Genomic DNA, 43,615 nt, shown 5'->3' on the forward strand with positions numbered 1-43,615 from the left:
GCCAGGTGATACCGCTGGTCGGCGTTGTTGGCCGCGTCGCCCAGCGCCTTCTCGACCGGGCTCGACCCCTTGGTCGGCGTGGTGAGTGAACTCATGACTTACGCTCCCAAAAGGCCGGACCGATGGCCTCGATGAAGTCGCCTCGCGCGATCAAGTATCCCTCTTCGTCCACCGTGATCGGTAGCTGGGCCAGCGGACGGGTCGCCGGGCCGAAGATCGGCTTGGCGTAGTGGAGGGCGTCGAACTGCGACTGGTGGCACGGGCACAGGATGCGGTTGGTCCGCTGCTCGTACAGGGAGGTCGGGCAGCCGACGTGGCTGCAGATCTTCGTGTACGCGTAGAGGTCGCCGAAGTTGAAGTCCTCCTGGCCGGCCCGCTTGACCACCTTGGCGGCGTCGGTCGGGCGCAGGCGGATCAGCATGACGGGGTTGTCGACGCGGGTCAGCGCCGCGGCCAGCAGCTCCGGCTTGCCCTTCTCGGAGTCGCGGTACGGGAAGACCGTCTCCATGGCGCCGGCGTCGAGGTCCTCGGCCTTGACCAGGCTGACCTCTTCGCCCTCCTCCAGCGGCTTGCCGGTGTTGCGGCGCAGGTAGACCTTCTCGCCCGGGAAGTTCGGCTGCCAGCCGGTGTGCCAGAGCGACTGCCGGTTCTCGGTGTCCTTCCAGGGGTTCTTGATGAAGGACGCCAGCGGCAGCGCCGCGGCCGCGAGGCCCAGCGCGCCGGCCCCGGCGATCGCCGAGCGCTTGATCAGCGACCGGCGGGCGATGGTGCTGCGGTTCCCGGCGTCGGCCAGGTGCGCGAGGATCGTCGCGCGGTCGACCTCGGCCGACCCCTCGCCCTGGTTGTCGCTGCGCTGCTGCACCGCGACCTCGGCGGGCACGAACTTCTTCGTGTACAGGATCACGCCGATGCCCAGGCCGAGGATGGCCAGGCCGAGCGTGATACCGAGCATCGGGGTGTACAGGCTGTACCAGAAGTGGCCGCTCTCGTTGTCCGGCGCCTCGTACTGCCACGGCCACCAGATGAGCGAGACGACGAACCCGATCCCGGCCAGGGCGGACAGCCCGAACCAGAACGCGACCAGGCGCTCGGCCCGCTTCTCCGCGCGGGTGCCCTCCACGGGCCACGGCGTCGGGTACTCGACGATCTCGACCCCGTCGAGCTCGCCGCCCAGCTTGACCAGCTGGTCCCGGTCCATCTCAGCCAGCTCCGCCTCCGTCGGCGGCTTCGGCCCCTCGGCACTCATGCCTTCGATCCAATCCACAACGTCACGCCGATCAGCGCGGCGATCCCGACGATAAAGGCGATCACGCCCTCCGAAGCGGGGCCGACCCCGCCGAGGCCGTTCCCACCCGGGTCATTGTTGCCGTCCGACACCGACTTCACGTAGGCGACGATGTCCTTCTTCTCCTCCGGCGACAGCTGCCGGTCGGAGAACTTCGGCATGTTCTGCGGCCCGGTGAGCATGGCCGTGTAGATCTGCTCTTCGCTGGCCGGGTCCAGGTTCGGCGCGTACTTGCCGGCGGACAGCGCGCCGCCACGGCCGGTGAAGTTGTGGCACGAAGCGCAGTTGAGGCGGAACAGCTCGCCACCGCGGGCCGGGTCGGAGCCGCGCAGGGCCTCGCCCTTCTCCGCGGGACGCTGGACGCCGCCGCCGTGCGCCTGGATGTAGGCGCCGACCGCGTCGATCTCGGCCTCGGTCAGCTTCGGCGGCTTGCGCTCGGCCTGCGCCTCCTGGCGCGCGACCGGCATGCGGCCCGAAGAGGTCTGGAAGTACACCGCGGCGTCGCCGATGCCGATCAGGCTCGGCCCACGGTCCTGCACGCCCTCGAGGTTCGCGCCGTGGCACGCGATGCAGGTGTTGTTGTAGACCTGCTCGCCGAGGCGCAGCTGCGCCGGCGTGCCCTGGGCCTGCGCGGTCTGCGGCTCCGGGGCGAACACGGCGTACAGGGCGCCGGCGCCCACCAGCGCGATACCGAGCGCGAGCAGGCCGGCGAACCGCCTCCGCAGCTTCGACCGCGCGCGGTAGCGGCGCTCCGAGGACTTGGTGCTGGTGGTCATCTTGCGGCAACCCTTGCTGTCAGTTCAGGCCGATGGTGAAGGTGGTGGCGGCTGGGTGGACCTACGGAAGGAGGTAGATCACACCGAAGAGGCCGACCCACACGATGTCGACGAAGTGCCAGTAGTAGGACACGACGATCGCCGACGTGGCCTGGGCGGGCGTGAACTTGCTCAGTTTCGTGCGGATGAGCAGGTACACGAAGGCGATGAGCCCGCCGATGACGTGCAGGCCGTGGAACCCGGTGGCGAGGTAGAAGACCGTGCCGAACGGGCCGGACGGGATCGTCATCCCCTCTTCGACCAGGTTGTGGTACTCGTTGGCCTGGCCGCCGACGAAGATGGCGCCCATGATCAACGTGATGATGTACCAGCGGCGCAGGCCGTAGACGTCGCCGCGTTCGGCGGCGAACACGCCGAACTGGCAGGTCAGCGAGGACAGCACGAGGATCACCGTGAACGGGATCGCGTACGCCACGTTGAGGTGGAACTCCTCGCCGTGCAGCGGCGGCGGCCACTGGCCGGACGAGTTCTGCGCCTTGACGGTGAAGAACATCGCGAACAGTCCGGCGAAGAACATCAGCTCGCTGGAAAGCCACACGATGGTGCCGACACTGACCATGTTCGGCCGGTTCAGCGAGTGGACCCGCTGACTGATGGTGGGAGCTGCCGTTGTCACGCGTCGCATTATGTCCTCTCGCACCACCGCTCCGCCGGGTGGGTCCACGGCGAGCCGTCTGCGTAACCGATCACACCGGATGCCCGGGAAGGTGAGAGCTACTCATGGGTTTACTCGACCGGCTGCGTGACCTGGTCAAAAAGCGGGAAAGCGCTGGTCTGACTCCCGATACGCCCGGCTTGGAGATCGTCGCCGAAGCCTTCGACCCGGTGGTCGCGGACTCGGCCGTCCTCGCCGGTTCACCCGCCTGGGTCAGCACGGCACCGGCCGTCCTGCGGCACCACCTGCTCCTGCCGCCGGACCGCGTCGCCGAAGCGGCGTCGATCCTCGCCCAGGACGGCTACGAGCTGCGGGAACAGTCCCCTTCGGAGGGCCTGACGCGGGCGCTCGCGGTCCGCGTCCAGGTGCTCGACGCGCTGCACTGCGCCCAGGAACGGTCCCGGATGGCCGGTCTCGCGCAACGATTGGGCGGCGACGCGCTGGGCTGGGACGCGCTCCAGCCGGAGGCGCCCGCGTGATGTCGGTCTCGGCCGATACGATCCAGGCAGACGTGCGGTCACGAGTATGGAGGCGTGCCTGATGGGCGAGCGGTCGATGCGGGTCCTGGTGTTCAGCCACAAGGCGGAGGTGCGCGAAGCGATCGTGAACGCGGTCGGCCGGCGGCCCGCCGCCGACCTGGCGCGCGTGGACTACGTCGAGGCGGCCGGCATCGCGGACGTGCTGTCCGAGGTGGACGCGGGCACCGTCGACCTGGCGATCCTCGACGGCGAAGCGCAGCCGACCGGCGGCATCGGCGTCTGCCGCCAGCTGAAGAGCGAAATCACCGAGTGCCCCCCGATCGTGGTCGCCGTGCGGCGCAAGGACGACCGGTGGCTGGCGACGTGGTCGCAGGCGGACGCCGTGCTGGTGCACCCGCTGGACCCGCTGACCGCCGCGGAGACCGTCGCCGACGTGCTGCGACGGGTCCCCGTCGTGAACGGCTGAGCCCGTGACCACCCCGGTCCCCCGCACCTGGCCGCCGCTGCTCAAGCAGCTCGTCGCGCGCGTCGACCTGTCCGAGGAGGACACGGCGTGGGCGATGGACCAGATCATGAGCGGCGCGGCGAGCCCGGCCCGGATCGCCGGGTTCGCGGTGGCGCTGCGCGCGAAGGGCGAGACGCCGTCGGAGATCGCCGGGATGGCGGCCACGATGCTGGCGCACGCCAAGCGCGTCGAGCTGGACCGCCCGGCCGTCGACATCGTCGGCACCGGCGGTGACGGTTCGAACTCGGTCAACATCTCGACGATGGCGACGATCGTCACGGCGGCGGCGGGCGCGCCGGTCGCCAAGCACGGCAACCGCAGCGCGTCGTCCAAGTCGGGCGCGGCGGACGTCCTGGAAGCGCTCGGGGTGACGATCTCGCTGCCGCCGGAAGACGTCCAGCGCAGCCTCACCGAGGTCGGCGTGGGGTTCTTCCTGGCGTCGGCGTTCCACCCGGCGCTGCGGCACGCGGGCCCGGTCCGCGGCGAGCTCGGCATCCCGACCACGTTCAACCTGCTGGGGCCGCTGACGAACCCGGCCCAGCCGGGCAGCGCGCTGATCGGCTGCGCGTACGAGGACAAGACACACGTGCTGGCGGAGGTGTTCGCCCGCCGCGGCACCCGCGCGCTGATCGTCCGCGGCGACGACGGCCTGGACGAAATCACCACGACGACCACCTCGTCGGTGTGGGTGGTGTCGGACGGGACCGTGACGAAGACGACGTTCGACCCGGCGTCGGTGGGCGTGCCCCGCGCGACGGCGGACGACCTGCGCGGCGGAGACGCGGCGTCGAACGCGGCGGTGGTCCGCGAGCTGGTGGGCGGCAAGCCGGGCCCGGTGCGGGACGCGGTCCTGATCAACGCGGCCGCGGCGCTGGCGGCGTTCACCGGGTTCTCGGGGTCCCTCGAGGACGACCTGCGCGGCGGGCTGGCGCGGGCGGCCGAGGCGATCGATTCCGGGGCCGCGGCGGCACTGCTGGACCGCTGGATCGCGTTCGCCTGACCTTTACCCGCGGAAGGCCGCGCGGTACGAGGTCGGGCTCGTGCCCCGCAGCCGGCTGAACTGGTGCCGCAGCGCGGCCGCCGACGCGTAGCCGCACGCCGTCGCGATGTCCTCCACCGACAGCCGGCCCTCCTCCAGCAGCGCCTGCGCCCGGTCCAGCCGGCGCTCGGTCAGCCAGCGGTGCGGGGTCGTGCCCGTCGCCGCCGAGAAGCGGCGCAGGAACGTCCGCTCCCCCAGCCCGCTGCGCCGCGCCAGCTCGGCCACCGTGAACGGCCGGTCCAGCCGCCGCTCCACCCACTCCAGGGCCTCCGCGACCACCGAGTCGTCCGGGACCGACGGGACCGGCGCCTGGACGAACTGCGCCTGTCCCCCGGCCCGGAACGGCGCCGCCACCATCCGGCGCGCCAGCGTCGTCGCCGCCGTGACGCCGCGGAGCCGGCGCACCAGGTGGAGGCACAGGTCGACCGCCGCCACCGTGCCCGCGCTGGTCAGGATCCCGCCGTCGTCCTCGTACAGCGCCTGCGGGTCCACCACGGCCGCCGGGAAGCGGGCGCGGAACTCCGCCTCGTAGACCCAGTGGACCGTGCAGCGGCGGCCGTCCAGCAGGCCCGCGTAGCCCAGCGTGAACACCCCCGCGCAGAACCCCGCCACCCACGCGCCCCGCGCCGCCGCGTCGCGCAGGACGTCCAGCACCGGCGCCGGCGGCGGCGCCGTCCGAGGAGCGCAGGTCGGCACGATCAGCAGGTCCGCCGAGGCCGCGAAGTCCAGGTCACGCAGACCGGACAGGCCGAAGCCCGACCAGCTGGCCACCGGGGAACCCGCCGGTGAGCAGACCCCGAACTCCCAGCCCTCGATGCCGTCGGCGGTGCGGTCGGTGCCGAAGACCTCGCACGCGACGCCCAGCTCGAACGGGGAAACGTGGTCGGCGAGCACCACCGCGACCCGGTTGACGTCCATGACGGCAAGCATGTCACAAGTTTTGCGGCCGTTGTCATCTCTGACACTGGTTGATCGACGCCGTCCGGACGAACCTGGACGCCATGACGAACTCCGAAACCCGCCCGCTGCTCCAGTGGTCCGCGGCGATGGCGATGTCCGGCACGATCGGCGCCGTCGTCCTCGAGAGCGGCGCGGCCGCCCCCGCTGTCGCCTTCGCCCGCTGCTTCGTCGGCGGGGCGCTCCTGGTGATCTGGTGCTTCGCCCGCGGCTGGCTGCCCGCCTGGCGGCCCTCGCGGCGTGACCTCGGCCTGGCCGTCCTCGGCGGACTGTTCCTGGTCGGCAACTGGGTGCTGCTGTTCGCGTCCTACGCGCTGTCGTCGATCTCGGTCAGCACGGTCGTCTACCACACGCAGCCGCTGATCCTGGTCGGTCTGGCGGCGGCGTTCCTGGGCGAAAAGGTGGCCAAGAGCCACCTGGTCCGGGCCGCGATCGCGTTCGGTGGCGTGGCGCTGATCTCGCTGTCCGCGCACGGTGAGGACGGCAAGCCCGTGCAGCTCGCCGGGATCGGGCTGGCGCTCGGCGCGGCCCTGCTCTACGCCGGCGCGTCCTTCGTGGCGAAGCAGCTGAAGCACATCCGCCCGCACCTGCTGGCGGCCGTCCAGACGACGGTGGGCGCGCTCGTCCTGGCGCCGGTGCTGCTGATCACGCCGCTGCCGGCGTCACCGCGGGGACTGCTGTGGCTGGTGCTGCTCGGCACCGTCCACACGGCACTGATGTACGTGCTGATGTACGCGAGCATCGGCAAGCTGCCGACCACGACGGTGGCGCTGCTGTCCTACCTGTACCCGGTGGTCGCGGTGCTGGTGGACGTCGCCTTCTACGGCCACCGCCCGACCTGGCCGGAGGCGCTGGGGATGCTCGCGGTACTGGCCGCGGCCCTGAGTCCTCAGCGCCGCGGCCAGTCGGAAAAAGCGCAGGTCAGTCGTGCGACGGACCCGTGTGGTACTCGAACACCAGCCCGCCGATCGTGATCAGCAGCGCGACCAGCGCGATGACGAGCAGCCAGATGTGGAAGAACGCCAGGCCCAGTGCGGCGAGGGCGGCGGTGGCGGCCATCCCGACCGGCCAGTAGCTGCCCGGGCTGAAGAAGCCCAGCTCGCCGGCGCCGTCGCTGATCTCGGCGTCCTCGCGGTCCTCCGGGCGCGGTTCGATGCGGCGGGCGACGAACTGCATGTAGCTGCCCGCGAGGAACGCGAGGCCACCGGTGAGGAACAGCGCGACGATGCCGACCGGCTCGGCCCCGTGGGTCGCGGCCAGCGCGGTCCACACCCAGTACACGGCCGCCATGAACACGGCGAAGATCGCCACGATGAAGAAGATGCGGGCTTCGACCTTCATGGGTCTTTCCTACTCCCTGTGTGACGACGGCGTCAGTTGGACGCGGTCCGCGCCGTGCGGTCGGTGTTGAACGGCTGGGTGGTCACCGCGTGCGGGGTGCACAGCTCGCCGCAGTTCATCTTCGCAAGCGCTTCCGACGCGGTGAACGTCTGGCCGGTGGCCGGGTTCACCTGCTTGCGCAGCGCGATGTACTGGTCGTACTTGTCCGCCGACAGCGCACGGACCTCGAAGTTCATCACCGAGTGGTAGGTGCCGCACAGCTCCGCGCACCGGCCGACGAAGGAGCCTTCGCGGTCGATCGTGTTCTGGAAGGAGCTGTCCTGGTTGTTCTTGTCCGGGTTCGGCATGACGTCCCGCTTGAAGTGGAACTCCGGGACCCAGAAGGAGTGGATGACGTCGGTGGAGATCAGGTCGTACTGGATGACCTTGCCGACCGGGAGGACCAGCAGCGGGATCTCGCCGGACGAGCCGACCGTGCTGACCTGGCCGCTGCCGTCGGGCTTCGCCGCGTTGGCGTCCTCGTACTTGAACTCCCAGTTCCACTGGAAGGCCACGACCTGGACCTTGACGTCCGGGTTCGGCACCTTGTCCAGGACCTTCGACTCCGTCGTCGCGGTGAAGAAGAACAGGACGCAGACCATGATCGTCGGGACGACGACCGTGAACAGTTCTAGGGGGATGTTGTACTGGAACTGCCGGGGCAGCTCCTCCGGCTCGCCGTCGGCCGTCTTCTTCTTGCGGTGGAACGCCGCGGTCCAGAAGATCAGGGCCCACACGATGGCGCCGACGACCAGCGCGGCCACCACGGTCCAGGTCCACAGCGTGCGCATCTCGTTCGCCTGCCGCGTGACGCCGACCGGCCAGCCGAACCGCAGGATCTCGTCGCCGGAGCAGCCCGTCGCGGTCAGCGCGACCAGCACGGCCAGCGCGGCGACGCGCACGGTCCGCTTCCCCAGGGTGCGCTTGGGTTGTCCCACTGCGCCTCGCCCTTTCACCCAGAGCCTCCTACGACCGATCTTTGTGACAGGCGGAGCCTAGCCGAGTTGGCCCGTCCCGCTGACTAAGGGGTAACCGTCGACGCGCGTGTTACTCGCCACGGCCTGCCCGGCATACTGGGCACTTCCCCAGCCCGGTGAGAACTCCGAAGGTGTGTGAGTACCCGTGTGCGGCCTGCTTGGACTGATCTGCGCGACCGAGACCGGCGCGGCGAACGCGCGTGACGCCGTCGGCGCGGCCATGCGCTGCCAGCGCCACCGCGGCCCCGACGAGCAGGACACCTGGGCCGACGCCGAGGTCGTCTACGGCTTCAACCGGCTCGCCTTCATCGACGTCGAGCACGCCCACCAGCCGCTGGTCTGGGGCCCGCCGGAGGCGCCGGGCCGCTACACCATGAACTTCAACGGCGAGATCTACAACTACCTGGAGCTGCGGGCCGAGCTGGCCGAGCAGCACGGGGCGAAGTTCGAGACCGAGGGTGACGGCGAGGCCATCGTCGCCGGGTTCCACTACCTCGGCGCGGACTGGGTGAAGCGCCTGCGCGGCATGTTCGCGTTCATGATCTGGGACTCGCAGGAGAAGAAGGTCTTCGGCGCGCGCGACCCGTTCGGGATCAAGCCGCTGTTCTACTCGGCCGGCCCCGGCGGGGTGGCGTTCTCCAGCGAGAAGAAGAGCCTGCTGGAGCTGTCGGACACCCTCGGCGTCGCGCAGGAGCTGGACCGCAAGGCGCTGCAGCACTACCTGGTCCTGCAGTACGTGCCCGAGCCCGAGTCGCTGCACACCGCGATCCGCCGCGTCGAGTCCGGGACGTCGTTCGAGGTGGCTCCCGGCGGTGAGGTGAAGTTCACCCGCTACTTCCACCCGCAGTTCACCGCGAAGCCGGTGACCACGCAGGCCGAGGCCGAGGAGCTGCACCAGCGCATCGCCGATGTGATGCGCGACTCGGTCGGCAAGCACATGATCTCCGACCCCGACGTCACCGTCGGCGCCTTCCTCTCGGGCGGCATCGACTCCACGGCCACCGCCACGCTGGCCAAGGAGCACAACCCGAACCTGATCGCGTTCACCACCGGGTTCGAGCGCGAGGGCTACTCCGAGGTCGACGTCGCCGCCGAGTCGGCCGCCGCGATCGGCGTGAAGCACGTGGTCCGCACGGTGTCGGCGGACGAGATGATGGAGGTCCTCCCCCTCATCGTCTGGTACCTCGACGACCCGGTGGCCGACCCGGCGCTGGTCCCGCTGTGGTTCATCGCCCGCGAGGCCCGCAAGCACGTCAAGGCGGTGCTGTCCGGCGAGGGCGCGGACGAGCTGTTCGGCGGCTACACGATCTACAACGAGCCGATCTCGCTGGCGCCGTTCGAGAAGATCCCGGGCGGCATGCGCAAGCTCATCGGCAAGGTCTCGACGAAGATCCCCGAGGGCACCCGCGGCAAGGACCTGCTGCGCCGCGGCGCGCTGCCGCTGGAGGACCGCTACTACGGCAACGCCCGCAACTTCCGCGACGACCAGCTGCGCAACGTGCTTCGTTCGTACCAGGAGGGCGTGGGCTTCAAGGACGTCACGGCGCCTTGGTACGACGTCTCGCGCGGCTGGGACCCGGTGGCCCGCATGCAGCACGTCGACCTCTACACCTGGCTGCGCGGCGACATCCTGGTCAAGGCCGACAAGGTCACCATGGCGAACTCGCTGGAGCTGCGGGTGCCATTCCTCGACGCCGAGGTGTTCAAGGTCGCGGCGTCGATCCCGCTGGACCAGAAGCTCGCCCACGGCACCACGAAGTACGCGCTGCGCCAGGCCCTGGCGAAGATCATCCCGGCGCACGTGCTGAACCGGCGCAAGCTCGGCTTCCCGGTCCCGATCCGCCTGTGGCTGCGCAACGAGATGTACGACTGGGCCCGCGGGATCATCAACGACTCGAAGACCGACGAGCTGCTGGACAAGAAGGCGATCCTGGCGCTGCTGGAGGAGCACAAGGCGGGCCAGCTGGACCGCAGCCGCCAGCTGTGGGCGCTGATCGTGTTCATGCTGTGGCACGGCATCTTCGTCGAGCACCGCATCAAGCCCGAGGTCCCGGAGCCGGTGTACCCGGTCAAGCTCTGACGTTCCCGTGAGAAGGCCCCGCACCGGCTCGGTGCGGGGCCTCTCGCGTTCCGGGACTCAGGCGGGCAGGACCGCGGAGATCTCCTCGGCCGCGTCGGGGCCGAAGGCCTCGCCGATGCGGGCCAGGGCGTCCGCGCGGTCGAACGTCCACTCCTGCGTGCCGACCGTCTCCAGGACCAGCACCGCGATCAGCGAGCCCAGCTGGGCCGCGCGCTCGACGTTCAGGCCGCCGTCGAGGCCGGCCAGGAAGCCCGCGCGGAAGCCGTCGCCGACACCCGTCGGGTCGGCCTTCGCGCGCTCGGGGACCGCGCCGATCTGCAGGGCCACGCCGTCCTTGCCGACGATCTCGACGCCCTTCTCGCCCAGCGTCGTGATCCGGAGGCCGACCTGGTCGAGGACGTCGGCCTCGGTCCAGCCGGTCTTCTGGAGCAGCAGCTCCCACTCGTAGTCGTTGCTGAACAGGTACTTCGCGCCGGCGACGAACGCGCGCGCCTGCTCGCCGGTCATCCGGGCCAGCTGCTGCGACGGGTCGACGGCGAACGCGTACCCGCGCTGACGGCACTCCTCGGCGTGGCGGACCATGCCCTCGGGGTCGTCCGGGCTGATCAGCACCAGGCCGATCTCGCCGGCGCGCTCGGCGATCGGCTGCAGCTCGATGTTGCGGGACTCGGCCATCGCGCCGGCGTAGAACGTCGCGATCTGGCAGAGGTCCTCGTCGGTCGTGCAGACGAACCGCGCGGTGTGCGCGACCTCCGACACGTGCACGCCGGACGTGTCGACGCCGTGCCGTTCCAGCCAGGAGCGGTAGTCCGCGAAGTCGGCGCCGACGGCGCCCACGAGCACCGGGCGCACGCCGAGCACCCCGAGGCCGAAGGCGATGTTCGCGCCGATGCCACCGCGCCGGACCACGAGGTCGTCGGCGAGGAAGCTCAGCGAAACCCGGTGCAGCTGCTCGGCGACCAGCTGCTCCGCGAACCTGCCCGGGAAATGCATGAGGTGGTCGGTTGCGATACTGCCGGACACCGCGATCCTGGCCCTGTCTGCCACCGGCTGCTCCTTTGTGCTCGACCTCACGGCAAAAGGCGCGAAGTTACCCCCGGGTCATGACCCAACCGGGTAGTTCGCGCGTGCCCAGCCGACACTACCGGCTGGTACTCCTTCTCCAGTCGAGAGCGGATCAATAGCGTTACGAATCGTGAACGCCGTCACCGAACCCGAGACCCTGTCCGAGCTGATCGCCGACTGCGCGCTCATCCCGGCAACACTGCAGGCCGAGCGCCTGCCGCTGCCCCGCGTCACGGCCGAGCCGTGGGAGGTCGACGAGGCGTGCCACGCCCAGGTGGCCGAGCTCGACGCGTACGTGTAGTCCGCAGAGACGAAGAAGGCCCCGCCCTCCCTCCTCGGGACGGCGGGGCCTTTTCGCGTACCGCTCAGTGGAACGAGTCGCCGCAGGCGCAGGAGCCGGTGGCGTTCGGGTTGTCGATCGTGAAGCCCTGCTTCTCGATCGTGTCGACGAAGTCGATGACAGCTTCCGACACGTACGGCGCGCTCATCCGGTCGACCGCGACCTTGAGGCCGTCGAAGTCGCGGAACAGGTCGCCGTCGAGCGTGCGCTCGTCGAAGAACAGCTGGTAGCGCAGGCCCGCGCAGCCACCGGGCTGGACGGCGATGCGCAGGTGCATGTCGTCGCGGCCCTCCTGCTCGAGCAGGGCCTTCGCCTTGGAAGCCGCGGCGTCGGTCAACGTGACGCCGTGGGTCTCCTCGGCGGTCTCGGCCTGCGTCGCGCCGGCGTGCTCAGCGGTCGTCATGGCACTCCCTCTAGGTTCGAACTCACTGCGGATACTCCTCGTGCTGACGTCTTCAACACCCGGAGCGCCCGTTCTGTTCCCCCACCATGGTCGCACATGGATCGACCTGGTGAACGGCCGCGTGACGCCTGCAATACCCTGGTGAGGTGAGGTTCCTGCGCCGAAGCACCACAGACACCGCCGCCGAAGAGCCGGAGACGACGGACGCCGTCGACGTCGGCGGCAAGGCGTTCACGCCCGGTAAGGGCAAGGCTACGCCGAAGCGGCGTGACGCGGAGGCGAAGAAGCGCGGCCCGGTCGCGCCACCGCCGACCACCATGCGCGAGGCGATGAAGCGCAACAAGGAACTGCGCAAGTCGAACCCGCAGACGAAGGAAGACCGCCGCGCGGCGGCCAAGCTCCGCCGCGACCGCATGATGGCGGGCGACGACAAGTACCTGCTCCCCCGCGACCGCGGGCCGGTGAAGGCGTACGTCCGCGACCTGGTCGACACGCGGCGCAACCTGCTGGGCCTGTTCATGCCGCTGGCGATCCTGGTGTTCCTGGCGCTGCTGGTGCCGTTGCCCCAGGTGCAGTCGTACATCACGCTGCTGTGCACGGCGCTGCTGCTGGTGATGGCGATCGAGGGTTTCGTGAACGGGCGCAAGATCGCGAAGCTGGCGCGGGAGAAGTTCCCGAAGGAAGCGGTGAGCGGCCGGTCGATCGGCTGGTACGCGTTCGTGCGGGCGTCCCAGATCCGGCGGCTGCGCGTCCCCAAGCCGCGGCTGAAGCCCGGGGACCCGATCCCCAACTGAGCGGTTTTCGAGAAGCCGGGTCGAGCGATGCTCGACCCGGCTTCTTGCTTGTCGGGGTCGGATACACAGCCCGCCGGCGACCTTCGGCGGCCCCGAGCGAGGCTGGAGTCACTCCAGGATCGTTAGCAAAGCAAACGATTACCGCCTAAGCTGCCACCCATGGAGTTTCGTCGTCTCGGCCGCAGCGGCCTCAACGTCAGTGAGATCTCGTACGGCAACTGGCTCACCCACGGTTCCCAAGTGGAGGAAGACCAGGCCCACGCCTGCATCAAGGCCGCGCTCGACGCCGGCATAACGACGTTCGACACCGCCGATGTTTACGCGAACACCGCGGCGGAATCGGTCCTGGGCCGCGGCCTGAAGGGCCAGCGGCGGGAAAGCCTCGAGATCTTCACCAAGGTCTTCTGGCCCACCGGCCCCAAGGGCCCCAACGACAAGGGCCTGTCCCGCAAGCACATCACGGAGTCGGCCAACGCGTCCCTCACCAGGCTCGGCACCGACTACGTCGACCTGTACCAGGCGCACCGCTTCGACCGGACCGTCCCGCTCGAAGAGACCATGCTCGCCTTCGCCGACCTCGTGCGCCAGGGCAAGGTGCTCTACGTCGGCGTCTCGGAGTGGACCGCCGAGCAGATCAGCCGCGGGGCCGCCCTCGCCCGCGAGCTGAAGATCCCCTTCGTCTCCAACCAGCCGCAGTACAACATGCTCTGGCGCGTCATCGAGGACCAGGTCATCCCCACCTCGGAGCGCGAAGGCCTCAGCCAGATCGTCTGGTCGCCGATCGCGCAGGGCGTCCTCACCGGCAAGTACAAGCCTGGCCAGGACTACCCCGCCGGCTCGCGGGCCACCGACGAAAAGGGCGGCGCCAACATGGTCGCCCGCTTCCTCGACGAGACCGTGCTCAAGCGCGTCGCCGAGCTGGAGCCGCTCGCGAAGCAGGCCGACCTCTCCCTCGCGCAGCTCGCCGTCGCGTGGGTGCTGCAGAACCCGAACGTCGCCTCGGCGATCATCGGGGCTTCGCGCCCGGAGCAGGTGCACGAGAACGTCAAGGCCGCCGGCAAGAAGCTCGACGCCGACCTGCTGAAGGCCATCGACGACGTCCTCGGCGACGTCGTCGAGCGCGACGCGAGCCTGACCAAGAGCCCCTAGTCCTGGTTGATCCGGCCCTGGAACGGCACGTCGAGCTCGAACGCGTCTTCCGGGGCCAGCCGGGGCTGCAGCCCGAACCCGCGCAGGAGGCGGCTGGCACCCGCCAGCCGGTCGCCTCCGCGCCCGAGCACCCGCTCCGGCGCGAAGCCGTGCGACACCAGCAGCGTCTCGACCTCGTCGATCAGCTTGTACGGGTCGTAATCACCCACGGACCCAGGTCTTCCCGGTGATCCGCTCGTAGACCTCCGTGTACCGCTGCCGCGTCTGCTCGACGATCTCCGGCGGGACCTCCGGGCCGGGCTCGGTCTTGTCCCAGCCGGTGGTCAGCGACCAGTCGCGGACGAACTGCTTGTCGAACGCGTGCTGCGGGCGGCCCGGCTCCCACTCGTCGGCCGGCCAGAACCGCGACGAGTCCGACGTCAGGACCTCGTCGCCGAGGGTCAGCGTGCCGTCGGCGTCGAACCCGAACTCCAGTTTCGTGTCCGCGATGATCACGCCCTGCTTCGCCGCGTGCTCGGCGCCCTTGGTGTAGATCTCCAGCGTCAGCTCGCGAAGCCGGTTCGCGGTGTCTTCGCCGATCTCGTTCAGCACCTCGTCGAAGGTCATGAACTCGTCGTGGCCGGTGTCGGAGATCTTCGTCGTCGGCGTGAAGATCGGCTCCGGCAGCTTGTCGCCCTCGACCAGGCCCGGCGGCAGCGCGACGCCGGAGATCTTGCCGTCGCGCTGGTACTCGCGCAGGCCCAGGCCGGCCAGGTAGCCGCGGGCGATGCACTCGACCTGCACCATCTTCAGCGGCTTGCAGCGCATCGCGCGGCCGGCGAACTCTTCCGGCACGTCGGTCGTCGACACCACGTGGTTCGGGACGACGCCGGCCATCCGCTCGAACCACCACGCCGACAGCTGGTTGAGCAGCGCACCCTTGTCCGGGATCGGCGTCGGCAGCGAGACGTCGTAGACCGAAACCCGGTCGGACGCGACGAGCAGGATGTCCCCGCCCTCGAGTTCGTACAGGTCACGGACCTTGCCCGCGTGGATGTGCTTCATTCGCCGTCCTCAGTCGTGTACTCGTAGAAAACCCAGTGGTCGGGCAGGGCGGCGGACTCACCGTACTCGACGACCGTCCCGTCGGCCGCCAGGAAGGTGCTCCGGCCGAGCAGCACCGGGGACCCGGCGGGCAGCCCCAGTTCGGCCGCCTCCTCCTCGCCCGCGCGGCCCGCCGCGTGCCGTTCCTGCGTCGTCGCGATCTTCGTGCCCAAGCGCGCGGCCGCGTGGGCCGACGTACCTTCGACGATCCGCTCGGGCACCAGCAGCGCCGGCGCCTTGGCCGACAGCGCGCCGTCGAACCACGAAGTCGACGTCGACAGCGGCCGCGAATCCGGCCCGTAGGTGGTACGACGCCGCCGGATCGCCGGAGCACCCTCCTCCAGGCCCAGCGCGGCGGCGGCGCGCTCGGACGCCGGTTCGAGGCCGGCCGAGCGGATCACCGCGAAGTGGCCGGGCGGGTAGATCCGGCCCGTGCGCGCCGAAGCGGCGGTGCGGTCGCGGGCCGTGCGGTGCAGGCCGCCGCGGTCGACGACCGTGCCGACGCCGCGCACCGGCCGCACGAGGCCCTGCGTGCGGAGGGTGGCGAGGACCTTGGTGGCCGTCGCCATGGCGACGGCCCACGTGCGCGCGATCTCGCGGGCGGACGGCACCGCGTCGCCCTCCTGCAGCCGGCCGGACAGGATGTCGTCACGGATCCGGCCCGCTATCTGCAGGTACGGCGGCTCAGGACGGTCGAGGGTGGGCAAGGCGGCTCCTCACAGGGATTACGCACAAGTGTTCTAGCACGCCGGGGTGTCTCCCACAAAGGCCAGTTCAGAACCACCCAGGTGTACTAGTACACGTGCTGGACTGCGCTCTAGTACGCAAGTTACCCTCGAAAGTGTGTCCCCGCCCACACCTCACACCGGCTCGAGCGGCCAGGGCCTCGAGGAACTCCTCGAGGAACTCCGGCGCCGCAAGTGGGTGCTGCACCTGTTCGGCGGCCGCGAGGCCCCGGAGATCTACGCGGCCGTGCACCGGTGGCCGACCTGCGCGGACGTCATCGTCCTGCGGGACGAGCACCGGGCGAGCGCCTACCGCGTGCCCCTGTTCCCGGGCACCGACGTGTTCAGCCCGAAGGTGGTCACGTGGCAGTACCACGCCACCCCGGTCTGGACGCTGCGGGCGGTGCTCACCCTCGCGGAGCCCGGCACCCCGGGCGCGCCGCTGCAGGCACTGCGGCCACAGCCGGAGTGCCACATCCCGCCGGAGCTGCGCCACGACGTGACGATCCGGCCCACGGGCACCGCGGAGCCGAGGGAAGGGGACGACGGCGGGCCACCCGCCTGCGCTTAGCGCGCCAGCAGGCGCTCCGCGACCACCAGGTCGTGGGGATAGGTGATCTTGAGGTTCTCGGGAGCACCCGGGACCCAGCGGATCGGCAGGGAGGAGAACCGCTCCATGCAGGACGAAGTGTCCGTACCCACGAAGCCCTCGCGCTCGGCCTGTTCGTAGGCCTCGAGCAGCGGTCCGGCCCGGAAGCCCTGAGGCGTCTGGACTCGGATCGCGCCGGGCACCTGGGCGACCAGGTGCCCGGCATCCACTCCGACGACGTCGTCGGCGGCCAGGCCCGGCACAGCCCCCCCGTCCTCGCGTGTCCGGGTCAGGACCGAGCCGATCAGCTCGGAGTGGACCAGCGGCCGGGCCGCGTCGTGCAGCAGCACGGCGTCGACCCGGCCGCCTGTAATTCTCGGGGCGAGGTGGCGCAGCGCGTTGAGCTCGGAGGCCTGGCGGGTGTCCCCGCCGTGCACGATCTCGACGTCGTCGCCGGCCACCTCGTCGGCGAGTTCGCGATCCTGCGGCCGGATCACCAGCACGAGCACGCCGATCCCCGGAACGCGCTTGAAGGCCTCGAGCGACCAGGCCACGACCCGGCGGCCGGCCACGGGCAGGTAGACCTTGTTCAGCTTCGCGCCGACGCGGGTGCCCGCGCCGCTGGCCAGCACCACCGCGGCCGCCGTCGTCTCCACGAGCCGCGAGACTACCGGCCGCGCGAGGACGAGGCCGCGGCCGCGCGCCTCCCCGCGGCCGCGGCCTTGCCGCCGCCACGCGCCTCCTCCGCCACCACGCATCTCCCGCGACCGCACCGATGTCCGAGGCGACCGGCCGCCGCCGGAGGCCGGCGCGCTGCCGGTAGGTTGGCCACAGCGTTGTCATGAGCGCTGCCGTGGACGAGAAAGGGCCTGGTGTGGAGCCGGACAGCATCGAGTTCCCCGAGATCACCCCGCCCGACGACCACGCCCGGTCCGACGCGATCGCCCTGCACGACAAGCTGGTCAAGCCGGCCGGGTCGCTCGGGCGGCTCGAAGAGCTGGGCGTCTGGATCGCCGCCTGCCAGGGCCAGTCGCCGCCGCGGCCGTTCACCCGGCCGCGCGTCATCGTCTTCGCCGGCGACCACGGCGTCGCCGCGAAGGGTGTTTCCGCCTATCCCGCCGAGGTCACCGGGCAGCTGCTCGGCACGATGCTCACCGGCGGCGCCGCGATCAACGTCCTGGCCGCCGCCGCGGGCGCGAGCGTCCGCGTGGTCGACATGGCCGTGGACACCGAAGCGCCCGCCACCCGCTCGATCGGCGAGTTCAAGGTCCGCCGCGGCTCCGGCTCCATCGACGTCGAGGACGCCCTGAGCGCCGACGAGGCCAAGAAGGCGGTCCGCGCCGGGATCGCGATCGCCGACGCGGAGGTCGACGGCGGCGCCGACCTGCTCATCCCCGGCGACCTCGGGATCGGCAACAGCACCCCGGCGTCGGTGCTGGTGGCCGCGCTGACCGGCAGCGAGCCGGTCGCGGTCGTCGGCCGCGGCTCCGGCATCGACGACGACGCCTGGATGCGCAAGGCCGCCGCGGTGCGCGACGCGCTGCGCCGGGCCCGCGCGGTCCTGGCCGACCCCATCGCCCTGCTGCGCACGACGGCGGGCGCGGACATCGCGGCGATGGCCGGGTTCCTGGCGCAGGCCGCGGCCCGCCGGACGCCGGTGGTGCTCGACGGGCTCGTCGCGTGCGCCGCGGCGCTCGTCGCCGAAGACCTCGCGCCGGGCGCGCGCCGCTGGTGGGTCGCCGGGCAGCGGACCGCCGAGCCCGCGCACGCCCTGGCGCTGGAGCACCTGGACCTGGGCCCGCTGCTCGAACTGGACGTCCGCCTCGGCGAAGGCACCGGCGCGGTCACCGCCCTGCCGCTGCTGTCGATGGCCGCCCGCGTCCTCGCCGAAACCGCGACGCACGAGCAGGCCGGCGTCTCCGGCCCGGTCATCCCCGCCACCGCCACCTGAGCCGACGAAAACGGCCCCCGTGGCAACCGCGGGGGCCGTTCCTCGTCAGGACACTCAGCCGAGCGGGACCATCCAGTGGTCGACGTCGGGGTGGGTGCCTTCCTGGATGCCGGTCAGCTCTTCGCGCAGCTTCATCGTGAGCGCGCCCGGCCGGCCGTCCGCGATCGTGAACTCGCCGTTGGCGTGCTTCACGTGCCCGACCGGCGTGATCACCGCCGCCGTGCCGCACGCGAACGTCTCGGTCAGCTCGCCCGAGGCCGCCGCCTTCTCCCACTCCTCGGTGGAGATCCGGCGCTCCTCGACCTTGTACCCGAGCCGCGAAGCCAGCTGCAGCAACGACTTGCGCGTCACGCCCGGCAGCAGCGAGCCGGTCAGCTCGGGCGTGACCACCCGGGCGTTCTCGCCGGAGCCGAAGACGAAGAACAGGTTCATCCCGCCCATCTCCTCGACCCAGCGCCGCTCGACCGCGTCGAGCCAGACCACCTGGTCGCAACCCTTTTCGACGGCCTGCGCCTGCGCCACGAACGACGCCGCGTAGTTGCCCGCGCACTTCGCCGCGCCGGTGCCGCCGGGCGCCGCGCGCACGTACTCCGTCGACAGCCAGACGCTCACCGGCTTCACGCCACCGGCGAAGTACGACCCCGCCGGGGACGCGATGACGGTGTACACGTAGTCGGCGGCCGGGCTGTTGACGCCGAGCCCGGTGGACGTCGAGATCATGAACGGCCGCAGGTAGAGGGAATCACCCTGGCGGGTGGGCACCCACCGGCCGTCGACGGCGATGAGCTCCCGCAGCGACTCGACGAAGACGTCCTCCGGCAGCTGCGGCATGGCGAGGCGCTCGGCCGACTGCCGGAACCGCGCGGCGTTGGCGTCCGGGCGGAACGACGCGATCGTGCCGTCCGGCTGGCGGTAGGCCTTGAGACCCTCGAAGATGGCCTGGCCGTAGTGCAGCACCGACGTCGCCGGGTCGAGGGTGAACGGGGCGTAGGGGCCCACCTGGGCGTCGTGCCAGCCTTCGGCCTTCGACCACTTGACGGTCACCATGTGATCGGTGAAGTACACCCCGAAACCGGGCTTCTCGAGTACCTCCGCGACACGGTCCGCGCTCGCAGGACTCGGGTGCGGGACATGGGCGAACTGCGTCGTGGTCGTCATGGTTAGACGATACCGCTTGGTCGGAGGCGCGTTAGTCGGAAGTCCCACTGTTCCGGGTCTCCCGCGCCCCCGCCCCGGAGACTCTAGGATGACGGCGTGAGCTACTCCACGCAGCCGGTGCCCCGGCCCAAGACCGGCGGGGCCGACGTCAAGACGTTCGTCACCGCGGTGCTGCTGACGTTCGGCGTCGGCCTGCTCGGCATGGTCGGCTGGGCCGTGCTCAGCAGCGGCTTCGGCGGCTTCCTCGGCCTCGTCGCGGGGGTCTTCGGCATCGTCTGGTGGCGCAGCATCCACGGCAAGACGGTGTTCCCGAAGGTGATCCCGACGAAGTCGGTCGTCATCCTCGCGGTCGTCAACGCGGCGCTGGCGCTGATCCTCATCCTGACCGCGGGCTGAGCTCCGCCGGCAGCTCCGGCGCCGGCCAGCCGGTGTCCGGGCGGAAGTCGGTGTCCGTGCCGTCGAACGGGTAGGCGCCGCGCTCGGCCAGCGCGCCGATCCGCTCGCCCTCCGCGCGCAGCCGGTCGAACTGCTCGAGCGTCAGGCGGCCGACTTCCAGGGCGGCCTCGGCCTCGTCCTCGTCGTCCCAGCGCCAGCTTCCGTCGCGCTCGACCACGACGTCGAGCACACCGTCGATCCGGTCGACCGCGCCCGGCGTGCGGCCCAGCGGGATCTCCAGGTTGACGTACCAGTTCTTGAACCGGCCTTCGAGGTCGAAGAACCACCAGACCGACGACCACTCGTCCTCGGGGATCCGGCGCAGCGTCGAGGCGCCGTGCCAGAAGTCCGGAACCGGCACGCGCGGGATGCGGAACCGCTGGTCCAGCGGGGCGTCCCGCATCAGGCGGCCGTCGGCGAGCCTGCTGCCGACGATCGGCGTGCCCGCCGGGAGCCACGCCAGCAGGACGCGGCCGTCGTCTTCGAGGACGCGCAGCGGGTGGACCTGGCCGATCGAGCCGTCGGGGCGGTGGAACCGTTCGACCACGGTCTCCCCCGGCCGCCAGCGTCGATCACTCACGTGACCCACTGTACCTGCGCGCGCGTACGCCCAGTAGCAGCTCGATCACGGTCGCGAGCCCGGCGACGACGAGCACGGGCAGCGCCGGCAGGAAGTACGCGGCCACGGCGGCGACGGCGACCCCCGCCGACCCGCGCACCTCGGCCCGCTCGCGGACCTCGGCGCCGGCGCCGAGCGCGGGCACCACCGTCGCGACCACCGCGACGACCGTCAGGAGCGGCTGCAGGGAATCCGCGTCGGCGGCGGAAAGCAGGTCGCGCACCGACGTCAGCGACAGCCCGAGCCGGACCGCGCCGAGCTGGTAGAGCGCCGCGAAGGCGGCCAGCACCGCGACGGCGCCGAGCAGCAGCACGCGCCACCCGGCGTACTCCCGGCCGCCGGGGCGCAGGAAGGGCAGGAACACCACCGCGGCGACGAGCACGCCCGCGAAGTCCGGCGGCTGGAGGCCGCCGCCCGCGGTCGCCACCGGTGCCACGGCCACGCACAGCGCGACCAGCAGGAGCCCGGCGGCGAGCAGCAGCCCGCCCGCGATCCGTACGACGAAGGTCGGGATCTTCAGCCCGGCCACCCCCGCGCCGGCGACCACCACGGCGAACGCCGCGGCCGCGAGTTCGCGGTGCGAGGGGAAGACGTAGGCGCCGAACGCGATCGCGTAGACCGCCACCTCGGCCAGCCGGGCCACGGCCACGACGACCCGGTCGACCAGGGCATCCCCCGGTTCCGGGACCCCGGCCGTCACGCCCGCGGCGATGCCCGCCAGCACCAGCCCGGCCAGCAGCCACCAGCCCGCGCCCGCCGCTCCGGCCGCCAGCGCCACCAGCAGCCCACCGCCCAGCCGCACGCGGCCCCTCCTCGCCCTCTGTTCACCCCTGCTTCCGCCGTCATTAGCATGGCTCACGATCCCGACCGGGCCGGCGCCCGGTACCACCGCGAACGCGCGAGGAGCCAGAAGTGACCGTGCCTAAGCTCGCCCTGTCCGACAACACCGGGGAGGCACTGGCCAAGACGCGCGCCGACGTGGTCGTCATCGGCACCCTGGCCGGCGAGGACGGCCCGCTTCTCGCCGACGGCGCGGCCGCCGTCGACGCCGCCTTCGACGGCCGCCTGGCCGGTCTGCTCGCCACCCTCGGCGCGAGCGGCAAGGCCGAAGAGGTCGTCAAGATCCCGACGCTGGGCAAGCTGCCCGCGGGCGTCGTGCTCGCGGTCGGCCTCGGCAAGGCCGGCGACGGCGTCACCCCCGAGCAGGTCCGCCGCGCCGCGGGCGCCGCCGGCCGCGCGCTGGCCGGCACCGACCGCGCGTTCGTGACGCTGTCCGAGCTCGACCTGCAGGCCGCCGTCGAGGGCACGGTCATGGGCTCCTACGTCTTCACCGCCTACCGCTCCGAGAAGGGTGACGCCCCGGTCGCGAAGGTCGACTTCGCGAGCCCGTCCGGCGGCACCGCCCGCGAGCACAAGGCGACGCTGAAGGCGGCCGGCTCCATCGCCGAAGCCGTCCTCACCGCGCGCGACCTCATCAACACCCCGCCCAACGACCTCTACCCGGCCTCCTTCGCCGAGCGCGCGAAGAAGCTGGCCGAGGACAACGGCCTCGAGTTCGAGGTCCTCGACGAGAAGGCGTTGAAGCGCAAGGGCTTCGGCGGCATCCTCGGCGTCGGCGGCGGCTCGTCCCGCCAGCCGCGCCTGGTGCGCATCGGCTACAAGCCGGCCAAGGCCGCCAAGAAGGTCGCCCTGGTCGGCAAGGGCATCACGTTCGACTCGGGCGGCATCTCGCTCAAGCCCGCCGCGAACATGGACCACATGACCTCGGACATGTCCGGCGCGGCCGGCGTCCTCGCGTCCGTGGTGCTGGCCGCGAAGCTCAAGTACCCGCTGGAAGTCGTCGCGCACATCCCGCTGGCGGAGAACCTGCCGTCCGGGACGTCGTACCGCCCGGGCGACGTGCTGACCATGTACGGCGGCAAGACCGTCGAGGTCCTCAACACCGACGCCGAGGGCCGGCTGGTCCTGGTCGACGCGATGGTCCGCGCGGCCGAGGAGAACCCGGACTACCTGATCGAGACCTCCACGCTGACCGGCGCCCAGGTCGTCGCGCTCGGCAACCGCACCGCGGGCGTCATGGGCTCGGACGACTTCCGCGACCGCGTCGCCGCGATCATGCAGGCCACCGGCGAGAACGGCTGGGCCATGCCGCTGCCGGAGGAACTGCGCGCCGACCTCGACTCGCGCCTGGCCGACCTGGCCAACGTCACCGGGCACCGCTGGGGCGGCATGCTGGCGGCCGGGATCTTCCTGCGCGAGTTCGTCGCCGACGGCCTCGACTGGGTCCACATCGACATCGCGGGCCCGTCGTTCAACACCGGTTCGCCGTGGGGCTACACCGGCAAGGGCGGCACGGGCGTCCCGGTCCGGACGATCGCCGCGGTGCTGGCGGACATCGCCGCCAACGGCTGACCTTGCCACCACCGGTCGTGAGTGAGAAACAGGGTTAGAACACTGTTTCTCACTCACGACCGATCTGGGCAGGGATGATCCCTTTGCCGCTTTCGGTGTGATCCGCGACACCGTACCGTAGCCGGGTGACCACCGGGCCGGTCGAAGAGGACACTGCCGCCGCCATCGCCGCCGAGCACGACGAAGAACGGCCCGCGCGCACCCTCTCCCGCGTCCCCGACCGCGTCGTCTACTTCGTCGCCCTCGCCGTCGCGATCCTCGTGCTCAAGCAGGTGTTCTTCCCCTTCGCCAAGGGCAACCAGTTCTACCTCGTGCTCTTCCTCGGCGTGACGCTGCCGCTGGTCTTCCTCTGCTACCGCCCGCGGCTGCGCGGCCGCGACGACCCCGGCTGGACCGACTGGGCCCTCGCGGTGCTCGCCCTCGCCGTCGGCCTCTACCCCGTGCTCGTCGGGTACGACGACTTCCTGAACCGCCAGGGCACCCTGTCCCCGGCGGACGTCGTGGCCGGCGCGCTGCTGCTCGTGCTGATCCTGGAAGCCACCCGCCGGACGACCGGGCTGGTGCTGCCGATCGTCTGCCTGCTCTTCCTCGCCTACGCCTACTACGGCGGCTACCTCCCGCAGAACTGGGGCATCGCCCACGCGGGCATCGACTTCAGCCAGATCGTCAACGCGCTCTACAACGATGCCAGCGGTTTCTACGGCACCCCCCTCGACGTCGCGGGCAGCTACATCGTGCTGTTCACCCTCTACGGCGCCGTCCTGAACGCCTCCGGCGCGGGGCAGTTCTTCGTGGACATTTCCTTCGCCGCCTTCCGCAAGTCCCGGACGGCACCGGGCCGGACCACCGTGCTGTCGGGCTTCCTGCTCGGCACGGTCTCCGGCTCGGGCACCGCGACGGCGGTCAGCCTCGGCTCGATCACCTGGCCGATTCTGAAGGAAGCCCGCTACCCCAGGGAAAACGCGGGCGGGCTGCTCGCCGCGTCCGGCATCGGAGCCATCCTCTCGCCGCCGACGCTGGGCGCCGCCGCGTTCATCATCGCCGAGTACCTGCAGACGTCGTACCTGACCGTGCTGATCTGGGCGACCGTGCCGACGCTGCTCTACTACCTCGGCATCGTCTTCGCGATGGAAGCCGACGCGCGGCGCTTCGAGGCCGAGCCCGTCGACGTCCCGCACGGCAGTCCCGGGAAGCTGCTGCTGCGCGGCGGTTACCACTTCCTGTCGCTGGCGATCATCGTCGTGTTCCTGGCCCTGGACATCCCGCCGTTCGCCGCGGTCGTCTACGCCACCGGGGTCGCCGCGCTGTTCGCGCTCATCGCCCGCCGCCACGACGTCAAGGGCTGGGCGAAGGACATGGTCGACGCGCTCTCGGCGGGCGTGCGCGGGGCGCTCCCGGTGATCGCGGTGTGCGCCGCGGCCGGCGTGATCACCTCGACCATCACCAAGACCGGCCTCGGCCTCGAACTCGCCGACGCGCTGGTGGAACTGGCCGGCGCGCTCACCGACAACGGCACGCTGATCCTGATCCTGACCGTGCTGCTCTCGGCCGTCGCGGTCGGCGTGCTCGGGCTCGCGGTACCGGTCACCGCCAGCTTCATCATCGCGTGGGTGGTGATCGGCCCGGCGCTGGAGACGCTCGGGGTCGCCGACGCCGAGCGCGCGATGTTCATCTTCTACTACGCCGTGCTCTCCGAGGTCACGCCGCCGACCGCGCTCGCCGCCGTCGCGTCCGCGGCCATCACCGGCGGGTCGGTGCTGGGAACCATGTGGCAGTGCTGGAAGTACACGCTGCCCGCGTTCCTGGTGCCGATCGCGTTCGTGCTGACCGACAACGGCGCGGCGCTGCTGCTGCAGTCCGACGTCCTCACCGTGCTGTGGGTGGCGGCGGTGTCCGCGCTGGCCGTCGCCGCGCTCGCGGTGGTCACCGGTGGCTGGCTGTTCGGGCCGGTCAGCGTGGGCGTGCGCCTGCTGTTCGTGCCCGCCGCCCTGTGCCTGCTCTACCTGGAGCCGGTGCCGATCGCGGTCGGCGCCGCGTTCGGCGTCGTCGCCGTGCTCGCCCACGCCGTCGTCAAGAGGAGGACAGCATGAAACGCGCACTGGCCGCTGCCGCGGTACTCGCTCTGGCCGTCACGGGCTGCGGCGGCAAACAGCAGACCGGCTCCCCCGCCGCGAGCGGGACGCAGTCCTGCGAAGCGGGCGAAGGCCGGATCACCATCGCCACCGGCAACAGCGGCGGCGTCTACTACGTGCTGGGCGGCGGGCTGGCCCAGCTGATCAGCGGCAACACCAAGCTGCGCGCGACGGCCGCCGAGACCGGCGCGTCGGTGCAGAACATCCAGCAGCTGGTGGCGGGCACCTACGACGTCGCGTTCTCCCTCGCCGACACCGCCGCGGACGCCGTGCGGGGCAAGGGATCCTTCGACGGCAAGCCGCAGAAGATCCAGGCGCTGTCCCGGATCTACCCGAACTCGACGCAGGTGCTGGTGCGCACGGACTCGGGCATCGACAGCGTCGCGGACATGCGCGGCAAGCGGATCTCGACGGGTTCGCCGAAGTCCGGCACCGAGGTGATCGCCAACCGGCTGCTGCAGGCGGCCGGGCTGAAGGACACCGACGTCCAGGCGCAGCGGCTCGACCTGGCCAAGACCGCGGACGGCATGAAGGCGGGCACGCTCGACGGGCTCGTCTGGTCCGGCGGGCTGCCGACCGCGCAGATCACCGACATCACCACCTCGTTGAAGGACAAGGTGAAGTTCCTCGACATCACGCCGTTGCTGCCGAAGCTCAAGCAGGTCAACGAGGTCTACGCCCAGGGCGTGATCCCGGCGGCCACCTACGCGCAGCCGTCGGACGTGCCGACGGTCGTGGTGCCGAACCTGCTGCTGGTGCGCGAGGACTTCCCGGCGGGCAACGCGTGCGCGATCACCAAGCTGATCTTCGACAAGCAGGCCGAGCTGGCGAAGGTGCACCCGGCGGCGAAGGAGATCACGAAGCAGCTGGCGCCGCGGACCGATCCGGTCCCGCTGCACCCGGGCGCGAAGCAGGCCCTCGGCTAAGGTCGGCGGGGTGCAGGACTACCTCGAAGCGGCGGTCCGCGACGTCCTGACCGCGCCCGAGGGGCGCGTCGACGACCAGGTGGGTTACGCGGCCTTGCTGCTCGCGGTCGCCGGTGCCTTCGACGAAGCCGACCGGCTGGTCACGCAGTGGCTGGCCCGGACCGAACGACCGGTGACCGCGCTGGCCACCGACCCGGTGCGGGCGCGCGCCTGGGCGATGCTGTTCGAGGCGCGCGGCGGGCGGCCGGACTGGGCCGGGGGCCTGCCCCCGCTCGACCTCGACGCGCAGGAGCGCGCGCACGCGGTGTCGTTGCGTCGTCCGGTCTCCGACCTGGCGGGTGTCCTGCCGCCCGGCCTGGTCGCGGAGGTGGTCGAGCAGGTCGCGCCGAGCCGCCCGGACCGGGTGCGCACGGCCCTCGCCGAAGGTGATCTGGAGCTTTGGGCTTCCCTCGCCGGGCCGCATCCGGACGTGGCGACGCTGGCGGCAACGCGTGCGCTGGCCCCGGCCCTGGTCGCGGGCGCGGACCCGCTCGGCCTGCGGGACTGGGCGCCGGCCTGCGCGGGCGCGCTGATCGCCGCCCTCCACGAGCGGTACCCGCCGGAGCTGGGCAGCTGGCCGGACTTGATCGCGGAGATCATGCGGCTCAGAGCGGTGGGCGAGCCGCTCCCGCGCGGCGCGGCCGAGCCCCGGCCCGCGCCCCTCCTGCGCGGCCGAAGCCCGCTCCCTCCCCCGGCGTCGGAGGCGGCGATCCGCTCGGCCGAACTCCGGCTGGGCACCGAGCTGCCCGAAGACCTCCGCGAGTTCCTGCGCACCTGCGACGGCCTGCCCGCCGACGTGGTGTTCCCGCGGCTGCTCGGCACCGCCGAGCTGCGGGCCGACGGGGGCGTGGTCGTCCTCGCCGAGCCCGCCGTGCTGCTGCTGTCGGCGGGGCACGTGGTCGAGGTCGACCCGGTGCTGGGCACGACGGTCCACCCGTCGTTCCGCGCGGCGCTGGTCCAGCACGCCACCCTGCTCACCCAGGCAGGCTAGGTTGAGCCCGGTGACCACCCTCACCGCGGAGCCGATCACCCCGGGCAACGTCGCGGCGGCGTGCCAGCTGGCCGTCGAGCCGCACCAGAAGGACTTCGTCGCGCCGGTCGCGGTCTCGCTCGCCGAGGCGTACACGCAGCCCGAGGTGGCCTGGCCCCGCCTGATCCTGGACGACGGCGAGCCGGTGGCGTTCGTCATGGGCGGCTTCGACCCGGGCGCCGAGCTGGACTTCTTCCGGTGCGGGATCTGGCGGCTCAACGTCGGCGCGGGCGTCCAGGGCCGCGGCTACGGCCGGTTCGCCGTGGAGACGGTCCTGGAAGAAGCCCGAAGACGCGGCAACACCGCCGCCACCGTGCTGTGGATCCCGGCCGAGGGCGGCCCGGAGGACTTCTACCTCAGGCTGGGCTTCCGCCCGACCGGCCAGACCTTCAACGGCGAGGTCGTCGGCCGGATCGACCTCTAGACCTGCCCGCGCTTCTTCCGCTCGGTGTACTCGCGCATCCGCTTCGGGTACCCCACGCGCGCGACCTCGTAGACCGGGATCGACCGGCGGTGGCCGAACTGCTGGGCCGCCTCCAGGCTGCCGATCCGGCGCCGGGTCCATTCGCCGTCGTGGGCGATCAACACCACAGTGGTCTCGGTGACGTTCGTCTTCGGCTCGACGAAGGCCTCGACACCCCGCCGGGAAGCCACCCACTCCTCCAGGTGCCGGGTGTCCTCGGAGCTGGCTTTCCGCAGCGTACCGGCCCGCTGACCACCCTTGCCCCGCCTGCGCAGCGAGTCGAAGAGCCCCACCACGACCACCTTCCCTCCCGAGACCTACGCCACTCATTATCCCGATGTCCGCGTGTGGTCGGCGTCGCACACCCGGCTAGGTCGCAGCCCCGTCCGGCGTAGTGACAAGATGGCGGATGTCGCGCGCGCGGTTATACCGGGCGCGCGCGGCGACAGAGCACCACCCCACCGCTTGCCGAGGAGTTATTGAAGTGACCGACACCTCCGCCGACCTTGTGATCCTGGGAGGCGGATCGGGCGGCTACGCCGCGGCTTTCCGCGCGGCCGAGCTGGGCCTTTCCGTCACGCTGATCGAGAAGGACAAGCTGGGCGGGACCTGCCTCCACCGGGGCTGCATCCCGACCAAGGCCCTGCTCCACGCCGCCGAGGTCGCCGACGAGACCCGTGAAGCCGAAGCCGTCGGCGTCAAGGCCGCCTTCGAGGGCATCGACATCGCCGGGGTCAACAAGTACAAGGACGGCATCGTCGCCCGCCTGTACAAGGGCCTGCAGGGCCTGGCCAAGGCGCACAAGGTGAACCTCGTCGAGGGCAGCGGCACGTTCGTCGGCGGCACGACCGTCGAGGTGGACGGCACCCGCTACACCGGCAAGAACGTCATCCTCGCGACCGGCTCGTACTCGCGCACGCTGCCCGGCCTGGAGCTCGGCGGCCGCATCATCGCCAGCGAGCAGGCCCTCGCCCTCGACTACGTCCCCAAGAAGGTCGTGGTGCTGGGCGGCGGCGTCATCGGCGTCGAGTTCGCCAGCGTCTGGGCCTCCTTCGGCGTCGACGTCACGATCGTGGAAGCGCTGCCGCGGCTGGTCCCGAACGAGGACGAGTTCGCGTCCAAGCAGCTCGAGCGCGCCTTCCGCCGCCGCAAGATCGCCTTCAAGACCGGCGTGAAGTTCACCGGCGCGAAGCAGGACGACAACGGCGTGAGCGTTTCGCTGGAGTCCGGCGAGACCATCGAGGCCGACCTGCTGCTGGTCGCCGTCGGCCGCGGGCCGAACTCGGCCGGCCACGGCTACGAGGAGGCCGGCGTCAAGATCGAGCGCGGCTTCGTCATCACCGACGAGCGGCTGCGCACCAACCTGCCGAACGTCTACGCCGTCGGCGACATCGTCCCCGGCCTGCAGCTCGCGCACCGCGGCTTCCAGCAGGGCATCTTCGTCGCCGAGGAGATCGCCGGGCAGAACCCGCGCGTCATCGACGAGAGCGGCATCCCGCGGGTCACCTACTCGCACCCGGAGGTCGCGTCGGTCGGGCTGACCGAGTCGCAGGCGAAGGACAAGTACGGCGCCGACGTCACGACGTTCACCTACGACCTCGGCGGCAACGGCAAGAGCCAGATCCTCAAGACCTCCGGCGGGGTCAAGCTGGTCAAGGCCCCGGACGGCCCGGTCGTGGGCGTCCACATGGTCGGCGACCGCGTCGGCGAGCTGATCGGCGAAGCGCAGCTGATCTACAGCTGGGAGGCGTTCCCCGAGGACGTCGCGCCGCTCATCCACGCGCACCCCACCCAGACCGAGGCCCTCGGTGAAGCGTTCCTCGCCCTCGCGGGGAAGCCGCTGCACGTGCACAGCTGACGTCCCACCAGCAGAATCCAGACCACGCAGAACTTGGAAGAGGAGTCAGCGAACGATGGCCTACTCCGTCACATTGCCGGAGCTCGGGGAGAGCGTCACCGAAGGCACCGTCACCCGGTGGCTTAAGCAGGAGGGCGACACCGTCGAGGTCGACGAGCCGTTGCTCGAGATCTCGACCGACAAGGTCGACACCGAGGTGCCCTCCCCGGTGGCGGGCACGGTCGTGAAGATCAGCGCCGCCGAGGACGAGACCGTCGAGGTCGGCGGCGAGCTCGCCGTCATCGACGACGGGTCCGGCGGTGTCCCCGAGTCCTCCGCCCCGGCGCAGGAAGAGAAGTCCGAGCCGGAGCCCTCGCAGGAAGAGCCGGAGCCGCAGGCCCAGGCCGAAGAGAGCGCGCCGAGCAAGCCGGACACCGCGCCGGCCGCGGGCGGCGAAGGCACCGAGGTGAAGCTGCCCGAGCTGGGCGAGAGCGTCACCGAGGGCACCGTCACCCGCTGGCTGAAGGCGGTCGGCGACTCGGTCGAGGTCGACGAGCCGCTCCTCGAGATCTCCACCGACAAGGTCGACACCGAGGTGCCGTCGCCGGTGGCCGGCACGGTGCTGGAGATCCGCGCGGGCGAGGACGAGACCGTCGAGGTCGGCGGCGTCCTGGCCGTGATCGGCGACGCGAACGCGGCGCCGAAGGCCGAGGCGAAGCCGGAGCCCAAGCCCGAGCCGAAGCCGGAACCCAAGCCCGAGCCGAAGCCCGAGCCGGTTCAGGAGTCGAAGCCCGAGCCCAAGCCGGAACCGAAGCCCGAGCCGAAGCCGCAGGCCGCCCCGGCCTCGGCCGCCACGCAGTCGGCCCCGGCCGCCGCGGCGAAGGACGGTTCGGCGGACGGCCCGTACGTCACCCCGCTGGTCCGCAAGCTCGCGTCGGAGCACGGCATCGACCTCGCGTCGCTGACCGGCAGCGGCGTCGGCGGCCGGATCCGCAAGCAGGACGTCCTGGCCGCGGCCGAGGAGAAGCAGAAGGCGGCCGCCCCGGCGCCCGCCGCGGCCGCTCCGGCCGCCGCTGCCGCCCCGTCGGCGCCGGCCGCGCGTCCCGCGGCCCCGGTGTCGCCGGAGCTCGCCGCGCTGCGCGGCACGGTCCAGAAGGCCAGCCGGATCCGCCAGATCACGGCCACCAAGACCCGCGAGTCGCTGCAGATCGCCGCGCAGCTCACGCAGGTCCAGGAGGTCGACGTCACGAAGATCGCCAAGCTGCGCCAGCGGGCGAAGGCGGCCTTCAAGGAGCGCGAGGGCGTCAACCTGACGTTCCTGCCGTTCTTCGCGAAGGCCACGGTCGAGGCGCTCAAGCAGCACCCGAACGTCAACGCGTCCTACAACGAGGACACGAAGGAGATCACCTACCACGGCGCCGTGCACCTGGGCATCGCGGTGGACACCGAGCGCGGGCTGCTCTCGGTCGTGATCCACGACGCGGGTGAGCTGAGCCTGGCCGGGCTCGCGCACCGGATCGCCGACCTGGCGGGCCGTGCGCGGTCGGGCCAGATCAAGCCGGACGAGCTGTCGGGCGGCACGTTCTCGATCACGAACATCGGCAGCGTCGGCGCGCTGTTCGACACGCCGATCATCGTGCAGCCGCAGTCGGGCATCCTCGGCACCGGCGCGGTCGTCAAGCGCCCGGTCGTGATCGCGGACGCCGACGGCAACGACACGATCGCCGTCCGGTCCATGGCGTACCTGCCGCTGACCTACGACCACCGCCTGGTGGACGGGGCCGACGCGGGCCGCTTCCTGACGACGATCAAGCAGCGCCTGGAAGAAGGGAACTTCGAGGGCGAACTCGGCCTCTGAAGTCACCGCTGACGAAGGCCGCCACGGACTTTCCGTGGCGGCCTTCGCCGTGTCCGGGAGTGCGGCCGCGCAGCGGATGCGCAACGATCGGGGCATGCGAGTACTGATCGCCGGAGCGAGCGGCTTGATCGGGTCGGCGCTGGGCGACCGCCTGCGGCGCGAGAACCACGAAGTCCGCACGCTGGTGCGGCGGGAGGCGCGCGGCGGCGGCGAGTTCCGCTGGGACCCGCCGTCCGGGACCATCGCGGACGGCGCCTTCGAAGGCGTGGACGCCGTCGTGAACCTGGGTGGCAAGCCGCTGTTCCCCGGCCGCTGGAGCGCGATGCGCAAGCAGGAGCTCACCGACAGCCGGGTCGAGCCGACCGAGGTGCTCGCCGAAGCCGTCGCCGAACACGGGGTCGGCGTGCTGGTGAACGCGTCGGCCGTCGGCTACTACGGCCACACCCACGAGTCCACAGTGGACGAATCGGCGCCGCGCGGGCAGGGATTCCTCGCCGAACTCTGCGAAGCCTGGGAAGCGGCGACGGCGCCGGCGGGCGACGCGCGGGTCGTGCACCTCCGGACCGGGCTGGTGCTGTCGGCGAAGGGCGGCCTCTACGGCACGCTGCGCCCGCTCTTCCGGCTGTGCCTGGGCGGCCGGCTCGGCGACGGCCGCCAGTACATGTCGTGGATCTCCCTCGAAGACGAGGTCGGCGCGATCGCCCACACCCTGACGACGGACGTGTCGGGTCCGGTGAACCTGACCGGCCCGGAGCCGGTGACCAACGCCGAGTTCACCCGCGCGGTGGGCCGCGCGCTGGGCCGCCCGGCGCCGTGGTGGGTCCCGGGCCTCGCGCTCAAGGCCGTGCTCGGCCAGGCCGGCGAGGAAATGGCGTTGTTCGGGCAGCGAGCCGTCCCGGCCGTGCTGGAGCGGTCCGGGTACGCGTTCCGGCACCCGACGCTGGACCGGGCGCTCGCCGCGGCATGAGCGTTCCCCTGCAGCGCTGGCTGGTCGTCGGACTGGTGTTCGCCGCCGCGTTCGTCCTGCTCGGGCTGGGCGTCGCGCGGCAGCCCCTGGCCCTCGATTCCCAGGTGGCGAACGCCCTCCACGGCGTCTACACGCAACCGCTCGGCACCGCGGCGCAGATCGGCAGCGACGTCCTCGGCCCGGTACTCCCCTGGGTGCTCGGTGCGGCGCTGCTTGCCTTGGCGCTGCGACAGCGGCAGCACACCGGGTTGTGCGTGCGGCTGGCCGTCGTGCTGCTGCTGTGCCGGCTGACCAGCGTCGTGGCCAAGCCGCTCTTCCTGCGGGAGCGCCCGCGCGACTACCCGGACCTGAGCTACCCCAGCGGCCACGTGACGTCGGTGGCGAGCACGGGGTTCGTGCTGGTGCTGCTGTGCGCGTGGCTGTGGCCGCGGCTGGTGAAGCGGGTCCTGCTGGCGTCGGCGGTGGCGGTCGTGGTGTGCGCCGCCTGCCGGGTGCTGCTGGGCGTGCACTGGGTGTCGGACACGATCGGCGCAGTGCTGGCGGTGACCGGTGTCGGGCTGCTCTCAGCGTGCGCCTTGCGGCTGCTTCCCCCGGGTGACGGGCGTAGCCTCGACGGGTGAGTTCTTCCCGTACCTCCTGCCGCGCCAGCACCGAGCCCGTCGACGTCCGGGAGCTCGGCACGATCGACTACACCGAAGCCTGGGAGCTCCAGCGGAGCCGGCTGACCGAGCGCGCCGACGGGACCGCGCCGGACACGATGTTCCTGCTGCAGCACCCGTCGGTGTACACCGCGGGCAAGCGCACCGAGCCCGCCGACCGCCCGGCCGACGGCACGCCGGTGATCGACGTCGACCGCGGCGGCAAGATCACCTGGCACGGCCCGGGCCAGCTGGTCGGCTACCCGATCGTGAAGCTCGGCGACCCGATCGACGTCGTCCACTACGTGCGGCGGCTGGAGGAGGCGCTGATCCACGTGTGCGATGCCCTCGGCGTGCACAGCGGCCGGGTGGAGGGCCGCAGCGGCGTGTGGATCCCGGCGGACGAGCGCGGCATCGAGCGCAAGATCGCGGCGATCGGCATCCGCGTCCAGCGCGGCGTGACGATGCACGGCTTCGAGCTGAACTGCAACGCGGACCTCTCGGCGTTCGACACGATCGTGCCGTGCGGCATCCGCGACGCGGGCGTGACGTCGCTGTCGTACGAGCTGCAGCGGGACGTGAGCGTGGAAGCGGTCCTACCCCTGGCCCGCGACGCGGTACTGGCGGCCCTGGACGGCGAGCTCCCGGTGAGCGAGGACCGCTGGCTCCCCCGCCCGGAGGCCCCGAAGGCGGCGGGTGTGACTTTCGCCCTGCAGAACTGACCGCACCGGGCGCCTCCCACGGGAGGCGCCCGGTCCGCGTTCAGTCCAGCTGCGGGGCGACTTCGGCCGCGACCAGCTCGAGCTGGTCCAGGTCGGACAGGTCCAGCAGCTGCAGGTAGACGCGGGTGATCCCGGTCTTCTCCCGCCACTGCCCGATCCGGTCGACGACCTCGGCGGGCGTCCCGGCCAGGCCGTTCGCCCGCAGCTCCGTCAGGTCCCGGCCGATCGCCGAAGCCCGGCGCGAGACCTCCTCCTCGGAGCGGCCGACGGCGATGGTCAGCGCCACCGACCGCAGGATCTCCTTGGGGTCGCGGCCGATCTCCTCGGCCGCCGCGTCGACGCGGGCGAACTGCGCGGCCGCCGCCTCGGTGCCGACGAACGGCAGGTTGAACTCGTCCGCGAAGCGGGCCGCGAGCTGCGGGGTGCGCTTCTTGCCCTGGCCGCCGACGATCACCGGCGGCGCCGGCGACTGCGCGGGCTTCGGCAGGGCGGGCGAGTCCGTGAGCGAGTAGTACTCGCCCTTGAAGGAGTACGTCGAGCCCGCCGGCGTCTTCCACAGCCCGGTGACGATCTCGAGCTGCTCGGCGTAGCGGTCGAACCGCTCCTTGAGCGGCGGCAGCGTCAGGCCGTACGCCTCGTGCTCGGCGTCGTACCAGCCCGAGCCGAGGCCGAACTCGACGCGGCCGCCGGACATCTGGTCGACCTGCGCGACCGAGATGGCCAGCGGGCCCGGGTGCCGGAACGTCGCCGCGGTGACGAGCGTGCCGAGCCGGATCCGGCTGGTCTCGCGGGCCAGGCCGGCGAGGGTGATCCACGCGTCGGTCGGACCGGGCAGGCCGTCGGCCGAGCCCATCTTCAGGTAGTGGTCGCTGCGGAAGAAGGCGTCGTAGCCGGCGGCTTCGGTCGCCTTGGCGACGCGCAGCAGGTCGTCGTAGCTGGCCCCCTGCTGGGGCTCGGTGAAGATCCTCAAGTCCACGAAAGTCAGCCTATAGAGACGTCGGGCTCCGTGCGCCGCAGCCGTACCAGCATGCGGACGATGACGTCCTCGATCTCGGCGCCGACCTTCTTCGGGTCCGGCGAGCTGGCGATCTCGGTCGCCGCGCTCGACAGCGCGCCGAACAGCAGCCGCGCGGTCACCTCGACCGGTACGGGTTCGACCTCGCCCGCGTCGATCAGCGACTGCAGCCCGGAGCGGACGAGGCCGAAGCTGCACCGCTCCTCGGCCTCGCGCCAGCGTTCCCACCCCATGACGACCGGCGCCTCGTGGATGGCGATCCGCTGGTAGGCGGGGTCGAGGCAGGCGCGGATGAACGCGTTGAGCCCGCCGAGGGCCCGCTCCCACGGCGAGCCGTCGCCGTGCATGATCTTGTCGAGCCGGTCGTAGACGAGGCTCTCGACCTGGTCGAACGCGGCTTCGAAGAGGGCTTGCTTGCCGCTGAAGTGGTGGTAGAGCGCGCCTTTCGTGACGCGGGCGCGTTTGGCGATCTCGTCCAGCGAGGTACCCGCGTACCCGCGCTTGGTGAACAGTTCGACCGCGCTGTCGACCAACGCCGACCGCGTCGACTCGGAGTAGTCGAGTCGTCTGGACCTCATTGTCGCCACCTTCACAACCTTACGCCCGGAGGATCTCTCCGTACTCATGGTATGTTCGCCTCGTCAGGTCCGTACCGGGAGTATGCCGCAGACCCGCGGTATGACCCGGGCCACGGAAGGGGAGCCACACGATGAGCTGGACCGACTTCTACCGACGTCAGGAAATCCTCGAAGCCACCGTCCGCCTGGCGGGCCGCAACCCGGCCGAGCCGCTGCCGCTGGAGGAGGTCCCCGGCGCCGAAGAGCACTTCGGCACCGAGGAGAACGTCCTGCTGGCGCTGCAGTACCAGTGGACGAGGACGCTGAGCGGCCGCCTGCGCGCCGAGGTCACCGACCCGGACGACGCCGACGGTCTCGGCGACCACGTCGACGCCGTCACGCGGGCGTGGCGCTCCGCCGCCGACGAGCACGAGACGCTGCGCGCGGTGCTCGACGGGGCTTACGAGCGGCACGCGTCGCTGCGGAAGATGCACGAGGGCGAGCTGCGGATGCTCGCCGTCACGGCCGGCCTGGCCGATCCGCGTGAGCCGGCCGAAGAGATCACCAAGGTGGGTTACGCGCTCGAGGCGCTGCTGCGCACGAGCCGTTCGGAAACCCGCCGCCGCGCCCCGATGATGGGAACCCTGCGGCGGCTGCTCGCGCCCAGTGCGTAAACGGTGTAAAGAACACGTATGACGGAGCGCTGGACCGAAGCCGACATCCCCGACCAGACCGGCAAGACCGCACTGGTCACCGGAGCGAACTCGGGGCTCGGGCTGCGCACCGCCGAGGTGCTCGCGAGCAAGGGGGCTCGCGTGCTCCTCGCCTGCCGCTCCGCCGAACGCGGGGCGAAGGCGCTGAAGATCGTCAAGACGGCCGCCGCGGGCGCCGAGCCCGAGCTCATCCCACTGGACCTGAGCGAGCTCGCCTCGGTGCGCGCGGCCGCCGCGTCGGCCCGGGAGCTGACCGGTGACGCACTCGACGTCCTGGTGAACAACGCCGGCGTGATGGCGACCGCCCGGGGTCGCACCGCCGACGGCTTCGAGCTGCAGTTCGGCACCAACTACCTCGGCCACGCGGCGCTGACGTGGCTGCTGATGCCCGCCCTGCGCGGCCGCGTCGTCACGCTGTCGAGCCTGGCCGCCGTCGGCGCCCGCATCCACCTCGACGACCCGAACGGCGACCACCGCCGCTACAACGCGGCCGCCGCGTACGGGCAGTCGAAGCTCGCCGACCAGGTGTTCGCGCTCGAACTGGACCGCCGACTGCGCGCGGCCGGCTCGGCCGTGCTCAGCGTCGCCGCCCACCCGGGCTACACCGCGACCGGGCTCGGCAGCGGCATGGCGCGGTCGTACTCGAACCCGGTGGTGCGTTCGCTGATCGCGGGCGGCCACCGCGTCGGCGAGGTGCTGTTCGCCCAGAACACCCGCATCGGCGCCCTCCCGCAGCTGTACGCGGCGACGGCGGACGGCGTCGAGGGTGGCGCCTACTTCGGCCCCCGCGGCCTCGGCAACCTGCGCGGATACCCGGCGCGCGTCCCGACGGTGGCCGCCGCGCGCAGCGAGTCGCTGGGGTCGGCGCTGTGGGAGCTGACGGCGAAGCTGACCGGCGTCACCCCCGACCCCGCGTAGCCCGGACGGGCGTACGGTTGAGGGCGTGAGTGCTGCGCCAGAAGGCCGGAAGCTGCTGCGTCTGGAAGTCCGCAACAGTGAGACGCCGATCGAGAAGAAGCCGTCGTGGATCAAGACGCGGGTGCGGATGGGGCCGGAGTTCACCGAGCTCAAGGGTCTGGTTCGTCGTGAGGGTCTGCACACCGTCTGTGAAGAGGCGGGGTGTCCCAACATCTACGAGTGCTGGGAAGACCGTGAGGCGACGTTCCTGATCGGTGGCGATCAGTGCACGCGGCGGTGTGACTTCTGCCAGATCGACACGGGCAAGCCCGCTGCTCTCGATCGGACTGAACCCCGCAAGGTCGCGGAGTCGGTGCAGGCCATGGGTTTGCGGTATTCGACGGTGACCGGTGTCGCCCGTGATGACCTCTCCGATGGCGGGGCGTGTCTGTATGCCGAGACCGTGCGGCAGATTCATGCGTTGAACCCGGGTACCGGTGTCGAGCTGTTGATCCCGGATTTCAATGCGGATCCGGAGCAGTTGGCTGAGGTGTTCGGGTCGCGTCCGGAGGTCCTTGCCCACAACGTGGAGACGGTGCCGCGGATTTTCAAGCGGATCCGTCCGGGGTTCCGGTATGCGCGGTCGCTGGAGGTCATCACTGCCGCGCGTGAGGCCGGGTTGGTGACGAAGTCGAACCTGATCCTGGGCATGGGCGAGACTCCGGACGAGGTGGCTCCGGCGATGCAGGATCTGGTCGATGCGGGGTGCGAGATCCTGACGATCACGCAGTACCTGCGTCCCTCTGCTCGGCACCACCCGGTGGACCGGTGGGTGAAGCCGGAGGAGTTCGTCGAGCACTCCAAGGCCGCGGAGGCGATGGGTTTCGCGGGCGTCATGGCGGGCCCGCTCGTGCGGTCGTCTTACCGCGCCGGGCGGCTCTACGCGCAGACGAAGGCACACCGCGGCGAAGTCCTGCCGGAGAACCTGGCCCACCTGGCCGCCGAAGGGCCGGCCGCACAGGAAGCCGCGTCGCTGCTGGCGCGGTGACGCACGTCACCCCACGGTCCTTAAAGGATCGGTAAAGTGGGTCGCATGGCCCTGGTTTCGGACCTCCTCAGCTGGTTGCAAGGACTCCCGGAACCGGGCCTCGTCGCGGCGACCGGCGGGCTGGTGTTCGCCGAATGCACGATCGGGCTGGGTTTCCTGGCCCCGGGCGAATCCGGGCTCCTGATCGCCGCGACCACGGCGAACACCCTGTCCCGGTTCCTGGCGCTCTGGCTGGTCGTCACCCTGTGCGCGACAGCGGGCGACGCGCTCGGTTACGCGATCGGCCGCCGCTTCGGGCCGCGGCTGCGCGAGACGAAGCTGATCCGCAAGTACGGCCTCGACGCGTGGGACAAGGCGACGTCGGTGCTGGAACGCCGTGGCGCGTGGGCGGTGTTCTTCGCGCGGTTCCTGCCGGTGATCCGCACGCTGACCCCGGCGGCGGCGGGAACATCGGGGCTGCCGTTCCGCAGGTTCCTCCCGGCCGCGGCGGCGGGAGCGTTCTGCTGGTCACTGGTCCACATCAGCATCGGCGCGGCACTGGGTGAAGCGGCGAAGCGGATCGAGGGAGCACTGAACACGGGCGGCTTGATCGTGGTGGGCGCGCTCGCGGCGGTGGCGGTGTTCTTCTTGCTGCGCATGAAGAAGCGGAAGGCCCTGACGGCCGCGGAGCCGAAGCCCGAGCCCGAGCGAGTCCCCTGACCCAGCGCCAGGCCAAGGGTGCGACCCGAACCACCTCGAGCCGCACCCTCCCGGCGTCAGCGGCGGGCGCGCGCCGCCTTGCCGGTGGCCCAGCCGACCAAGCCGAGCGCCAGCAGCACCCCGCCGGCCACGAACGGCCAGGTTCCCTTGTCCGGCACCGAAACCGGCGCGGCCGCCAGGTCATACCCGCCCAGCTTCCCCTGCGCCCGGTACGCCGAGCCGGGCAGCTTGTCGCCGTACAGCCGGTGCACCAGCTGCTGGTACGCCGCCACCGGCACGCCCTCGCCGACCCGCTGCCGGGCCGGGTCGTTGAGCGCCAGCACGCGGCCGTCGCGCACCCGGTACCACGCGTTCACCTGCGGCTCCGTGAACACCAGGTCGCCGCCGGCCTGCGCCGGGTACGTCAGCTCCTCGGTGCCCGTCGTGAAGTTCGTCGCGGCCCAGCCGTCCGCCGCGCGCTCCACCCACACCGTCGCCTGCCGGCCCGTCGCGGACGTCCGCACCGCGTAGTACGCGAACGAAGCCGGCGCCGCCCCCGGTGTCCCGGCCACGAAAGCCGGGTCGAGCGAGTGCACCGCCACCGGCGACCCCGTCACCTCGGGCGTCACGGCGGACGCTCGCGCCACCCCGGCCCGCCGGTCGAGCTGGCCGTAGAACGCCGAAAGCTGGGGCTGCGCCGCGCGGACCGCCGCGACGACGTCATCGGCGGGCGACGACGAAGCCGAAGCCGTGCCGCCGAAACCGATCGCCAGCGCCGCACCCGCGAGCAGCACCCCGAATCCACGGAAGAGATTCATCTCACGCCCCGATCCGGTAGAGGGACTGCGCCCACTGGAACTGGCTGTTGCGGACGTAGCTCGAGTGCGCCATCGCGCTGTAGCGCTGGCTGCTCGGCCACGGGTCGCCGTAGTAGACGAGCCCGCTCGCGTCGTAGCCGTAGATCACCTGGGCGTGCCCGCCGCCGGCGGTCCAGTAGATGCCCGTCTCGATGGGGCGGCGCGCGCCGATCTCGGTCTGCACCGACGCCAGGCTGAGCGCGCCGGTCACCGTGCCGGGTCGCAGGCCGAGCGCCTGGTAGCCGCGCTGGACGTACGTCAGCTCGCCGGCCTGGTTGGGGCACTGCGAGCCGGCCGGGTAGCCGCGCGAGTAGTCGCAGAAGGTGTTCTGGCTGACGTTCGTGCCGTAGCCCAGGAACCGTGCGATGGTCAGGCCGCTCGCGGCCCAGCACCACTGGTTCTGTTCCTGGACCAGCTGGCTGATCGACAACGTCGTCGCTTCGGTCGTCGCGCTCGCGGGCGGGGAGAGCAGGCCGGTGAGGGCCGCGCACAGCGCGCCGAGCGCCATTGCTCGTCTGAAGTGCATTCGTTGCTCCTTGTCGGCAACAGGTGGGGACTTCGTGAGCGTCTCCCGTCGCCGCGCCGGGCAGTAATCCCAGCGGGGATAACACCGGCGTTATGCCGCCTAGCGAGCGGGCGCGAGCCCGCACCAGCGCGCGAAATGCGGATTCCGGTGCCGCGACGCCGCATACGCGGCTTCCGCGCACCGGAACACCTCGTCGGTGGTCGGCGTGCGGGCGTCGTCCTCGCGCGTCGCGAACAGCAGCGTGGTCCACAGCGGGTCGCCGCGCAGGGGCAGCGCGACCAGTCCCGGCGGTGGCGCGGACGCGGCCTGGGCGAGGCAGACCGCGCCCTGGGCGATGAGCGTTCCCGCGGTGCCCGCCTCGGACGTGAAGTGCCGCACGCGCGGGCTGAACCCGGCCGCCGCGCACGCCTGCAGGAACCGCACGCGCACACAGTTTTCGTGCGGGGGCGGGAGGATCCAGTCGCAGCCGGCCAGGTCGGCGAGGTCGACGACGCCGTCGCGGATCGCCGGGTGACCGTCGGCGATCCCGACGAAGATCGGCTCGGTGGCGAGCGTCCGGACGGTCAGTCCCGCGAAGTGGTGCGCTTCGGTGCCGTCGAACCGTTCGAGCAGCGCGACGTCCACGCGGCCGGTCGAGAGCAGCTTCAGCAGCGTCAGCGACGCCGGTTCGGCGTAGGTCTGGACGTCGAGCTCCCGCTCCCCCAGTTCTTCGATGAACCGGCCGATGATGAGCAGCGGCACGTACCCGATCCGCAGCGTTTCCGGCCCGCTTTCGCCGTGCCGCCGTGCGGACGCGACGAGCGCTTGCATGTCGGACAGCAGCGCGTCGGCGCGGGCGAGCACGAACCGGCCGAGCTCGGTCGGGCGGACGCCGCTGGGGCCGCGGACGAACAGGTCGCCGCCGAGGATCCGCTCGATCCGCTTGAGCTGCGCGGTGAGCGCGGGCTGGCTGACGCCGAGGACGGTCGCGGCACGGCTCACGCTGCCGCCGTCCGCGACGGCGCGGACGGCCCTGAGATGGCGCAGCTCCAGCTCGGCCACGTCCAGCAGGCTAACGCCGTCTTCACGGCCCGCACGACCTGCGAAAGTCGGGCTTACTACATTCGGCGGTATGAGTCTCGCGGATCTTCCCCGGCCCCTCGGGTACGTCCTCGGCGGGGGCGGCAGCCTCGGCGCCATGCAGGTCGGCATGCTGCGCGCGCTCGGCGAAGCCGGGCTGTCGCCCGATCTGGTGACGGGCACGTCGGTCGGTTCGCTCAACGCGGCGGTGCTCGCGTTGCCCGGCGGCGACCCGTTGCCGCGCCTGCACGGCATCTGGGCGCACATGACGCGGGCCGAGGCGTTCCCCGGCGGTGTCGTGAGCCGCGTCCGGACGCTGACGCAGAGCAAGACGCACCTCTTCCCCAACAGCGGCCTGACCGGGATCATCGCCGATCACCTCGGCGCCGAAACCCGCTTCGAGGACCTGGCGCTGCCGCTCGGCGTCGTGACGACGCAGGTCGACACGGCCGAGCCGCTGCTGATCCGGTCCGGGCGGCTGCTCGAGCCGCTGCTGGCCAGTTGCGCGATCCCGGGGATCTTCCCGCCGGTGGAGCACGAGGGGCGGTTGCTCTACGACGGCGGGCTCGTCGCGAACGTGCCGATGCGCCAGGCGCTGGCGATGGGGGCGAAGTCGCTGGTGGTGCTCGACTGCGCGTTCCCGGGCAAGCTGCCGGACGCGCCGCGGACGTTCGCCGAGGTGATCATGTTCACCGCGATGATCAGCATGCGGAACCAGGCGGTGCTGGAAGCGCCGGTGGCGGCGGCTTCGGTGCCAGTGGTGTACCTGCCGGGGCCGGCGCCGGTACGTGTGAACCCGCTCGATTTCGGGCACACCGAAGCACTGGCGGAAGAGGCGTATTCGGCCGCGCGGGAGTTCCTCGACGGGATCTCGGTGAGCGGGCCGGGACTTTACGGGGCGCCGGGCCTCGTCGTCACGTGATCCGCGTCACGCCGATGCACCGAACCGCCGGGAAGAACGTCATCGCTATCGCGTAGTTTTGAATGACGAATGCCCGCCGATCCCAATTCCCAAAAAGAGACAATATGCTCCCCAAGAAGATTTTACTTTCGGTGGCCGGAATCCTCGCCGGAGCACTGCTGCTTTCCGCCTGCTCGTCCGACGACGACGGCGGTTCGCCCGCTGGTGGGGCACCCGCGTCCGGTCAGGCGTCGACGTCCGCGACGCCGGTCGCGGTGTCGTTCGAACCCGCGGGCGGCACGGGGGTGAGCCCGGCGACGCCCGTCGTCGTCAAGGCGGCCAACGGAAAGCTCCTCGACGTCACGGTGACCAACACCGCGAAGGGCACCAAGGTCGCCGGCAAGCTCGCCGACGACGGGGCCAGCTGGACGTCGACCGAGCCCCTCGGCTACGGCGCGACGTACAAGATCGTCGCGCACGCCCAGGGCGCCGACGGCAAGGCGGTCGAGCAGGACAACCAGATCACCACGCTGTCGCCGAAGAAGCAGGCGAACGCGAACCTGATCCCGGCGCCGTCCGCGGTGGCGAGCACGGGTGTCGGCGTCGGGCAGCCGATCGTGTTCAGCTTCGGCAAGGTCGCCGTCAAGAACAAGGCGGCGGTGGAGAAGGCCCTGACGGTGGAGTCGACACCGAAGCAGGAGGGCAGCTGGTACTGGATCGACGATTCGAACGTCCACTACCGGCCGAAGGAGTACTGGAAGGCCGGCACGACGCTGAAGGTGACGGCGAAGATCTACGGCGTCGACTTCGGCGGCGGGGTGTTCGGCGCGGAGGACCGCACGGAGACGTACAAGGTCCACGATTCCTGGATCGCGAAGGCGGACGGGAACACCGAGCAGATGCAGATCTTCCACAACGGCGCGATGGTGAAGTCGATGCCGATCTCGATGGGCAAGGACGCGACGCCGACGCATTTGGGCGCGCACGTCATTTCGGACAAGCAGGCCAATTACACGATGGACTCGTGCACGTACGGGGTCTGCCCGCCGGACCCGAAGGCGTACCGGTCCAACGAGAAGTGGTCGGAGCGCATTTCGAACGACGGCGAGTTCGTCCACGAGAACCCGAACAGCGTGGGGCAGCAGGGCAGCTCGAACGTGTCGCACGGCTGCATCAACCTCAACGGGGCCAACGCCCAGTGGTTCTTTCAGAACATGGGGCTGGGGGATGTGGTCGAGGTGACGAACTCGGGTGGGCCGCAGCTGCCGGTTTGGGATCTCTACGGTGACTGGTCGAAGTCTTGGGCCGACTGGCAGGCCGGGTCGGCGCTGAAGTAGCCGGCGGGTTGGGTCGGTTGGTCGTTCGTCGGCGGGGAAAGGGCCGGGGCTCGGTGGAGCTCCGGCCCTTTTTCGTGCCTGCCGCTCGAGGATGCGTGGCCGGTGAGGGTGGACACGGACGGACCGCTCAAGCCGGGGCAGGCCGTGAACGGTCTCGCGCAGGCCCGCTGCTGCGGCCCGCATCTGGGCCTCGGGCGGCCCTGTTCGCGACTACGCCCGCGGGCGCAGGCTCGGCTTTCGAGCGGCAGGCTCCGGTTGCGGGCCGCTCACAGTGCGCCGAGGTGAGTTGGCTGCTGCCGGCGGGCCCGCGACCTTCGCGCGGCCGGATCACTTTCTCTTCGCGGCGGCCAGCGGGCTCCCGCGGCGCCGTCGGCCATCCTTTGCGAGCGTGCGAGGCGGTGAGCGGGCATGCGAAAAGGCCCCGGGAGACGGGTGTCCGTCTCGACCGGGGCCTTTTCCTATGTTGAGTTCGGCGGTGTCCTACTCTCCCACAACCCTT

48 protein-coding genes are annotated in these 43,615 nt (G+C 71.3%); 27 read left to right on the plus strand and 21 right to left on the minus strand.

The features are described from left to right. Positions 1-91: 91 nt before the first annotated feature. From qcrA to ctaE, 3 genes are all read right to left on the minus strand, one after another. A complete protein-coding gene (gene qcrA, locus ACWEVP_RS48915) occupies positions 92-1,246 on the minus strand; it encodes a cytochrome bc1 complex Rieske iron-sulfur subunit (RefSeq protein ID WP_452069462.1) in 1,155 nt (384 codons plus the stop codon). Beyond that, entirely contained in the window at positions 1,243-2,061 is an 819-nt protein-coding gene (qcrC, locus tag ACWEVP_RS48920) for a cytochrome bc1 complex diheme cytochrome c subunit (RefSeq protein ID WP_452069463.1), read from the minus strand. Before qcrC ends, qcrA begins: the two co-directional genes overlap by 4 nt. A 61-nt stretch (positions 2,062-2,122) precedes the next feature. Further along, positions 2,123-2,746 (minus strand): aa3-type cytochrome oxidase subunit III, encoded by a 624-nt coding sequence (gene ctaE / locus ACWEVP_RS48925; RefSeq protein WP_086681061.1) that lies wholly within the window; start codon positions 2,744-2,746, stop codon positions 2,123-2,125. Positions 2,747-2,841: 95 nt separating this feature from the next. On the opposite strand from ctaE, the gene ACWEVP_RS48930 reads away from it, so the two are divergent. The 3 genes from ACWEVP_RS48930 (at position 2,842) to trpD (ending at position 4,760) form a co-directional block, all read left to right on the plus strand. After that, positions 2,842-3,255 carry a hypothetical protein gene (locus ACWEVP_RS48930; protein ID WP_452069464.1) on the plus strand — a complete coding sequence of 138 codons (414 nt, stop codon included), beginning with the start codon at positions 2,842-2,844 and terminating at the stop codon, positions 3,253-3,255. A gap of 61 nt (positions 3,256-3,316) precedes the next feature. Continuing rightward, on the plus strand, positions 3,317-3,721 hold the full coding sequence (locus ACWEVP_RS48935; RefSeq protein WP_452069465.1) for a hypothetical protein: 405 nt from the start codon (positions 3,317-3,319) through the stop codon (positions 3,719-3,721). Between the two features lie 4 nt (positions 3,722-3,725). After that, positions 3,726-4,760, plus strand: a complete 1,035-nt coding sequence (trpD, locus tag ACWEVP_RS48940) for an anthranilate phosphoribosyltransferase (RefSeq protein ID WP_452069466.1) — start codon at positions 3,726-3,728, stop codon at positions 4,758-4,760. Between the two features lie 3 nt (positions 4,761-4,763). On the opposite strand, the gene ACWEVP_RS48945 is transcribed toward trpD, so the two are convergent. After that, positions 4,764-5,717, minus strand: coding sequence for a GlxA family transcriptional regulator (locus ACWEVP_RS48945; RefSeq protein WP_452069506.1), 954 nt, complete (start codon positions 5,715-5,717; stop codon positions 4,764-4,766). An 83-nt stretch (positions 5,718-5,800) separates the two neighbouring features. On the opposite strand from ACWEVP_RS48945, the gene ACWEVP_RS48950 reads away from it, so the two are divergent. Then, entirely contained in the window at positions 5,801-6,730 is a 930-nt protein-coding gene (locus tag ACWEVP_RS48950; protein ID WP_452069467.1) for a DMT family transporter, read from the plus strand. On the opposite strand, the gene ACWEVP_RS48955 is transcribed toward ACWEVP_RS48950, so the two are convergent. Together ACWEVP_RS48955 and ctaC are read right to left on the minus strand one after the other, a co-directional pair. Next, on the minus strand, positions 6,678-7,097 hold the full coding sequence (locus ACWEVP_RS48955; RefSeq protein WP_372668948.1) for a cytochrome c oxidase subunit 4: 420 nt from the start codon (positions 7,095-7,097) through the stop codon (positions 6,678-6,680). The genes ACWEVP_RS48950 and ACWEVP_RS48955 overlap by 53 nt on opposite strands. 32 nt (positions 7,098-7,129) lie before the next feature. Further along, positions 7,130-8,074 (minus strand): aa3-type cytochrome oxidase subunit II, encoded by a 945-nt coding sequence (ctaC, locus tag ACWEVP_RS48960; RefSeq protein ID WP_452069468.1) that lies wholly within the window; start codon positions 8,072-8,074, stop codon positions 7,130-7,132. A gap of 184 nt (positions 8,075-8,258) precedes the next feature. Here ctaC and asnB point away from each other — a divergent pair, with 184 nt between their 5' ends. After that, positions 8,259-10,193: an asparagine synthase (glutamine-hydrolyzing) gene (gene asnB, locus ACWEVP_RS48965; RefSeq protein WP_452069469.1), complete on the plus strand. Its 1,935-nt coding sequence runs from the start codon at positions 8,259-8,261 to the stop codon at positions 10,191-10,193. A gap of 57 nt (positions 10,194-10,250) precedes the next feature. On the opposite strand, the gene ACWEVP_RS48970 is transcribed toward asnB, so the two are convergent. Further along, positions 10,251-11,240 carry a carbohydrate kinase family protein gene (locus tag ACWEVP_RS48970; protein WP_452069470.1) on the minus strand — a complete coding sequence of 330 codons (990 nt, stop codon included), beginning with the start codon at positions 11,238-11,240 and terminating at the stop codon, positions 10,251-10,253. A gap of 148 nt (positions 11,241-11,388) precedes the next feature. Here ACWEVP_RS48970 and ACWEVP_RS48975 point away from each other — a divergent pair, with 148 nt between their 5' ends. After that, positions 11,389-11,559, plus strand: coding sequence for a hypothetical protein (locus ACWEVP_RS48975; RefSeq protein WP_452069471.1), 171 nt, complete (start codon positions 11,389-11,391; stop codon positions 11,557-11,559). Between the two features lie 64 nt (positions 11,560-11,623). On the opposite strand, the gene ACWEVP_RS48980 is transcribed toward ACWEVP_RS48975, so the two are convergent. Next, positions 11,624-12,001, minus strand: coding sequence for a HesB/IscA family protein (locus ACWEVP_RS48980; protein ID WP_004562664.1), 378 nt, complete (start codon positions 11,999-12,001; stop codon positions 11,624-11,626). Between the two features lie 146 nt (positions 12,002-12,147). On the opposite strand from ACWEVP_RS48980, the gene ACWEVP_RS48985 reads away from it, so the two are divergent. Both ACWEVP_RS48985 and ACWEVP_RS48990 read left to right on the plus strand, forming a co-directional pair. After that, a complete protein-coding gene (locus ACWEVP_RS48985) occupies positions 12,148-12,795 on the plus strand; it encodes a DUF3043 domain-containing protein (RefSeq protein WP_452069472.1) in 648 nt (215 codons plus the stop codon). A gap of 159 nt (positions 12,796-12,954) precedes the next feature. Next, positions 12,955-13,944, plus strand: a complete 990-nt coding sequence (locus tag ACWEVP_RS48990; protein WP_452069473.1) for an aldo/keto reductase family protein — start codon at positions 12,955-12,957, stop codon at positions 13,942-13,944. On the opposite strand, the gene ACWEVP_RS48995 is transcribed toward ACWEVP_RS48990, so the two are convergent. From ACWEVP_RS48995 to ACWEVP_RS49005, 3 genes are read right to left on the minus strand one after another with little or no spacing between them, the layout of a single operon-like run. Further along, positions 13,941-14,153 carry a hypothetical protein gene (locus ACWEVP_RS48995; protein WP_452069474.1) on the minus strand — a complete coding sequence of 71 codons (213 nt, stop codon included), beginning with the start codon at positions 14,151-14,153 and terminating at the stop codon, positions 13,941-13,943. The genes ACWEVP_RS48990 and ACWEVP_RS48995 overlap by 4 nt on opposite strands. Then, entirely contained in the window at positions 14,146-14,988 is an 843-nt protein-coding gene (locus ACWEVP_RS49000; protein WP_452069475.1) for a phosphoribosylaminoimidazolesuccinocarboxamide synthase, read from the minus strand. Before ACWEVP_RS49000 ends, ACWEVP_RS48995 begins: the two co-directional genes overlap by 8 nt. Further along, complete coding sequence (locus tag ACWEVP_RS49005; protein ID WP_452069476.1) at positions 14,985-15,734, minus strand: GntR family transcriptional regulator; 750 nt, start codon at positions 15,732-15,734, stop codon at positions 14,985-14,987. Before ACWEVP_RS49005 ends, ACWEVP_RS49000 begins: the two co-directional genes overlap by 4 nt. A gap of 136 nt (positions 15,735-15,870) precedes the next feature. On the opposite strand from ACWEVP_RS49005, the gene ACWEVP_RS49010 reads away from it, so the two are divergent. After that, positions 15,871-16,323, plus strand: a complete 453-nt coding sequence (locus ACWEVP_RS49010; RefSeq protein ID WP_452069477.1) for a hypothetical protein — start codon at positions 15,871-15,873, stop codon at positions 16,321-16,323. Here the strand turns inward: ACWEVP_RS49010 and ACWEVP_RS49015 are convergent. After that, the gene (locus tag ACWEVP_RS49015) at positions 16,320-16,997 is read right to left on the minus strand and encodes an IspD/TarI family cytidylyltransferase (protein WP_452069478.1); all 678 of its coding nucleotides are present in this window, start codon (positions 16,995-16,997) and stop codon (positions 16,320-16,322) included. The two genes, ACWEVP_RS49010 and ACWEVP_RS49015, sit on opposite strands and share 4 nt — an antisense overlap. Positions 16,998-17,182: 185 nt before the next feature. On the opposite strand from ACWEVP_RS49015, the gene cobT reads away from it, so the two are divergent. Then, entirely contained in the window at positions 17,183-18,292 is a 1,110-nt protein-coding gene (gene cobT, locus ACWEVP_RS49020; protein WP_452069479.1) for a nicotinate-nucleotide--dimethylbenzimidazole phosphoribosyltransferase, read from the plus strand. A 54-nt stretch (positions 18,293-18,346) separates the two neighbouring features. On the opposite strand, the gene ACWEVP_RS49025 is transcribed toward cobT, so the two are convergent. Continuing rightward, the gene (locus ACWEVP_RS49025; protein ID WP_452069480.1) at positions 18,347-19,450 is read right to left on the minus strand and encodes a branched-chain amino acid aminotransferase; all 1,104 of its coding nucleotides are present in this window, start codon (positions 19,448-19,450) and stop codon (positions 18,347-18,349) included. A 96-nt stretch (positions 19,451-19,546) separates the two neighbouring features. Between ACWEVP_RS49025 and ACWEVP_RS49030 the strand changes: the two genes are divergently transcribed. Beyond that, positions 19,547-19,846: a hypothetical protein gene (locus tag ACWEVP_RS49030; RefSeq protein WP_452069481.1), complete on the plus strand. Its 300-nt coding sequence runs from the start codon at positions 19,547-19,549 to the stop codon at positions 19,844-19,846. On the opposite strand, the gene ACWEVP_RS49035 is transcribed toward ACWEVP_RS49030, so the two are convergent. Together ACWEVP_RS49035 and ACWEVP_RS49040 are read right to left on the minus strand one after the other, a co-directional pair. Next, on the minus strand, positions 19,827-20,465 hold the full coding sequence (locus tag ACWEVP_RS49035; RefSeq protein ID WP_452069482.1) for a DUF402 domain-containing protein: 639 nt from the start codon (positions 20,463-20,465) through the stop codon (positions 19,827-19,829). The two genes, ACWEVP_RS49030 and ACWEVP_RS49035, sit on opposite strands and share 20 nt — an antisense overlap. Further along, positions 20,458-21,306 carry a hypothetical protein gene (locus ACWEVP_RS49040; protein WP_452069483.1) on the minus strand — a complete coding sequence of 283 codons (849 nt, stop codon included), beginning with the start codon at positions 21,304-21,306 and terminating at the stop codon, positions 20,458-20,460. The genes ACWEVP_RS49035 and ACWEVP_RS49040 overlap by 8 nt, the downstream gene beginning before the upstream one ends. Before the next feature lie 110 nt (positions 21,307-21,416). On the opposite strand from ACWEVP_RS49040, the gene ACWEVP_RS49045 reads away from it, so the two are divergent. The 5 genes from ACWEVP_RS49045 to ACWEVP_RS49065 all read left to right on the plus strand — a co-directional run bounded on the left by ACWEVP_RS49045 (position 21,417) and on the right by ACWEVP_RS49065 (position 27,467). Next, positions 21,417-22,916 carry a leucyl aminopeptidase gene (locus ACWEVP_RS49045; RefSeq protein ID WP_452069484.1) on the plus strand — a complete coding sequence of 500 codons (1,500 nt, stop codon included), beginning with the start codon at positions 21,417-21,419 and terminating at the stop codon, positions 22,914-22,916. Positions 22,917-23,041: 125 nt separating this feature from the next. Further along, positions 23,042-25,006 carry a TRAP transporter permease gene (locus tag ACWEVP_RS49050; protein WP_452069485.1) on the plus strand — a complete coding sequence of 655 codons (1,965 nt, stop codon included), beginning with the start codon at positions 23,042-23,044 and terminating at the stop codon, positions 25,004-25,006. After that, a complete protein-coding gene (locus ACWEVP_RS49055) occupies positions 25,003-25,974 on the plus strand; it encodes a TAXI family TRAP transporter solute-binding subunit (protein WP_452069486.1) in 972 nt (323 codons plus the stop codon). Before ACWEVP_RS49050 ends, ACWEVP_RS49055 begins: the two co-directional genes overlap by 4 nt. Positions 25,975-25,984: 10 nt before the next feature. Then, complete coding sequence (locus tag ACWEVP_RS49060; protein WP_452069487.1) at positions 25,985-27,004, plus strand: SMI1/KNR4 family protein; 1,020 nt, start codon at positions 25,985-25,987, stop codon at positions 27,002-27,004. A 10-nt stretch (positions 27,005-27,014) separates the two neighbouring features. Beyond that, positions 27,015-27,467: a GNAT family N-acetyltransferase gene (locus tag ACWEVP_RS49065; RefSeq protein WP_452069488.1), complete on the plus strand. Its 453-nt coding sequence runs from the start codon at positions 27,015-27,017 to the stop codon at positions 27,465-27,467. On the opposite strand, the gene ACWEVP_RS49070 is transcribed toward ACWEVP_RS49065, so the two are convergent. Continuing rightward, positions 27,464-27,808, minus strand: coding sequence for an oxidoreductase (locus ACWEVP_RS49070; protein ID WP_452069489.1), 345 nt, complete (start codon positions 27,806-27,808; stop codon positions 27,464-27,466). The genes ACWEVP_RS49065 and ACWEVP_RS49070 overlap by 4 nt on opposite strands. A gap of 182 nt (positions 27,809-27,990) precedes the next feature. Between ACWEVP_RS49070 and lpdA the strand changes: the two genes are divergently transcribed. The 5 genes from lpdA (at position 27,991) to lipB (ending at position 33,528) form a co-directional block, all read left to right on the plus strand. After that, complete coding sequence (lpdA, locus tag ACWEVP_RS49075; protein ID WP_452069490.1) at positions 27,991-29,364, plus strand: dihydrolipoyl dehydrogenase; 1,374 nt, start codon at positions 27,991-27,993, stop codon at positions 29,362-29,364. Positions 29,365-29,419: 55 nt separating this feature from the next. Beyond that, a complete protein-coding gene (gene sucB, locus ACWEVP_RS49080) occupies positions 29,420-31,201 on the plus strand; it encodes a 2-oxoglutarate dehydrogenase, E2 component, dihydrolipoamide succinyltransferase (RefSeq protein ID WP_452069491.1) in 1,782 nt (593 codons plus the stop codon). A gap of 94 nt (positions 31,202-31,295) precedes the next feature. After that, positions 31,296-32,168: a TIGR01777 family oxidoreductase gene (locus ACWEVP_RS49085; protein WP_452069492.1), complete on the plus strand. Its 873-nt coding sequence runs from the start codon at positions 31,296-31,298 to the stop codon at positions 32,166-32,168. Then, positions 32,165-32,788: a phosphatase PAP2 family protein gene (locus tag ACWEVP_RS49090; RefSeq protein WP_452069493.1), complete on the plus strand. Its 624-nt coding sequence runs from the start codon at positions 32,165-32,167 to the stop codon at positions 32,786-32,788. Before ACWEVP_RS49085 ends, ACWEVP_RS49090 begins: the two co-directional genes overlap by 4 nt. Next, complete coding sequence (gene lipB / locus ACWEVP_RS49095) at positions 32,785-33,528, plus strand: lipoyl(octanoyl) transferase LipB (RefSeq protein WP_452069494.1); 744 nt, start codon at positions 32,785-32,787, stop codon at positions 33,526-33,528. The genes ACWEVP_RS49090 and lipB overlap by 4 nt, the downstream gene beginning before the upstream one ends. Before the next feature lie 40 nt (positions 33,529-33,568). Here lipB and ACWEVP_RS49100 read toward each other — a convergent pair whose 3' ends face one another. Both ACWEVP_RS49100 and ACWEVP_RS49105 read right to left on the minus strand, forming a co-directional pair. Then, positions 33,569-34,504, minus strand: coding sequence for an LLM class F420-dependent oxidoreductase (locus ACWEVP_RS49100; protein WP_452069495.1), 936 nt, complete (start codon positions 34,502-34,504; stop codon positions 33,569-33,571). A 5-nt stretch (positions 34,505-34,509) separates the two neighbouring features. Next, positions 34,510-35,121, minus strand: coding sequence for a TetR/AcrR family transcriptional regulator (locus ACWEVP_RS49105; RefSeq protein WP_452069496.1), 612 nt, complete (start codon positions 35,119-35,121; stop codon positions 34,510-34,512). Positions 35,122-35,252: 131 nt separating this feature from the next. Here ACWEVP_RS49105 and ACWEVP_RS49110 point away from each other — a divergent pair, with 131 nt between their 5' ends. Genes ACWEVP_RS49110 through ACWEVP_RS49125 form a run of 4 tightly spaced genes read left to right on the plus strand, consistent with a single transcriptional unit; the run spans position 35,253 to position 38,457 of the window. Then, entirely contained in the window at positions 35,253-35,774 is a 522-nt protein-coding gene (locus ACWEVP_RS49110) for a hypothetical protein (RefSeq protein ID WP_452069497.1), read from the plus strand. Positions 35,775-35,792: 18 nt separating this feature from the next. Further along, a complete protein-coding gene (locus tag ACWEVP_RS49115; protein ID WP_452069498.1) occupies positions 35,793-36,731 on the plus strand; it encodes an oxidoreductase in 939 nt (312 codons plus the stop codon). 25 nt (positions 36,732-36,756) lie between these two features. Continuing rightward, complete coding sequence (lipA, locus tag ACWEVP_RS49120) at positions 36,757-37,758, plus strand: lipoyl synthase (RefSeq protein ID WP_452069499.1); 1,002 nt, start codon at positions 36,757-36,759, stop codon at positions 37,756-37,758. Positions 37,759-37,803: 45 nt separating this feature from the next. Then, positions 37,804-38,457: a DedA family protein gene (locus ACWEVP_RS49125; protein ID WP_452069500.1), complete on the plus strand. Its 654-nt coding sequence runs from the start codon at positions 37,804-37,806 to the stop codon at positions 38,455-38,457. 56 nt (positions 38,458-38,513) lie between these two features. On the opposite strand, the gene ACWEVP_RS49130 is transcribed toward ACWEVP_RS49125, so the two are convergent. The 3 genes from ACWEVP_RS49130 to ACWEVP_RS49140 form a co-directional block, all read right to left on the minus strand. Continuing rightward, on the minus strand, positions 38,514-39,254 hold the full coding sequence (locus ACWEVP_RS49130) for a hypothetical protein (RefSeq protein WP_452069501.1): 741 nt from the start codon (positions 39,252-39,254) through the stop codon (positions 38,514-38,516). Between the two features lies 1 nt (position 39,255). Further along, positions 39,256-39,819: a papain-like cysteine protease family protein gene (locus ACWEVP_RS49135; RefSeq protein ID WP_452069502.1), complete on the minus strand. Its 564-nt coding sequence runs from the start codon at positions 39,817-39,819 to the stop codon at positions 39,256-39,258. A gap of 99 nt (positions 39,820-39,918) precedes the next feature. Then, positions 39,919-40,860, minus strand: a complete 942-nt coding sequence (locus ACWEVP_RS49140; RefSeq protein ID WP_452069503.1) for a LysR family transcriptional regulator — start codon at positions 40,858-40,860, stop codon at positions 39,919-39,921. 70 nt (positions 40,861-40,930) lie between these two features. Between ACWEVP_RS49140 and ACWEVP_RS49145 the strand changes: the two genes are divergently transcribed. Then, positions 40,931-41,800, plus strand: a complete 870-nt coding sequence (locus tag ACWEVP_RS49145) for a patatin-like phospholipase family protein (protein WP_452069504.1) — start codon at positions 40,931-40,933, stop codon at positions 41,798-41,800. Between the two features lie 104 nt (positions 41,801-41,904). Next, the gene (locus ACWEVP_RS49150; RefSeq protein ID WP_452069505.1) at positions 41,905-43,116 is read left to right on the plus strand and encodes a L,D-transpeptidase; all 1,212 of its coding nucleotides are present in this window, start codon (positions 41,905-41,907) and stop codon (positions 43,114-43,116) included. Positions 43,117-43,615 lie beyond the last annotated feature (499 nt).

This window comes from Amycolatopsis sp. NPDC003865 (assembly GCF_053605345.1).

Bases quoted from the DNA above. Each gene is read 5' to 3' on its own strand.
- qcrA (WP_452069462.1), bottom strand. From the start codon at position 1,246: ATGAGTGCCGAGGGGCCGAAGCCGCCGACGGAGGCGGAGCTGGCTGAG.
- qcrC (WP_452069463.1), bottom strand. From the start codon at position 2,061: ATGACCACCAGCACCAAGTCCTCGGAGCGCCGCTACCGCGCGCGGTCG.
- ctaE (WP_086681061.1), bottom strand. From the start codon at position 2,746: ATGCGACGCGTGACAACGGCAGCTCCCACCATCAGTCAGCGGGTCCAC.
- ACWEVP_RS48930 (WP_452069464.1), top strand. From the start codon at position 2,842: ATGGGTTTACTCGACCGGCTGCGTGACCTGGTCAAAAAGCGGGAAAGC.
- ACWEVP_RS48935 (WP_452069465.1), top strand. From the start codon at position 3,317: ATGGGCGAGCGGTCGATGCGGGTCCTGGTGTTCAGCCACAAGGCGGAG.
- ACWEVP_RS48945 (WP_452069506.1), bottom strand. From the start codon at position 5,717: ATGGACGTCAACCGGGTCGCGGTGGTGCTCGCCGACCACGTTTCCCCG.
- ACWEVP_RS48950 (WP_452069467.1), top strand. From the start codon at position 5,801: ATGACGAACTCCGAAACCCGCCCGCTGCTCCAGTGGTCCGCGGCGATG.
- ACWEVP_RS48955 (WP_372668948.1), bottom strand. From the start codon at position 7,097: ATGAAGGTCGAAGCCCGCATCTTCTTCATCGTGGCGATCTTCGCCGTG.
- ACWEVP_RS48980 (WP_004562664.1), bottom strand. From the start codon at position 12,001: ATGACGACCGCTGAGCACGCCGGCGCGACGCAGGCCGAGACCGCCGAG.
- ACWEVP_RS48990 (WP_452069473.1), top strand. From the start codon at position 12,955: ATGGAGTTTCGTCGTCTCGGCCGCAGCGGCCTCAACGTCAGTGAGATC.
- ACWEVP_RS49000 (WP_452069475.1), bottom strand. From the start codon at position 14,988: ATGAAGCACATCCACGCGGGCAAGGTCCGTGACCTGTACGAACTCGAG.
- cobT (WP_452069479.1), top strand. From the start codon at position 17,183: ATGAGCGCTGCCGTGGACGAGAAAGGGCCTGGTGTGGAGCCGGACAGC.
- ACWEVP_RS49025 (WP_452069480.1), bottom strand. From the start codon at position 19,450: ATGACGACCACGACGCAGTTCGCCCATGTCCCGCACCCGAGTCCTGCG.
- ACWEVP_RS49055 (WP_452069486.1), top strand. From the start codon at position 25,003: ATGAAACGCGCACTGGCCGCTGCCGCGGTACTCGCTCTGGCCGTCACG.
- sucB (WP_452069491.1), top strand. From the start codon at position 29,420: ATGGCCTACTCCGTCACATTGCCGGAGCTCGGGGAGAGCGTCACCGAA.
- ACWEVP_RS49085 (WP_452069492.1), top strand. From the start codon at position 31,296: ATGCGAGTACTGATCGCCGGAGCGAGCGGCTTGATCGGGTCGGCGCTG.
- ACWEVP_RS49090 (WP_452069493.1), top strand. From the start codon at position 32,165: ATGAGCGTTCCCCTGCAGCGCTGGCTGGTCGTCGGACTGGTGTTCGCC.
- ACWEVP_RS49105 (WP_452069496.1), bottom strand. From the start codon at position 35,121: ATGAGGTCCAGACGACTCGACTACTCCGAGTCGACGCGGTCGGCGTTG.
- ACWEVP_RS49110 (WP_452069497.1), top strand. From the start codon at position 35,253: ATGAGCTGGACCGACTTCTACCGACGTCAGGAAATCCTCGAAGCCACC.
- ACWEVP_RS49115 (WP_452069498.1), top strand. From the start codon at position 35,793: ATGACGGAGCGCTGGACCGAAGCCGACATCCCCGACCAGACCGGCAAG.
- ACWEVP_RS49125 (WP_452069500.1), top strand. From the start codon at position 37,804: ATGGCCCTGGTTTCGGACCTCCTCAGCTGGTTGCAAGGACTCCCGGAA.
- ACWEVP_RS49130 (WP_452069501.1), bottom strand. From the start codon at position 39,254: ATGAATCTCTTCCGTGGATTCGGGGTGCTGCTCGCGGGTGCGGCGCTG.
- ACWEVP_RS49135 (WP_452069502.1), bottom strand. From the start codon at position 39,819: ATGCACTTCAGACGAGCAATGGCGCTCGGCGCGCTGTGCGCGGCCCTC.
- ACWEVP_RS49145 (WP_452069504.1), top strand. From the start codon at position 40,931: ATGAGTCTCGCGGATCTTCCCCGGCCCCTCGGGTACGTCCTCGGCGGG.
- ACWEVP_RS49150 (WP_452069505.1), top strand. From the start codon at position 41,905: ATGCTCCCCAAGAAGATTTTACTTTCGGTGGCCGGAATCCTCGCCGGA.